Here is a 55,948-nt window from a genome sequence, read left to right on the forward strand (position 1 = left end):
CCGGGAGGACGTAGAGAAGCAGCTTCTGCTGCTGTGCGTACGGGCCGGACAGCGCGTCGGCCGGCATGTTCTTGCTCATCAGCTGACGCTGGGTCATGAACGTGGTCGCGGTCATCGCGAGCACCAGGATCGCGGCGAGGACCATCACGCCCGCGTTGTCGGCGTTCATGAAGGTGCCGGAGACCTTGATCTCGCCGAACAGCTTGGAGTCGCCGAACTCCTTGGCCATGTCGGCGGTGAGGAAGCCGTGCTCCCGGCCCTTCTTCGCCGCCTGGTCGAGCATCCGGAAGAGCGCCAGGAAGATCGGCATCTGCAGCAGGATCGGCAGGCAGGAGGCGAACGGGTTGGTGCCCGACTCCTTGTAGAGCTTCATCGTCTCCTGCGCGAGACGCTCCCGGTCGTGCCCGTACTTCTTCTGCAGCTCGCGCACCTTGGGCTGGATGAGCTGCATGTTGCGGCTGGACTTGATCTGCTTGACGAACAGCGGGATCAGGGCCGCCCGGATGGTCAGGGTCAGGCCGATGATCGACAGCACCCACGAGGCCCCGCCGGACGGGTCGAGGAACGTCGAGAACAGCTTGTGGAAGCCCACCAGCACGAAGGACACCGCGTAGTAGAGCGGCACCATGATCGCGTGGCCGATGGATCCAAGGAAGTCGAGCACTCAAGCTCCTCGAGTTGCGGGTGACGGGGAAGGGTCCGCAGCCGGGGTGGCGCGGGACGGAACGGGGTCGTAGCCGCCGGCCGCCCACGGGTGGCAGCGCAGGATGCGGCGGACGGAGAGCCAGGTGCCGCGCACCGCTCCGTGCTCGGTCACCGCCTCGAGGGCATAGGCCGAGCAGGTCGGGTGGTAGCGGCAGACCTGGCCGTAGAGAGGACTGATCGCGAACCGCCAGCCCCGGATCAGGGCGATGAGGAGGTGCTTCATGCGGCGCTCACCCGTTCGAGCGTACGGCGCAGGTCCGCGGCCAGCTCGTCGTACGAGGCTCCTGCCGAGGCGGGGAGCGCCCTGACCACGAGTGCAGCACGACCCGGGAGCTCCTCCAGCGAGGGGAGGTGCTCCCGGGTCAGGTGACGCAGACGTCTCTTCACACGATTGCGCGTGGCGGCATCACCCACGGCCTTGCTGACCGTGAACCCCACCTGCGCGGACTCCTCCGACCGCTCGTCGTCCACCCAGAGGTGGACCACCAGCGTCGCGGATCCGGCCCGTCGTCCGCTGCGGACCGCGCGACGGAAGTCGTCGCTGTCGGTCAGCCGGTTGGCGGAGGGGAGCACGGCGGTCGGCCGTGGACCGGGGCCGTCAGACGGCCAGGCTCTTGCGGCCCTTGCGCCGTCGGCTCGACAGGATGGACCGGCCGGCGCGGGTCCGCATGCGCAGACGGAAACCGTGCACCTTGTGGCGGCGGCGGTTGTTCGGCTGGTAGGTACGCTTGCTCACGGCTATTTCTCCGAAGTTCTCGAGGGATGTCCACTCCACAACGCGGTCGGTGTGCGGCCAGTCAAGGCATCTTCGGCCGGCACCGCCCACCCACGTGGCCGCCTGGTGGCGGAACGTGGACATGCGGCACCCGTCGACACGGAGCGACCGGCCAACGGTACGCGGTCCGCGAAGAGGGGGTCAAACCCACGCGCGACCCCCTCGGTGACCCCTGTGGATGACGTCTTGCTCCCGGGCCCGTCGGGTTGTTACGTTCGCGGCCTCCGCAGCCTGTGGAATTCATCGTCCCGTCGCGTTCCGCACCCGAGGGTGTCCCCACGCCCCTGGGTCGCGAAACCGCCGTTGACCTGCACGAACGTCACCGGCGGGGTTGACCGGAAGGCTGGGGAGGACGTGGCCGCCCGCGAGCGGCAGAACCGTTCACAGCTTGTGGAGAACTCTGTGGACCAGTGCCGGGCCGCCGTCCGGGACGACGCGACGACAGCAACAGGTGAGGGCGCTCCGGTGGACGACCAGCAGGTAGATCTCCAGACGGCGTGGCAGCAGATCGTCGAGGACCTCCAGCCCAACCAGAGGGCGTGGCTGCGCCCCAGCGTCCCGATGACGCTCCACGAGAACACCGCGATCATCGCGGTGCCCAACGACTTCACGCGCAACCAGCTCGAGGGCCGGCTGCGCAACCACATCGAGGCGGCGCTGACCGAGGGCTTCGGGCGCGAGATCCGGATGCTGGTGACGGTCAACCCGGCTCTGGAGGACGCCCCGATCGACCTCGTCGACGAAACGACAGATCCACATGTCGCCTTGTCGACAAATGTGTCCATGGCCGACCCGGTGGCCGCGCCCGCCGCGGCGGAGTCCTTCGACCCCTCGGCCGGCCAGGCCGGAGCCGGCGAGCGGCGCCCGTCCGCCCTGGAGACCCGGCTCAACCCCAAGTACACGTTCGAGACGTTCGTCATCGGGTCGTCGAACCGGTTCCCGCACGCGGCCGCCGTCGCGGTGGCGGAGGCGCCGGGCAAGGCCTACAACCCGCTCCTGGTCTACGGCGAGTCGGGGCTGGGCAAGACCCACCTGCTCCACGCCATCGGCCACTACGTGCGCAGCCTCTACAGCAACGCCAAGGTGCGCTACGTCTCGAGCGAGGAGTTCACCAACGAGTTCATCAACGCGATCCGCGACGACCGGCAGGACCGTTTCAAGCGGCGCTACCGCGACGTCGACGTGCTCCTGATCGACGACATCCAGTTCCTGGAGGGCAAGACCCAGACCCAGGAGGAGTTCTTCCACACCTTCAACACGCTCCACAACGCCAACAAGCAGATCGTGCTGACCTCCGACCGCGCGCCCAAGCGGCTCGAGGCGCTCGAGGACCGGCTGCGCAACCGGTTCGAGTGGGGCCTGATCACCGACGTCCAGCCGCCGGACCTCGAGACCCGCATCGCCATCCTGCGCAAGAAGGCCGCGATGGACCGGCTGACCGCGCCGCCGGACGTCCTCGAGTTCATCGCCTCGAAGATCCAGACCAACATCCGCGAGCTCGAGGGCGCCCTCATCCGCGTGACCGCCTTCGCGAACCTCAACCGCCAGGAGGTCGACATGACCCTGGCCGAGATCGTGCTCAAGGACCTGATCCCCGAGGGCGGCGAGCCCGAGATCACCCACGCGCTGATCATCGCCCAGACCGCGGCCTACTTCGGGGTCTCGCTCGAGGACCTCACCGGACCCTCCCGCGGGCGCCACCTGGTGATGGCCCGCCAGATCGGCATGTACCTCTGCCGCGAGCTCACCTCGATGTCGCTGCCCCAGATCGGCCGGGAGTTCGGCGGCCGCGACCACACCACGGTGATGTACGCCGACCGCAAGATCCGCCAGCTGCTCGCCGAGCGTCGCGCCGTGTTCAACCAGGTCAGCGAGCTCACCAACCGGGTCAAGATGCAGGCCCGCCAGGGCTGACCCCTCCCCGCTGCGGCCGCCCGACGTCCACCGTCGTGGCGCCCGCTGCGATGTGGAGAACATGTGGTTCGGTCCCGCCGCTCGTCCCCAGCCCCTGTGGACACCCGGGGACGAACCACACGAACCCCCGCGCGGTCCACACCCGCCGGCAGCGGCACCGGTCGTCGTGCACACCCGTCGTCAACAGCCCAAATGGCACCTGACCAGCCACAACCCGACTCGTCCACAGTTTCCACCGACGCTACGACCACTGTGGACCTCAAGACTGCTCCGGACTCCCACCAACACCGAACGGCCCTCCCTCTGGGGACAACCCCTCCCGTGCTCCTCGACACGCGTGGCAGGATGCACTTCCCACGCGCACGCGGGTCGGCCGAGCCTGCCCGCTGATCGACCTTGTTGCTCGCCCCACCTCTCCACCCACTTCTCTCAGGAGACCCTTGTGAAGTTCCGCGTCGAACGCGACGTCTTCGCCGATGCCGTGGCCTGGGCCGCGCGCAGCCTGCCGGTCCGTCCCAGCTCCCCGGTGCTCGCGGGACTGCTGATCGAGGCCAGCGACGCGGGTCTGGTGCTCTCCACCTTCGACTACGAGACCTCCGCTCGCGCCACGCTGACCGCCGAGGTCAACGACGAGGGTCGCGCCCTGGTCAGCGGCCGCCTCCTCGCCGACATCTGCCGCAGCCTGCCGGCCAAGCCGGTCGAGCTGACCCTCGAGGGCCCGCGCGTCTCGCTCACCTGCGGCTCGGCGCGGTTCAGCCTCCAGACCATGCCGGTCTCCGACTACCCGACGCTGCCCGAGATGCCCGCCGCCACCGGCACGGTCTCGAGCGCCGACTTCGCCCACGCCGTGTCCCAGGCGGTCACCGCGGCCGGTCGCGACGACATGCTGCCCGTGCTGACCGGTGTCCGGATCGAGATCGACGGCTCGACGATGGCGCTGCTGGCCACCGACCGCTTCCGGCTCTCGCACCGCGAGCTCACCTGGAACCCGCAGTCCCCCGACGAGTCGGTGGCCGCGCTGGTGCCGGCCAAGGTGCTCGGTGACACCGCCAAGTCGCTCACCTCCGGCGCCGAGGTCACGATCGCGCTCAGCTCCGGGGGTGCGGGCGAGGGCCTGATCGGCTTCGAGGGCACCGGCCTGGGCGGGGTGCGCCGCACCACCACCCGCCTCCTCGACGGCGAGTTCCCCAAGGTCCGCTCGCTCTTCCCCGCCGAGCACCTGACGGTCGCGAAGGTCAACAAGGCCGAGCTGATCGAGACCGTCAAGCGCGTCGCGCTCGTGGCCGAGCGCAACACCGCGGTGCAGATGAAGTTCGGCGAGCACCAGATCGTCCTCGACGCCGGGTCCGGCGACGAGGCGATGGCCACCGAGGCGGTCGACGCGGAGATCACCGGCGACGAGCTCACCACCGGCTTCAACCCGCAGTTCCTCCTCGACGGCCTCACCGCCATCGACGGCGAGTTCGTCGACCTGTCCTTCACCCAGGCCACCAAGCCCGTGGTCATCTCGGGCACCGACGCCGACGACACGAGCACCTTCCGCTACCTGCTGATGCCGCGACGCCTCCTCGGCTGAGCGGCGTACGCGCCGTCGCGACCTCGTCCCTCGGCCGCGCGCTCGCTCGACCTCGGTCGACACCCCCTGCACTCGTTCCTCGTGCACGGCTAGTCTCCTGACATGGACATCGGACTCATCGGTCTCGGCAAGATGGGCGGCAACATGCGCGAGCGCATGCGCCGCGCTGGACTCACCGTCGTCGGCTACGACCGCAACCCCGACGTCAGCGACGCGGGGTCGCTGGCCGAGATGGTCGAGGCGCTCCCGACCCCCAGGGCCGTCTGGGTGATGGTGCCGGCCGGCGAGCCGACGCGCGCGACGGTCAAGGAGCTCTCCGAGCTGCTCGAGGAGGGCGACGTCGTCGTCGACGGCGGCAACTCCCGCTGGACCGACGACATCGCGAACGCCGAGCTGCTCGCCGAGAAGGGCATCGGCTACGTCGACTGCGGTGTCTCCGGGGGCGTCTGGGGCCTGGAGAACGGCTACGCCCTGATGTACGGCGGCGACGCCGACGACATCGCCAAGGTGCAGGAGGCCTTCGACGCGCTCAAGCCGGAGGGTGACTTCGGCGCGGTGCACGCCGGCAAGGTCGGTGCCGGCCACTTCTCCAAGATGGTCCACAACGGCATCGAGTACGCGATCATGCAGGCCTACGCCGAGGGCTGGGAGCTGCTCGACAAGGCCGAGCTCACCGACAACGTGACCGAGGTCTTCCGCTCGTGGCGCGAGGGCACGGTCATCCGCTCCTGGCTGCTCGACCTCATGGTCAACGCGCTCGACGAGGACCCGGGGCTCAGCAAGATCGCCGGCTACGCCGCGGACTCCGGCGAGGGACGCTGGACGGTCGAGGCGGGCATCGAGCACGGTGTCGCGACCCCGGCCATCACGGCCGCCCTCTACGCGCGCTTCGTCTCCCAGCAGGACGACTCACCGACGATGAAGGCCGTCGCCGCGATGCGCAACCAGTTCGGTGGCCACGCGGTGCGGTCGTCGGCCCCCAAGGGTGGCGACGCCGAGGGCTCGGCGGGTGCCGAGCAGTCGGAGACCTCGAAGAAGGCCGGCGCGGGAGACGGCGCGGAGCCCGGCGAGAGCTAAGTGCACGTCGCCCACCTCACCCTGCACGACTTCCGCTCGTACGCCGACCTCGACGTCGCGCTGGAGCCGGGGGCGACGGCGTTCATCGGCCGCAACGGCCAGGGCAAGACCAACCTGGTCGAGGCCATCGACTACCTGTCGCGGCTCTCCTCCCACCGGGTCTCCACCGACACCCCGCTCGTGCGGGCCGGCGCCGACCAGGCGATCGTGCGCGCCTCGGTGGTGAAGGAGGGCCGCACCGCGCTCCTCGAGGTCGAGCTCAACCCCGGCCGGGCCAACCGCGCCCGGATCAACCGCTCGCCGCTCCCCCGGCCCCGCGAGATCGTCGGGCTGGTCCGCACGGTCGTGTTCGCCCCCGACGACCTCACCCTCGTCAAGGGCGACCCGTCCGACCGGAGGCGCTTCCTCGACGACCTGCTGGTGCTCCGCACGCCGCGCCTCGCCGGCGTGCGCAGCGACTACGACCGGATCCTCAAGCAGCGCAACAGCCTGCTCAAGACCGCCGGCATCGCCCGCGGCGGCTCGCGCGACGCCGCGCTGTCCACCCTGGAGATCTGGGACGACAACCTGGCCCGGGTGGGGTCGGAGCTGCTGGGGGCGCGGCTCGCGCTGGTCGAGGCGCTGCGGCCCTACCTCGGCAAGGCCTACGAGGCGGTCGCCCGGGGCGCCAGCCGCGACGACGCCGACGTGGAGTACCGCCCGAGCATCGAGCTGGGCCCCGACGGCGACGACCGCGACCTGCAGCAGGCGATGCTCGACGCGATCGCCGCGCGGCGCAAGGACGAGCTCGACCGCGGCATCTCGCTCGTCGGGCCGCACCGCGACGAGCTGCTGCTCACGCTCGGCAACGGCGAGCTGCGGCTGCCGGTCAAGGGGTACGCCTCCCACGGGGAGTCGTGGTCGTTCGCGCTCGCCCTGCGGCTGGCGTCGTACGACCTGCTCCGCGCCGACGGCGACGACCCGATCCTGGTGCTCGACGACGTCTTCGCCGAGCTCGACACCGAGCGTCGCAGCCAGCTCGCCCAGCTCGTCGCGGGCGCCGAGCAGGTGCTGGTCACCGCCGCGGTGGCCGCCGACGTGCCGGAGGCGCTGCGCGGCACCCGGTTCCGGGTCGCCGACGGGCAGGTCACCCGTGAGGAGTGAGCCCGGTGCGGGCGAGGGGCCGGGCGCTCGTGACGCCGCCGGCGCGACGGAGCCCACCGACCCCACGGACGCCGCCTCCGCGGAGGCCCGCCCACCCGAGGCGGCGCCCGAGCACCGGCCCGACGGGCTCGACCTGGCCCGGGCAGCGGCCCGTGCCGCGGCCGCGAGTCCTGGCACGCCCACGGCACGCCGACGCGGCGGGCCGTCCCGGCGCCGCGTGAGCGGCAAGGCGTCGGGCGCGCGCCCGGACGACCGCGACCCGCAGCTGCTCGAGCAGGCACTCGGCCGGCTGATCGCCAACCACGGGTGGGAGGTCGACCTCAAGGTGCAGGGGGTGTTCGGCCGCTGGGCCGAGCTCGTCGGCGACGAGGTCGCCGCCCACTGCACCCCCGAGTCCTTCGACGACGGCCGGCTGGTCGTGCGCACCGACTCCACCGCCTGGGCCACCCAGCTCAAGCTGCTCGCCCCGGCCGTGGTGCGCCGGCTCAACGAGGACCTCGGCCACGGCACGGTCACGGTGATCGAGGTGCTCGGCCCGCACCTGCCGACCTGGACCAAGGGCCGCTTCTCCAGCCGCGACGGTCGCGGCCCGCGCGACACCTACGGCTGAGCCTGAGCCGATCTGGGGGCCGCCGACCGGTAGGGGGACCCACCGACCCCCCTGTTCGGCCGCGAGATCCGGCCTCATGGGCCGTCTGGAGGGACTTTTTCGCCCTCGTCGCCCCCCAGGGCCGGGTTGGTGCTGGGGTCGAGGGCCCCTCACGGGGTAGTATGGGTGTACGAGTCGCACGCTGGGTTGCTCTGCAAACCGCCGCGACTCGACTCATGTCGAGCGCCCCCGGGCGAAGAGAAGAAGGCCGTGCCTTGAGCGAAGAGAACACCGAGCCCACCCCAGGTCAGATCTCCGACTCCTCTCCCGGTTCCTCCCCCGACTCCCCTGCCACCTCCCCTGCAGAGGCCCCCACCGAGGCCGAGCGGGCCGAGGCCCTCGCCGCGTCCGTCGCGGACTCCGCGGGCGAGGCCGAGCCGGCCGTGGAGAAGCGCTCCAGCACGGCGGTCGACGAGGGCACCGAGTACGACGCCTCCGCGATCCAGGTCCTCGAGGGCCTCGAGGCGGTCCGCAAGCGGCCCGGCATGTACATCGGCTCGACCGGTGAGCGTGGCCTGCACCACCTGATCTGGGAGATCGTGGACAACGGCGTCGACGAGGCGCTCGCCGGCTACGCCACCCGCATCGTGCTGACGCTGCAGGAGGACGGCGGCGTCCGCGTCGAGGACAACGGTCGCGGCATCCCGACCGACACCGCCCCGGGCCAGGAGATGCCGGCGCTCACGATGGCGCTCACCATGCTCCACGCCGGCGGCAAGTTCGGCGGCGGCGGCTACAAGGTCTCCGGCGGTCTGCACGGCGTCGGTGTCTCGGTCGTCAACGCGCTGTCCACCCACCTGGTCGCTGAGGTGAAGAACCGCGGCCACCTGTGGCGCCAGTCGTTCCAGCTCGGCGTGCCCGACGCCGACCTCGAGCAGGTCCGCCCGATGGAGGACGGCGAGCAGACCGGCACCACGGTGACCTGGTACGCCTCGCCCGACATCTTCGAGCACACGACGTACAACCTCGAGACCATCACCTCGCGCATCCGCGAGATGGCGTTCCTCAACAAGGGCGTCGAGTTCGTCGTGCGCGACGAGCGGGCCGACGCCGAGTCGCGCGTCGACGCCGTCGAGGACGACACCATCGACAACGAGATCGACAACGCCGGCCACGACGCCCCCAAGCGCGCCGAGACCGGCGGCCTGGAGCAGGTCTTCAAGTACGACCGCGGCCTCGTCGACTACGTCGAGCACCTCAACCGCCGCAAGACCATCGCCAACGCGACCGTCATCTCCTTCGAGGCCGAGACGGCCGAGGGCGCCCCGGGCCAGCACATGAGCCTCGAGGTCGCGATGCAGTGGAACACCTCCTACACCGAGTCGGTCCACACCTTCGCCAACAACATCAACACCCACGAGGGCGGCACCCACGAGGAGGGCTTCCGCGCCTCGCTGACCTCGCTGGTCAACAGCTGGGGCGAGGAGTGGGGCCTGATCAAGAAGAAGGAGGACCGGGTCTCCGGCGACGACATCCGCGAGGGCCTGACCGCCATCATCTCGATCAAGCTCGGCGAGCCGCAGTTCGAGGGCCAGACCAAGACCAAGCTCGGCAACACCGAGGCCAAGGGCTTCACCCAGCGCATCATGAACGACCAGCTCGGCGCCTGGTTCGAGCAGAACCCGGCCGAGGGCAAGGAGATCGTGCGCAAGTCGCAGGCCGCGGCCAACGCGCGCATCGCGGCCCGCAAGGCCCGTGAGCTCGCCCGCAACCGCAAGGGCCTGCTCGGCGGGGGTGGCCTGCCCGGCAAGCTGAGCGACTGCCAGTCGACCAACCCCGCCGAGTGCGAGGTCTTCATCGTCGAGGGCGACTCGGCCGGCGGCTCGGCGCGCCAGGGACGCGACCCGCGCATCCAGGCGATCCTCCCGATCCGCGGCAAGATCCTCAACGTCGAGAAGGCGCGCATCGACAAGGTGCTCGCCAACACCGAGGTGCAGGCGATCATCTCCGCGCTCGGCACCGGCATCCACGAGGAGTTCAGCCTCGAGAAGCTGCGCTACCACAAGGTCGTGATGATGGCCGACGCCGACGTCGACGGCCACCACATCAACACGCTGCTGCTGACCCTGCTGTTCCGCTTCATGAAGCCGCTGATCGAGCACGGCTACGTCTACATGGCCCAGCCCCCGCTCTACCGCCTGCGCTGGAACAAGCCCGCCGAGCACGAGTTCGTCTACTCCGACGCCGAGCGCGACGCGCTGATGGCCGACGGCCTGGCCCAGGGCAAGAAGCTCCCCAAGGAGAACCCGGTCCAGCGCTACAAGGGTCTCGGCGAGATGAACGCCGACGAGCTGTGGGAGACCACGATGGACCCCGACGCCCGCCTGATGAAGCAGGTGACCCTCGAGGACGCCGCGCAGGCCGACGAGATCTTCTCGATCCTCATGGGCGAGGACGTCGAGCAGCGCCGCTCCTTCATCCAGCGCAACGCCAAGGACGTCCGATTCCTCGATATCTAGGCCGCTAGTCCCCTCTACGCGCATTCCTAGACATCGATAGAACGCAGGAGACAACCAGACATGACCGAGACTCCCACGGGCACCGGGGCCGGCGGCTTCGGCTTCGGCGACGACCGCATCCAGCCCGTCGAGCTGCAGACGGTGATGCAGCAGTCCTACATCGACTACGCGATGACGGTGATCGTCGGGCGCGCGCTGCCCGACGTGCGCGACGGCCTCAAGCCGGTGCACCGCCGCATCCTCTACGCGATGTACGACGGCGGATACCGCCCCGACCGCGGCTTCTCCAAGTGCTCGCGCGTGGTCGGCGACGTCATGGGTCAGTACCACCCGCACGGCGACTCCGCGATCTACGACACCATGGTGCGCCTCGCGCAGCCGTGGGTGCTGCGCGCGCCGCTGATCAACGGGCAGGGCAACTTCGGCTCGCCGGGCAACGACTCCGCCGCCGCCATGCGGTACACCGAGTGCCGGATGGCGCCGCTGGCCATGGAGATGGTCCGCGACATCGACGAGGACACCGTCGACTTCCAGCCCAACTACGACGGTCGCTCGCAGGAGCCGACCATCCTGCCCAGCCGGTTCCCCAACCTGCTGGTCAACGGCTCGGCCGGCATCGCGGTCGGCATGGCGACCAACATCCCGCCGCACAACCTCCGCGAGGTGGCCGAGGGTGCCGTCTGGGCGCTCGAGCACCCCGACGCCACCAAGGAGGAGCTGCAGGACGCCCTGGTCGAGCGGATCAAGGGCCCCGACTTCCCCAACGGCGCGCTCATCGTCGGCCGCCAGGGCATCGAGCAGGCCTACCGCACCGGCCGTGGCTCGATCACGCAGCGCGCCGTGGTCGAGATCGACGAGGACGCCAAGGGCCGCGTCATGCTGGTCATCAGCGAGCTGCCCTACATGGTCAACCCCGACAACCTCGCGCTGAAGATCGCCGAGCTCGCCGACTCCGGTCGCATCCAGGGCATCTCCGACGTCCGCGACGACACCAGCTCGCGCACCGGGCAGCGACTGGTCATCATCCTCAAACGCGACGCCGTCGCCCGCGTGGTGCTCAACAACCTGTTCAAGCACACCGAGCTGCAGTCCAACTTCAGCGCCAACATGCTCGCGCTGGTCGACGGCGTGCCGCGCACGCTGCCGATCGACCAGTTCATCTCGCAGTGGGTGACCCACCAGATCGAGGTCATCCAGCGGCGTACCCGCTTCCGCCTCGCCGAGGCCGAGCGCCAGGCGCACATCTACCGCGGTCTCGCCAAGGCCCTCGACGCGCTCGACGAGGTCATCGCCCTGATCCGGCGCAGCCCCGACGTCGAGGAGGCCCGCACCGGGCTGATGAGCCTGCTCGAGATCGACGAGATCCAGGCCAACGCGATCCTCGAGATGCAGCTGCGCCGGCTGGCCGCCCTCGAGCGCCAGAAGATCATGGACCGCCTCGCCGAGCTCGAGCGCGTCATCGCCGACCTCGAGGACATCCTGGCCAACGAGGCGCGCCAGCGGCAGATCGTCTCCGACGAGCTCACCGAGATCGTCGAGAAGTACGGCAACGACCGCCGCACGCAGATCATCGCGGCCGATGGCGACCTGTCGATGGAGGACCTGATCCCCGACGAGGAGCTCGTCGTCTCCATCACCCGCGGCGGCTACGCCAAGCGCACCCGGGCCGACCAGTACCGCCTGCAGAAGCGCGGCGGCAAGGGCGTACGGGGCGCGACGCTGCGCGGCGACGACGTCGTGCAGCACTTCATCGCCACCACCAACCACCACTGGCTGCTGTTCTTCACCACCGCCGGGCGGGTCTACCGCACCAAGGCCTACAACCTCCCCGAGGCGGCCCGCGACGCGAAGGGCGGCCACGTGGCCGGCCTGCTGAGCTTCCAGCCCGACGAGGACATCGCCCAGGTGCTCGCGATCCGCGACTACGACCAGGCCCCCTACCTCGTCCTGGCCACCCGCACGGGCCTGGTGAAGAAGACCAAGCTGGGCGACTACAACAGCCCCCGCCAGGCCGGCGTCATCGCGATCAACTTCCGCGAGGACGACGACGAGCTGATCGGCGCCGAGCTCGCCAACGGCGACGACGACATCCTGCTCGTGTCCCGCAAGGGCCAGTCGATCCGGTTCAAGGCCGACGACGAGCAGCTGCGCCCGATGGGCCGCGCGACCGGCGGTGTGCGCGGCATGAAGTTCCGCGACGGCGACTCGCTGCTGTCGATGTCGGTGATCCGCGCCGCGCAGGTCGCGGCCGAGGAGGCCGTCGAGGGCGACGCCGCGGAGTCCGACGAGGTCAAGGAGCAGTACGTCTTCGCGATCACCGACGGCGGCTTCGCCAAGCGCACCCGGATCTCGGAGTACCGCCTGCAGTCGCGCGGCGGCATCGGCATCAAGGCGATGTCGCTGGCCAACGAGGACCGCGGCGGCCTGGTCGGCGCGTTCATCGTCGAGGAGGACGACGAGGTCCTCTCGATCACCAGCAGCGGCCAGGTCGTGCGCAGCCCGATCGACGCCAACTTCCGCCCGACGGGCCGGTCCACCATGGGCGTGAAGTTCGTGACGCCCAAGAAGGGCGACACCGTCGCGGTCGTGGCCCGCTCCGTCGAGGCCAAGGTCGTCGACGAGGCGGAGGACGCCATCGCCGAGGGTGCGGCCGAGGTCGAGGAGGGCGCCCGGGAGGCCGCAGCCGTTTCGCCCGACGTGGTCGACGGTGCAACAATCGAGGGTCAGGACGCCGTCGAGGCGCCTGTGGAGGACAGCCCCGAGACCCCCGACGACACCACCGAGGAGTGATCCATGTCGGACCGCACCGCGACTTCCCGTCGTCCGTCGGGGAGTGAGCCGGCCAGGCGCACCTTCGCCGGCAAGCTTCAGGACACGCTGACCGGCGCGGCCGAGGAGCACCGTGCGAACGCCGCCCCCGCCAAGGGGCGGCGCGCGCCCTCCGGCTCGCGCCAGCCCCGTCGCGCACGCCTGCGCCTGACCCGGGTCGACCCGTGGTCGGTGATGAAGACGTCGTTCCTGCTCTCGGTCGCCTTCGGCGTCGTGACGTTCGTGGCGATCTTCATGGTGTGGTCGGTCCTGGGCGCCGCCGGCGTGTGGGACTCGATCAACTCCGCGGTGGCGAGCATCGTCGAGGGCGACAGCGGCAACTCCACCTTCGACGTGACCGACTACGTCGGGATGTCGCGGGTGCTGGGCTTCACGCTGCTGGTCTCCGTGGTCGACGTCGTGCTGCTGACCGCGATCGCCACCCTCACCGCCTTCCTCTACAACCTCGCGGCCGCCCTGCTCGGTGGCATCGAGGTCACCCTCGCCGAGGACGAGCGCTGATCCCCGATTGGTGCCGCCCGACCCCGGTCAGGTAATCTTCGGCGTCGTCGCTTGCGACGGATGCGGGCCTATAGCTCAGACGGTTAGAGCGCTTCCCTGATAAGGAAGAGGTCGGAGGTTCAAGTCCTCCTAGGCCCACCACACACCCCCTCGACGTCCTCGACGCAAGGAGAGAGTCCGTGAAGAAGCTCCTGCTGGTCGTCCTCGCCGCCGCCGGCGCGGCGTTCGCGAAGAAGAAGCTCGACGAGGGCAAGCACGAGCAGGCCCTCTGGGCCGAGGCCACCGACAGCGTCGGCAAGGCCTGACACCTCCCGATCACCTCCCGAACACGGGGCCTTGGCGCAATTGGTAGCGCACCTGCTTTGCAAGCAGGGGGTTAGGGGTTCGAGTCCCCTAGGCTCCACCACCTCACCGACGGCGGTGTGACGCCCCGCCCATCCCTCGGGAACGCCGTGCGGCCGGCCCGCGCGGGCCCCACACTGGTGCGGTGCTGGGCATCACCGACCTCCCGACCTACCTCGTCGGCCTGGTCCTCATCGTCCTGCTGCCCGGTCCGAACTCGCTCTACGTCCTCTCCGTCGCCGCGCGGCGCGGGGTGCGCAGCGGGTACGCCGCGGCGGCAGGCGTGTGGACCGGCGACGCGGTGCTGATGACGCTGTCCGCGGCCGGCGTCGCCTCGCTGCTGCAGGCCAACCCGACGGCGTTCGGCGTGGTGAAGTGGGTGGGCGCGTCCTACCTGCTGTGGCTCGCGATCGGGATGATGCGCGCCGCGCGGGGGATGTGGCGCTCGCGCCGCACCGTGGGCGAGCAGCTCGCCGACGCGACCGCCGAGGCCGGTGTGGAGGCGCGGGTGCGCGGCGAGCGGCCCTACCGGCGTGCGCTGCTGATCAGCCTGCTCAACCCCAAGGCGATCCTCTTCTTCGTCGCCTTCTTCGTGCAGTTCGTCGACCCGACCTACCCGCGCCCGGCGGTGTCGTTCCTGGTGCTGGGCACGCTCGCGACCGCGGCCAGTGCGGCGTACCTCAGCGTCCTGATCGTCAGCGGCACCCACCTCGCCGAGGCGTTCCGCCGACGCAGGGCGCTCTCGGCCGGAGCGACCTCGGCGGTGGGTGCGGTGTTCCTCGGCTTCGCGGTCAAGCTCGCCCTCGCCTCCGCCTGACCCGGCTCACCGGGCGGCTGGGACAATCGGTGCCGTGACCTCCGCGCGACGCCCACCCCTGCTCACCGACCTGGGCGCGGCGGTCCTGGCCCTGGTGCTGGTGGCGCTCGCGGGTCGCCTGGGCGTGTGGCAGCTCGACGCCTGGCAGGCGCACCGCACCGCCGAGGCCCGCGACCTCACCCAGCTCGACCCCGTCGCGCTCGACGACGTGATGGGCAGCGACGACCCGTTCCCCGCACCCGACGTCGGGCGCCCGGTCGAGGTGGAGGGTCGCTGGCTCGACGGCGGCTTCTGGGTCTCCGACCGGTCCTACGACGGCCGCGACGGCTACTGGGCCGTCAACCCGATGCAGGTCGGAGACGCGGGCATCCTCGTGGTGCGCGGGTGGGCGTCCGAGCCCGACCCCGGCCTCCTGTCCGTCGACGGCAGCCAGGACGTCGTCGGCTGGCTCCAGCCCCCCGACGGCAACCTCGCGGTCGACGACGACCCCACCGACGACGTGTTCCCCGAGATCCGGGTCGCCGACGCCGTGCAGCGCGTCGACATCGACCTGTTCTCGGCCTACGTCGTCGACCAGGCGGCCGCGCCCGGCCTCGAGCAGGCGGAGCTCTCCGCCCTGCCCGAGCCCGGGACGTTCACCGGCGTGCGCAACCTGCTCTACGCCTTCGAGTGGTGGATCTTCGGCGGGTTCGCCGCCTTCATCTGGTGGCGCTGGCGCCGCGACGCGACGCAGGAGCCGGCCGACGAGACCCCGGTCACGGCGGACGCCGCCCCGGCCGACCGTGCGGGCGTCGACCAACCGGTCGACGGCTAGGTTGGCTGCCGTGCAACGCAACCTCACCGCCTACCGCGTGATGGCCACCGTCGTCGGCGTGCTCCTCGTGGTCCTCTGCCTCATCGGCGTCCCGCTCGCGAACTTCGACGGCTCCCCGATGTGGGGCGTCTTCGACAGCACCCCGATGTGGGTGACCCCCGGCTCGGACGCGCAGGACGCCGGCGAGCTGATCACGACGTACCTCGGAGTCGCGCACGGCTGGCTGTACATGATCTTCCTGCTGAGCGCGTTCCTGCTCTCCCGCCGTGCGCGCTGGGACCTGCCGTTCACGCTCGTGACGCTGCTCTGCGGCACCGTGCCGCTGCTGTCCTTCTGGGCCGAGCACCGCGCCACCAGGCGCGTCCGCGCCGAGCACCCCGAGCTGCACTGACCGACGTACGCCCCTCCCTCCGCCAGGGCGGTGAGTCAGACAGGTTCCGGGCCGTGAGAACGTGCGTGGCTCACCGCTCGGGCCGGAGCGCCTTCGCTGGCGGTGAGTGAGACAGGTTCTGAGGCCTGACAACGTGCGTGGCTCACCGCTCGGGCTGGAGACGGATCGAGCGGTGGCCCAGCCACGTTCCGTACGCCGGAAAGGTGGCTGGACCACCGCTCGGAGGTGGGTCCGGGGTGCTGCTACTTCTTGGGCACGTCGTCGATGTCGATGACCTCGGCCGGGTCGTCGGGCGTGGTGGCCGGGTGGGGGTCCTCGACCGCGTCGCTGATCGCCTCACCGGGGGCGCCGCCCCCGATGTCGTCGGCGGCCGGGGGCTCGGCGGTGACGACGTCGTCGACGGTCGGGAGCGGGTCGGTCAGCGGGTCGCTGCCCGAGGCCGGAGCGGCCGGGCTGGCGGGCGCGGCGGGGGTCGCCGGAGCAGCGGGAGCAGCCGGCTTCGGCGGCGCGGGCGGGACGTAGGTGGACTGCCAGTTGGCGCCCTCGTCCTTCTTGCCCTTCAGCTTGCTGAAGACGAACCCGCCGAGAGCGATCAGCCCGCCGAGCAGCAGCACCTTCTTGAGCCTGCCGCCCTTCGGCTCGGGCTCGATGCCGCGCAGCTCGTTGACCTTGGCGGTCGCCAGGTCGCGGCTGGCTGCGGCCTTCTCGGCGGCGAGGGCGGCACCGACGGACGCCTTGTCGGCGGCCGTGGCGCGGGCCTCGGCGAGGAGCGGGGCAGCCTTGTCGCGAGCGTCCGCGAGGAGGGGGACGGCCTTGTCGCGGGCCTCGGCGGCCCGGGCGGCGATGACCGGTCCGGCCTTCTCCCGGGCCTCCGCAGCCCGGGCGGCCGCGACGGCGGCACCGACCTGGGCGGTCTCGGTGGCCTTGTCACGGGCGTCGGCGAGGATCGGGCCGGCCTTGTCACGGGCATCGGTGAGGGCGGGGCCCGCCTTGTCGACGGCCTGCTCCCACGCCTGCTCGAGCTGGGTCGAGACGGTGTCGGTGAGCTGCTCGACGTAGTCCTGGGCCCGGTCCATCAGGGACTTCTTGCGGCCGAAGCGCATGCGGTGACCTCCTGAGTCAGTGTGTCTCCATCTCACCATGCCACCGAAGGGGCCAACAGCCCCGTCCGGGTGAAGGACTGCGGTACGCCGTGGGGCCGGGGTGGGTGCCGCGTGGGAGGATCGTCGACGCAAGCACAGCTCACACGAGAGGCACATCCATGGCCGACCTGAAGGCGACCCTGAAGACCAACCGGGGCGACATCGTCATCGACCTGTTCCCGAACCACGCCCCCGAGACCGTCGAGAACTTCGTCGGCCTGGCCGAGGGCACCAAGGACTACCGCGACGACGCGGGCCGCAGCGGGGAGAAGTACTACGACGGTCTCGGCTTCCACCGGGTCATCGACGGCTTCATGATCCAGGGCGGCTGCCCGCTCGGCACCGGCACCGGTGGCCCGGGCTACACGTTCAAGGACGAGATCCACCCCGAGCTCGTCTTCGACAAGCCGTACCTCCTTGCCATGGCCAACGCCGGCCCGGGCACCAACGGCTCGCAGTTCTTCATCACCGTGGGCGCCACGCCGTGGCTCAACCGCAAGCACACCATCTTCGGCGAGGTCGCCGACCAGGCCAGCCGCGACGTGGTCGACGCGATCGCCACGACGCCCACCGGTGCGATGGACCGCCCGGTCGACCCCGTGGTGATCGAGTCCGTCACCATCGAGCGCTGAGCCCCGTCCACGCCCGATGACCCAGCCGTCCGACGGCCAGCCCGCGACCGGGGTGCCCACCTGCTACCGGCACCCCGGTCGCGAGACCTGGATCCGCTGCCAGCGCTGCGAGCGTCCGATCTGCCCCGACTGCATGCGCGACGCCGCCGTCGGCTTCCAGTGCCCCCACTGCGTCGAGGAGGCGCAGCGGAGCTCCCGGCAGAACCGTGCGCTCCACGGCGGCCGGCGCAGCGGCGACCCGCGACTGACCAGCTTCGTGCTGATCGGGATCAACGTGGTGGTGTGGCTGGCGATCACGGCCACGGGTGGGCGCAGCTCGCGCCTCGGCGACGTGCTGGCGCTGATGCCGGGCGGGCGCTGCCTGTCGGCCGGCTCGCCCGGCCAGTGGTACCCCTCGGTCCGCGACGCGGCCGTCTGCAGCGGGGCCACCGGTGGGGACGGCAGCTGGGTCGACGGCGTCTCCACGGGTGCGTGGTGGCAGCTGCTCACCTCGGCGTTCACCCACGTCGAGGTCCTGCACCTGGTGATGAACATGCTGGCCCTCTACGTCCTCGGCACCGCCACCGAGCAGATCCTGGGCCGGGCCCGGTTCCTCGCGGTCTACCTCACCAGCGCGCTGGGCGGGTCGGTGGCGGTCATGATGTTCGCCGGACCGGCCAGCTCGACCGTCGGCGCGTCGGGCGCGCTCTTCGGGCTCCTCGGTGCCCTGCTGGTCACCCTGCTCAAGGCCCGGATGAACACGCAGTGGATCACCCAGAACATCGCGATCGGTGTGGCCATCACGGTCCTCGGCTGGCGCTACATCTCCTGGCAGGCCCACCTCGGCGGCCTCGTCGTGGGCGCCCTGTGCGCGGCCGTGATCGCCTACGCCCCGCGCCGCAACCGCGAGGCCTACCAGTGGGCCGGGACGGCCCTGCTGGTCGTCGGCCTCGGGGTCCTCACCCTGGTGCGGGTCGCCGCCCTCGGCTGAGCCCCGCGCGGTCGCTCTCGACCCTCACGTCAGCCCCGTCCTCCGGCACCGCCGGACGGCGGGGGCTGCGGCGTTCCCGGGCCCCGGAGTTCCCACAGGTGTGCACACAGCTGTGGACAACTACACCGGTGTAATTCTCCACAGAGGTTGTCCACAGTGTGGAGAACCTCCGTACCCCAGACGGGGCAGTCCACGCGGGGATTCGATGTCCCCAGCCTGTGGAGAAACCGGTGGGGAAAGCGACCCGCCGGTGGACGGAGGCCGCCCCCGAAATCGACTCGAGCGGTGAGAGAGACGCCTTCCCTTCCCCAGGAAGGCGCCTCACTCACCGCTCGAGGCGCGGGACCGGTCAGCGACCGGTAGGTGGGGGAGAACCTACTCCCACTTGGTCGCGAAGCTGAAGCCGACCGCCATGAAGCCGATGCCGACGACCAGGTTCCACTGGCCGAGGTCGTTGAAGACCCAGAGGTCGGAGAGGTCGTTGGAAAACACGTAGTAGGTGCAGATCCACAGCAGGCCGATGAGGAAGCAGGCGAGCATCCCGACCACGACGCCGCGGCCGCGGCCCAGCGGGGTGGAGGGGTGGGCGCCGACGACGAGGCCGAGCATGAAGGCGCCGAAGCCGATGGCGTAGTTCCACCGACCCAGGTCGGCGAGTGCCTTGGGCGAGCCCTCGACCGGCGGGAACGCGAGCGGGTTGCCGCGGACCTGGCTGTAGTAGAAGACCAGCCAGGCGATGCCGAGGACCATCAGCAGCAGGCTGACCACGAACCTGACGGTGAAGAGCCGGCTCTTCGGCTCGACGAGCTGGGAGGACTTCGACACTGCTGCTCCTGGGGGTCGGCGTGCGACGTGCGTGCGGTCGTCCGACGTGCGTACGCCGGCCACGGGCGTCTGCTCGCCCGACGGGGGGCTAGCGTAGTCGCCATGTCCCCCCGGCCCCACTCGTCCCCCGGTCGCAGCCGCGCGTGGCGCGTGGCGACGCCCGTGGTGGTCCTGCTGAGCGGGGTGCTGTTCGCCGTCAGCGCGAAGCAGAGCGACGGCACCGACCTCCGGGGCGGACGGCTCACCGACCTCGGCTCGGTGGTGCGCGCCGAGCGCGACGAGGCCGGTGACCTCACCGCCCAGGTGGCCGACCTGACGACCGAGGTGGAGACGCTCAGCTCGGAGCTGGGCGACCGGTCGGTCGCGCGGGCCCAGGACGAGATCGCCACCCTGGTCGACCCGGCAGGCCTGACGGAGAGGACCGGCCCGGGGGTGCAGGTGACCCTCGACGACGCCTCGCTCGACGCCCGCCTGGCCTACGACGGCGACCCCAACGACCTCGTCGTGCACCAGCAGGACATCCAGGCGGTGGCCAACGCCATGTGGAACGCCGGCGCCACGGCCGTGACCATCCAGGGCCAGCGGGTGATCTCCACGACCGGCATCAAGTGCGAGGGCAACGTGGTCAAGCTCAACGGCCTGTCCTACTCCCCGCCCTACGTCATCGTCGGGATCGGCGACCAGACCCGGCTGGAGTCGGAGCTCCTCACCGACCCGATCCTGGTCATCTACCGCGAGTACACCGACGAGCCCGGCGGCGGGGTGTCGTGGGACATGACGCCGCTGGCGACCGCGACCGCACCGGCCTACAACGGCCTGCTCGACCTCACCTACGCGACGCCGATCCCCCAGTAGGGGCGGCGCTCAGCCCGTGACCCGCCCGGTGGCGGTGGTGGGCGGGTCCGTCGGCGTGGTCGGGTCGGGGGTGGTGGGCGTCTCGGTGGGGGTCTCGGTCGGCGTCTCGGTCGGGGTCTCCGTGGGCGTCTCCGTGGGCTCCTCGTAGGCGGAGACGAAGATCGTCACGGTGCTGTTCTGGTCGGCCGTGCCGCCCACCGGGATCTGGTCGACGACGGTGCCCTTGGGCTCGGTGGAGGCTGCGTCCACCCGCACGTCGGGCACGAACCCGGCCTCGCGGATGGCCTTCTCGGCGTCCTTCTGCTGCAGGCCGCGCACGTCCGGGACCTTCTCGGGACCGTCGGAGTAGAAGATCGTCACCGTCGTGCCCTCGGCGACCGGGGTGCCGGCGGCGGGCTCGGTGCGCAGGACCTGGTCCTTGTCCTCGTCGGAGTCCTCCTCCTCGAACTTCACCTTGAGGTTGGCCTCGAGCAGCCGCGCACGGGCGTCCTTGCGCGGGTTGCCGACGACGTAGGGGACCTCCACCTCGGGCTTGCCGAGGGAGAGCACGAACCCGATCGCGTCGCCGGGCTCGCGGTAGACGTCGCGCGCAGGGTCCTGGCTGATGACGTGGTCGGCCTCGACCGTCTGGGAGTTCTCGTGGTCGACCGTGCCGACCGTGAAGCCGGCGTCGCCGATCGCGAGCCGGGCCTCGTCCTCGGTCAGGCCGATGAGGTTGGGCACCGCGGTGCGCTCCGCGGCGTCGTCGAAGAGCATGCCGTTGAGGACCCACGCACCAGCGGCGAGCAGGGCCAGCACCAGCAGGCCCACCAGCCAGAGGCCGGCGCGGTTGCGACGCCGCGGCTCCTGCGGGGGCACGCCTGCGGCCGCGGGCGCGGCGGCCATGGTCGTGGTCGCCTCGCGCGGCGGCACCGGCGGGACGTACGCCGTCTCGGCCGGGGCCACCACGGCCGGCGCCTGGATCGGATGGCCGGAGAGGTAGCGCTCGATGTCGGCCCGCATCGCCGCGGCGCTCTGGTAGCGGTCCTCGACACGCTTGGCGAGGGACTTCATCACGATCGCGTCGATCTCGGGGTCGAGCTCGTCGTCGAGGTCGGACGGCGGCGAGGCAGGCTCGCGGACGTGCTGGTAGGCCACCGCGACGGGGCTGTCGCCGACGAACGGCGGCCGCCCGGTGAGCAGCTCGTACATCAGGCAGCCGGTGGAGTAGACGTCGGAGCGCGAGTCGACCGTCTCGCCGCGCGCCTGCTCGGGGGAGAGGTACTGGGCGGTGCCGACGACGGCGGCCGTCTGGGTCATCGTGGAGGAGGCGTCGGAGATCGCGCGCGCGATGCCGAAGTCCATCACCTTCACGTCGCCGGCGGGGGTGAGCATCACGTTGCCGGGCTTGATGTCGCGGTGGATGATCCCGGCGCGGTGGCTGTAGTCGAGCGCGGACAGCACGCCGGCCGTGATCTCCAGGGCGCGCTCGGGCAGGATCTTGCGGCCCTCGCGAAGGATGTCGCGCAGGGTGCGTCCCTCGACGCACTCCATGACGATGTAGGGCTGGGCGACGCCCGAGCCGTCGGTGGCCATCTCCTCGCCGGTGTCGTAGGTCGACACGATCGAGGGGTGGTTGAGCGAGGCGGACGACTGGGCCTCGCGGCGGAAGCGGGCCTGGAAGGTCGCGTCGCTGGCCAGGTCCGTGCGCAGCCGCTTGACCGCCACCGTCCGGCCCAGGCGGAGGTCGCGGCCCTTGCGGACCTCGGCCATCCCGCCCCGGCCGAGCAGCTCGCCGAGCTCGTAGCGTCCGCCGATCAGCGTCGGCTCCGACTGCGTCATCGCTTCTCGCCGTCCTTCTCGTCGTTCTTCTGCTGGCCCGGTGCGCCACCGGGTCCGCCGGTCTCGACCTCGCCCTGGCCGGGCGGGACCTTGCCCCAGTAGCTGACCGTGACCTGGTCGCCCTCCGCGAGCGGTCCGGACGGCTCGACGGAGTCCACGATGCCGTCCTGCTGGTCACCGGGGTTCTCCAGCTCCGCCGGGACCGGCTCGAGGCCGAGGTCGCGGAGGTCCTTCTCGACGTCCTTGTGGTCGCGCCCGACGTAGAGGGACGGGTCGACCTCGATGGTCGTCGGCTCCTCGCTGGGGGTCTCCGACGGGGTCTCGCTGGGCGTCTCGCTGGGGGTCTCGCTCGGAGTCTCGCTGGGGGTCTCGCTGGGCGTCTGCGAGGCGGTCCGGCTCGGCGTCCGGCTCGGGTCCGGCGAGGAGCCGTCGCCGGACCGGTCGGCGTCGTCTCCGCGGCTGCCCAGCCAGAACGCCACCACGAGGGCGAGGGCGACCGCGACGAGGCCCACGAGCAGCGCCCACGGCGTACGACGGCGGCGCTCCGCCGGCGTGGCGGCCGGGGCCGGCGCGGGGACGGGCGCGGGGACAGGGGAGGGGACGGGCGTGGGGTCGGGGTCGCGCGGGGTCACCGGCATCACCTGCGTCGCGCCGCCGGCCGGGCCGGCCGCGGGAGCCACGACCGTGGTGGCGCCGCCCGTGACGGAGGCCGGGTCGCGCAGGGCGCGGGCGAACGCGGCGCCGTCGGGGAAGCGCTCGTCGGGCTGCTTGGACAGCGCGCGGCGCACGACGGCGGCGAGGTCGGCGGGCACCGTGCCCGGCAGCTCGGGCACCGGCTCGCGCAGGTGGGCGAGCGCGGTCGCGACGGCGGTGTCGGCGACGTAGGGCTTGCGGCCGGCCAGGCCCTCGAAGGCGACGACGCCGAGGGCGTAGACGTCGGAGGCGGGGGTCGCGGTGCGGCCCTCGGCCTGCTCGGGGGAGATGTAGGCGGGCGTCCCCATGACCTGGCCGGTCTCGGTGAGCGCCATCCCCTCCGAGGCGCGGGCGATGCCGAAGTCGGTCACCTTGACCCGGCGGTCGGGCGTGACGAGCAGGTTGGCCGGCTTCACGTCGCGGTGCACGATCCCGGCGGCGTGGGCGGCGCCCAGCGCGTCGGCGGCCTGGGCCAGCAGCTCGGCGGCGACCGGGGGGTCGAGCGGCGAACCGGGGCGCAGCAGCGCCGAGAGCGGCTGCCCCTCGACGAGCTCCATGACGAGGTACGGGCGCGGGGCACCGGACCCGTCGTCGGGCGCCTGCTCGCCGAAGTCGAACACCGCTGCGATGCCGGGGTGGTGCAGCGCGGCCGCGTGGCGCGCCTCGGTCTCGAAGCGCTGCCGGAACAGCGGGTCGTCGGCGTACTCCGTCTTGAGCACCTTGATCGCGACGGACCGGCCCAGCACCGCGTCGCGCCCCGACCAGACCTCGCCCATGCCACCGGTGGCGATGCGGCCCTCGAGGACGTAGCGGCCGGACCCGTCGACCGCCGCCCCCGGCGTCAGCGCGCTCACCGGTTGATCACCGCCTCGGTGATCGCCTTGGCGATCGGGCCGCCGAGGAGGCCGCCGGCGATCTCCTCGCGCGCGGTGTCGCTGGACTGCACGAGCACGGCGACCGCGACCTTCGGGTCGTCGGCGGGCGCGAAGGAGACGAACCACGCGTAGGGCGGGCGGTCGGCGGTCGACTGCGCGGTGCCGGTCTTGCCCGCGACCTTGATCCCCGGGATCTGCGCAGGGGTGGCCGTGCCGGAGTCGACGGTGGCCACGAGCATCGTGGTGAGCTCCTCGGCGGTGGTGCTGGAGATGGCCTTGCTGAGCGTCTGCGGCTCGGTGCGGTCGAGCACCGACAGGTTGGGCGCCCGCACCTCGTCGACGACGTAGGGGCGCATGACGTCGCCGTCGTTGGCGATCGCGGCGGCCACCATGGCCATCTGCAGCGGGGTCGCGGTGACGCTGGACTGCCCGATGCCCGACATCGCGGTCTGCGGCTGGTCCATGTCGCGCGGGTAGAGCGAGGCGGCCTGGCCGCCGAGGTCCTCCAGCGAGGTGTCGTTGAAGCCGAACTTCTCGGCCTGCTCGGCCATCGCGTCGTTGCCCAGCTCGTTGGCCAGGCTGAGGAAGGTCACGTTGCAGGAGACCTGCATGGCCTGCGTCATGGTGATCCGCTTGCCGCCGCAGTCGCCGCCGTCGTGGTTGCCGACGACCGTCGACGACTGCGGGAGCTTGAAGCCGGAGCCGCCCGGCACCAGTGAGTCGGCGTCGTAGTTGCCCGACTCGATGGCGGCGGCCGCGGTGACGAGCTTGAACGTCGACCCGGGCGGCAGCGTGGTGCCGATCGCGCGGTTGATCAGCGGCTGGCGCGGGTCGTCGCTGAGCTTCTTGTCGAGCTCGGCGACGGCACCGAAGTCGTGGGAGGCGAAGTTGTTGGGGTCGAACGTGGGCGTGGAGGCCATCGCCAGGATCCGGCCCGTGGTGGGCTCGAGCGCCACGACCGCGCCCTGCGCGTCGCCGGGGAGGTTCTCCAGGCCCGCCCAGGCGGCGTCCTGCGCGGCCCCGTTGATCGTGAGCTGGACGTTGCCGCCCTTGGGGTCGCTGTTGCTGAGCATGTCGACCAGCCGTGTGACGAACAGCCGCGAGTCCTCGCCGGAGAGCACGGAGTTCTGGGAGCGCTCCACACCGGTCTGGCTGTAGAAGGAGAAGTACCCGGTGATGGGGGCGTACTTGAACGGCTCGGCGTAGGTGCGCTGGAACTCGTACTGGTCGTCGGAGGGCACGCTGCGCGCGATGGCCTCCTTGCCGACCAGGATCGCGCCGCGCTCTCGGGAGTAGGTCGCGAGGATGACGCGCCGGTTGCGCGGGTCCTTGTCGAGCGCGTCGGAGCGGACGTACATGAGGTAGGTCGCGTTGACCAGCAGCGCCAGGAAGAGCAGCAGGCAGAACACCGAGACCACGCGGATGGGCTTGTTCACCGCAGCTTCACCACCTGCGTGTGCTCGGAGTCGGCGGCCGAGTCGTCGACCGGGTCGAGGCGCGGCGCTGGGCGCCGGGCCTGGTCGGAGATGCGGAGGAGCAGCGCCACGACGACCCAGTTGGCCACCAGCGACGAGCCGCCGTAGGACAGGAAGGGGGTGGTGAGGCCGGTGAGCGGGATCAGCCCGGTCACGCCGCCGATGACGACGAAGACCTGGAGGGCGAAGATCGCGCCGAGGCCGACCGCCATCAGCTTGCCGAACCCGTCACGCGAGATCAGCGCGATCCGCAGCGCCCGCTCGACGATGAGGCCGTAGCAGAGCACGATCGCCATCACGGCCGTCAGGCCGAGCTCCTCGCCGATGGTGGACAGGATGAAGTCGGAGTACGCGAACGGCACCCGCTCAGGCGAGCCGTTGCCGAAGCCTCGGCCGATCAGGCCGCCCCACGACTGGCCGAAGAGCGCCTCGACGAGCTGGTAGCTGCCGGGGGTCTGGTCGTAGTAGTCGAGCGGGTGCAGCCAGAAGTTGAAGCGGTTCTGGACGTTGCCGACGAAGCTGTACGCCGCCAGCGCGCCGGCGCCGAAGAGCAGGCCGCCGACCACCAGCCAGCCGGGGCGCTCGGTGGCGACGTAGAGCACGACCAGGAACAGGCCGAAGAACAGCAGCGAGGAGCCCAGGTCGTTCTGCAGGACCAGGATCATCATCGACACCGCGAACATGGCCAGGATCGGCCCGAGGTCGCGGCCCCGCGGCAGGTCCACGAAGACCACGCGCCGGCCGGCCAGCGCCAGGGCGTCGCGGTGCAGGACGAGGTAGCCGGAGAAGGCGATCACCAGCATCACCTTGGCCACCTCGCCGGGCTGGAAGCTGAAGCCGGCGACGTTGATCCAGATGCGGGCGCCGTTGATCTTGGTGCCGATGAACGGCAGGAACGGCAGCACCAGCAGGAGGATGCCGGTCAGGCCCGAGGTGTAGGTGAAGCGCTGGAGCGCCCGGTGGTCGCGCAGCAGCACGAGCGCGCCGACGAAGAGCAGCACGCCGAGGGTCATCCAGATCAGCTGCTGGCGCGCGAAGTCGTGCTGGTCGTCGCCGCGGGCGGCGTAGGTGAGGTCGAGGCGGTGGAGCACCGCGAGGCCGAACCCGTTGAGCGCCGCCACCAGCGGCAGCAGGACCGGGTCGGCGTAGGGCGCCACGAGGCGCACCACGACGTGGGCCGCGACGATCAGCGCCGCGAGCCAGCCGCCGTAGCCGACGAGGTCGGCGGGCACCTCGCCCTCGACGCCGAGCCCGACGGCGGCGTAGCCACCGATGCCGACCGCCAGCGCGAGCACGAGCAGGAACAGCTCCGCACCCCGGCGGCGCCGGTGCACGAAGCCCATGAGGGTCCCGGTCTGACTCATCCCAGCCCGCCGATCAGCCGACGTCCTGGCGGGCGGCGTAGTTGTCCACCGTGGCGCGTGCCTCGTCGAGCGAGCCGGCCTCGAGGCCCTCGCGCACGGCCTCGGCGTCGATGTCGCTGAGGCGGTCGAGGTCGACGTCGGTGAGCTCGTAGGGGTGGGAGAGCGAGATGCCGGGCAGGCTGGCGTCGACGCCGCGGAAGATCGCGACCTTGCCGTCCTGCTCGGCGACGTAGAACTGCTGCTGGCTCCACGACCAGCCCGCCGCGAGCACGACCCAGGCCAGGCCCAGGACGACGGCGGCGGCCAGCACGCGGCGGAGCGCGGCGTAGCGCCGGGGCGGACGCGGCGCGTAGCGGGCGGTCTCGTGGTCGATGGGGTCGGCGGCGAACGCACCGGCGGGCGCGTCGCCCGGCACCGGGGGGATCTCGCCGGTGTCGCCGGAGCGGTGGCCGCGGAACAGCCCGCCCACGGCGCCGGCCACGCCACCGCCGAGCGGGGCGCGGCGCGGCAGGTCGGCCGCGGCGCCGACCAGCAGCGGGACCAGCTCGTCGCCGGGGGGCTCCTCGCTGACCTCGCCGACCACGCAGGTGACGTTGTCGGTGCTGCCGGCCTCGAGGCTGGCGCGGACCAGCTCGACCGCGGCGAAGTCGGGCGTGCCGTCGGCGAGGAGGGCGGCGATCCGGTCGTCGGTCAGCGTGCCGCAGGCGCCGTCGCTGCACACCAGGACGCGGTCGCCCGGCTCGGCCGGGAACTCGAAGAGGTCGGGCTCCTCGTGGCGCACGCCGTCGAGGGCCTTGAGGATCAGGTTGCGGTGGGGGTGGGTCCGCGACTGCTCCTCGGTGATCCGCCCCTCGTCGATGAGCGACTGCACGAAGGTGTGGTCGTGGGTGAGCTGGCGCAGCTGACCGCGGCGCAGGAGGTACGCCCGGCTGTCGCCGATGTGGCCCACGGCGAAGCGCGTGCCGTCGAAGAGCGCGACGGTCGCGGTGGTGGAGGTGCCGTTGAGGTCGGGGTCCTCCTCGACCAGCTCGGCGATCCGGTCGTCGGCGCGGTGGATCGCGCCGGCCACCTGGCCGACGACGTCCTCGTCGGGCTGCTGGTCGAGCTTGCGCAGCGCCTGCACGGCGGTGCTGGAGGCGAGGTCGCCGCGGACCGCTCCGCCCACCCCGTCGCAGACCGTGAGCAGCCACGGACCGGCGTACCCGCTGTCCTGGTTCTCGCGCCGGACCCGGCCGACGTCGGAGATCGCGGAGTAGTGGAGGTACATCACTTGCGCAGCTCCAGGATCGTCTTGCCGACGCGCACCTGCACGCCGAGCCCGATCGTGGTGGGCTGGGTGATCCGGACGGGGCCGACGTAGGTGCCGTTGGTGGAGCCGAGGTCCTCCACGAACCACTCGTCGCCGCTGGCGGCCACGCGGGCGTGACGGGTGGAGACGTAGTCGTCGTCGAGCTTGATCGCGGCGTCGCTGCCGCGGCCGATGAGCAGCGGCGCGTCGGCCAGCTCGGCGCGGGTGCCGGGGTTCTCGCCCTCGACCACGAGCAGGTGGGTGGGGGCACCGCGACGGGGCTTGCGTGCCTTGCCCTGCTTGCGCGCGCTGGGCACCGGGGCGCCGCCTCGAGCGGTCTCGGGCACCCGCGCGCCGAACATGTCGGAGCGGATCACCGAGATCGCGGAGAGCACGAAGATCCACAGCACCGCCAAGAAGGCGACCCGGATCAGGAAGAGGGTGAGCTCAGACATTCCATCCCCCGGCCTCGTCCCGACCGCCCTCGATGCGGACGGTCATCTCGGTGTGCCCGATGCGGATCGTGGACCCGTCGCGCAGCCGGGCGCGGCCGACCTTCGTGCCGTCGACCATGATCCCGTTGGTGGAGCCCAGGTCGACCGCCTCGACGCCGTCGAGGGAGACCTCGAGCTCGAGGTGGCGGCGGCTCACGCCCGGGTCGTTGATGCGCAGGTCGGCCTCGGTGCCGCGCCCCACGACCAGGCCCGGCGGGCGCAGCGGGTGGCGGGTGCCGTTGACCTCGAGCGTGGCGTGGGAGGCGCGGGTGCGGGTGCGCTGGTCGTTGTCGGTGACGCTGGCCTGCGCGCGGCTGCGGATCCGGAACCGCCCGGTGGTCAGGTCCTCGGCCTCCTCGAAGGCGATCGTGACGGGTCCGGTGAAGACGTAGCCCTGGGCGTCGGCGTGGTCCTGCAGCTGCTCGATCAGGTCCTGCTCCAGCGCCCGGCCCAGGCCGACGATGCGCTCGAGGTCGGCGCCGGAGAGCTCGACGTGGAAGTCGTTGGGCACCAGCCGGCGCTGGCGGCTGAGCACCTGCGCGTTGTTGTCGCACTCGCGCTGGAGCGCGGCGGCGATCTCGACGGGCTGCACGGCGCTGCGGAACGCGCGGGCGAAGGCTCCCGAGATGAGCTGCTCGAGCCGCGTCTCGAAGCGCTGCAGGGCGTTCATCGGCGGGCCTCCTCTCCTTGCGCTCGGGTCGCACCACGTGGTGGGCAGGCGTCGTGGGACCGCCCGGACGGTGCGGCCGAGCGTACCGGCCGGGCGCCCCCGTGCCACTCCGCCGCCCCGTCCCCCCACCCATCGGTGCGGGACGCCGCCGCTGCGGGCCGCCGGGGCCGCCGCCCGCCACGGCGTGGTGGCTCGACGGGCGATTGGGAGGGCACGTCGTCGGTGGGGTAGCCTGAGCCCGCTTCAAGCGCGAGTGGCGGAATAGGCAGACGCGCACGGTTCAGGTCCGTGTGTCCGAAAGGACGTGGGGGTTCAACTCCCCCCTCGCGCACCACAAGGTGGAAGTTCTTCCACCAAGTCGGGCCGGGACCTAGAGGGTCCCGGCCCGACCTGCATGTGCAACCAGGTCGAGTCTGTCCAGCCGAGTAGGCGCCTCGATCACGCCGACAGGCGCGGACTCGACTCGAGGCCCGCAGCGGGCTGGCGACGCGTCCGGCGTGCCGTCTCGTTCGGTCTTGGAGTGCCGTGAGAAGATGTAGTTGGTGATCGTTGAACTTGATCGTCGCCGGTCGACACGCCGCGAAGCTTGCGGAGTCGAACCGAGGATCCATGACCGCGCCTCGGCGCGGGCCGAACAGTCCTCATTCCAGCGACATGGTCGGGAGATCGATCCGGAAGGGCACGCCGCGCTCCTGTGCGGACACCACTGACGGGTGACCAAGAGCCGCCGCTTCTTGGCCTAGGGACTACCAGTCCCGGGATGTCAGCCAAGAAGATGATGGAGGTTCCAGTGTTCACCCTCAGATGCCCGTCCCCGGGTTCCCCGCGCAGGTCGACCGGTTGGTCAACCGCGGCGCGGAGGTGCCCCAGCCCCCTCTGGTGACCTCGATGAGCGTCACCGACCCCTCTCGCGCGCCGGGACGTCACCGCCGCGCGGATGGCCGCACGCGCGGCGACTCGCTCGACGGGGCCTGCTCACGGCTGGATCGCGCCTTCCAGCGCATCACGCCGACGATCGACGGTGCCCGCAAGCCTGTGCGCGCGTGGCACCGGCTCATGAAGGACGTGCGGGGCGACAACCCGCGCCCCAAGCGTGGAACGCCCCTCCAGCGGTTCACGTCGATCTACACGTCCCTCCTGCTGGGGTACGGCGCCCTCCAGCCCGACGCCGAACTCACCGCCCTGCACAACGCGATCACCGGCGCGCCCGGCGGACGCGCGCTGCTCGCCATCAACGTCGTCCTGCTGGCCATGAGCGGCGCCGGCCTCATCCGAAAGCGTCCGCCGGGCTAGCCGGCCAAGCGCCTACAAGAACTCCCGCGAGCTCTTCGACATCGACGAGAGGATGCCGATGACCACAGCTTCCCCCAGCCCGAGACCCCCCTACCTGCCCGACCTCGCCAAGACAGCGTCGCTTCGACGCTTGGCCTCCGCCTTGGTCGACCGAGGCCTCCACGAGCACGCCGCGACAGCCATCGCGTCAAGCGTCTGCGACCCGACGACCGTCCGTCGGCAGCTCACGGCACCCGGCCGCCTTCGGGTTGAGGGCGGCTACCTTGAGGTCGTGCAGACCGAGGTGTGGTCGCCGAGCGTCTTGGTGTTCCCGACCAACCCGCGTGCCCTGCCCGCCTTCGCCTACGAGATCGAGGGTGCGACAGGTCGTCGCAACCCGCTCCCGCCGCTCCTGGGCTCAGCGGACCCAGACGCCGTTGAACTCCTCCTTCCAGGCCTGCCGTCGTCTGACCTCGTCGGCGCCCTTGACGCTCAGGTGGACTACCTGAGACGGGCCAACGATCTGCGCGAGGCCGTCGGTCGCGTCGGCATACGCGAACCCCTGCTTCTTGTTCCTCTCGTCATCGACCTGAAGTGGGGTGAGTCGCCGCGCCGGTTCACGGACGACGCCGACGTTGACGTCATCGACGCCCCCGCGATGCTGGCTGCCGTCGATGGAAGCTCGCGGATCACCGCCGCTCATGCTCATCTCTCGATCCAGCCAGCGGACAGCCTCTTCAGCTTTCTGGGCAACGAGCGCAGCCTGCGGAGCAAGATCGCATCCGTCATCCGCTTGGACCACGAGAACGACGAGCTGACGCTCGAAGAGGCTCAGCAGTGCATGTCACTCGTCGCGCCCGCAGCCATCATCGTGGGGTTCGTCCCGGACAACCCAGCCGTCGACACACTGCTCGCGGCCATCAACTCACGCTTGGGTGCACTCCACGTCGACCCGCCCCGAGCATGGAGCGCCGCAAGCCGCCTGGATGTGCAGCTCGACGCGGCGCTTGGCGCCCTGGTCGCAGGAGGCCGTCTCGAGCCCACCGAAGCCGAATGGCTGTCGGGCAGGATGACGCTCCAAGACGCCGACGACCTCGGGTTCCGAGACTCTCCAGACGTCAGAGCGGCCTACCTCTTCGAGACCGTCGGCCGCACCGAGAGCCTCACCGGTCGAGCCCTGCGCGCCTTGACCGCACGGTCTCGGATCACGACCAACCTGCGCGCCGAGATCGCAGCAGAGGGTGCCATCCGGGGCTACCGATCCCAGATCAACGACACCCAGGCTCAGGCAGCGCGTTCGCTTCTCACCGCCATCTACATGATGGAAGAAGTCCAGCAGTCTTGGAGGATTGACCCCTACAAGTCGAACTTCAAGGTCAGTGCGTTCCGAGCGGCTGCTCTCAGCGAGCTCGAAGAAGCGGGCCGCCCGGGGCCTAATGGCCGCCAGTTGCTAGCGCTTGCCGGGTACTGGCTCGCTCGCATGCGTGTCGTGCCTCGCCAGACTCGAGGCGGGCAAGAAGACCGACGCGACATCACCGCCGTCCTGTCGCTCATGGCGCACTCCGCACACGGGGTCCATCAGCTGCTACAGATCGTTATAGACGGCCGCCGCGGCCTGTTCCCACGACAGGTGTCAGCAACCGGAAAGGTGACCTCAACGGAGGCCAGGCTGAGCGACGAGTGGATCCGAAAGACCTGGGGCCCCAGTCGCAACGAGGCCGGCTCCAGACGTCCGGACCCGACGCCCGAGCAGAAGCTTGACGAGTCCGTTGCCGACCTGAAGTCGGCTCTTCAGGAGGTGAAGAGCCGACTCGAGGCTCTTCGAGAACCTCACCTGGGGGATGGCGGGTCCCTCGTAGACACGATCGGCCTCAAGCCCGACGTTGCCGACGCGATGATCCGCGACGTGCTGGAGATCCAGATGCGACTGTCCGTCCTGAAGCATGTCGGCGACCAGCACTCGTCGCGTGACGCTGCGATCTAGTACGGGCTCGCCGTGGAGGACGAGGTCTCGAGCTCTGCCTGCCGGCACGCGAACGAGTGACTCGTGTGCCGGCAGGCAACAGCGCGTCAGGCGCTGAGGGACTCGGGCTTACCGGCCCACCCGGACCACTGGCCGCACGACGACGCGTGCTCGACGCCGCACCGGCAGATGGTGAGGAACTCCTCGACCTCAGGGTCGGTGAAGTCGTTGTAGCCGAGCGCCTCGAGGACGACGTCTTCGGTCAGGCTGTCACCGTGGGTGACCACCATGACGTTCGGCGCCTCCTTCCGCGCTGCCCACACGCGAGCCAGCATCTGGTTCACGCACTCGTCACGGAACGAATAGCCCGCGATGAGCCACCGGTCGGCCGTCTTGAGGCGCTCGGCCAAAACCTCGTAGGCGAGGTTGAACGGCGCTCGCGCGACGACGTCGCTCTTGGCTGACTGGTTGGTGAGTACGACCTGCGGCTCCCACTCGGTCTTCCCGTCACGCCACGCTGACCAGTAGTCGACATCGCGGAGGTCGCCGATGTCGAAGCGGTAGACGCGCCCGGTATCCGGGTTGCGGAGCCAGGTCAAGGACCCGTGCGGGTGCACCAGTCGGATCCGCCGGGACGGGAAGTCACTCAGGCTCGTGCGCATCCGGGCACCCTCGAGGGGGAAGCCGTCGTTCATGATGTCGAACTTCCGCGGGCTGTAGCCCCACACCATGTCGCACATCTGCGAGCCCGCCACGTTGATGAGTCCGGCCATGGCGAGGCTGTCGTAGTTGAGGTTGCCGACAGTGACCGGCCCGTCGACGGCGTACACGACGTCGCGGAGGAAGTTCTCCACCACGCGCCGCTGGTCGTAGTGGGCCACCGACCTCGACGCGATGATGTCGAGTGCGTGACCGACACCGAGGCGTCGCAGGCTCTGGACGAACGTCTCGATGGTGGTGATGGCCCGACCAAGGGCCCTCGACTCGCCGGCGACGAGTTCCGCGAGTTCGCGGAGGTCGTGCAAGTTGTCCTTCTGCTGGTCGAGCGGGCCGATCATGGCCTCGAAGTCCTTGTACGGGTCTCCGGTCTCGCGACCGCGGTGCGCCAGGCGCGCGAGGACGCGGTCGGGAGCCTCGCCGCCGGCCTCGGACTTCTCGAACCGCTCCCGGATTTCACGGGTGAGGGTGGGGATGAACAGGTCGTTGTTCGCGGCGATGCTGACGCCGTTGCCGAGCAGTACGGCAAGTTCGTTGTTGTTTCTCATTTCTTTGTAGATCCTTTCGAATCGTCTGGAGACGAGACGTCGCGTAAGACGCGGACCGGATCTACAAGTTCAGATACGTATCGAAAGTTGAATAAAACTCCCGTACGCCGCTACGATGTCAACGCCAGTAAGACAACGCAGGCCCTGCGATCCAGACCATGTCTGACGCGGGGCCTCGTCATGTTCTGGGTCATGCCGGCAGGTCAGGTCGACCTGCCATGGCAAGGATACCGTGCCGGAGACGTGCCTGTCCGAACGCGCTTTCGAGGAACTACGCCGGTGTGGTTTCCAGAAACCGAGTTGTCCACAGGCTCCCCGGGGACTCCGGCTGGACGCTGTCGAGCGCCGCTCCGCGGAAACATCCAACTTCGAGCCGGCGAGCGACCGCCGGATCACACTGAAATGGACCGCACTACACCGCACTACACCGCACTACACCGCACTACACAGCGAGGGTGCGGAGCGCACCGCAGGACTCTGACCTGCATCTTCGCGGCAACTGCTAGCCAGTGAGCTACCCATGCCGGCGAGTTTATCCACAGGCATGGGCGCTCCGGAACGCTCCCAAAATTTTACCTTGGAGAGCCTCCTTGACCCCGCAAGGACAGCTCCGTCGCCGTCGATGAACGGGGGGCAGGGCGCTGGATCCGTCCGGCGCATCCATCCCCGCACGACGGAAGGAGCGTCATGTCCCTCGTGGAACTGGCTCTGCTGGAGGCCGTGGTCGACTGGGTCCTCATCTGGGTCCTCATCTGGGCCCTCATCGCCATCGCCTGGACCGCCACTGATCGAAGACAGATCGAGACCGGACCAGGGAGCGCGAGTGCGCGCCCTGGTCCGGTCTTGGCGACGCCCGTCACGCTCCCACCCTCGAAGCGACCTGCGCACAGCCGGACTCGGGTACCCGACCACCAGCGCCGGGTGGTCGAGCCAGGTCCGCAACGAGGCAAGGCCGGTTTCGACCCGGCGGGCCGCGGTGTCGGCCTTGCCGGCAGATCGCGCAGGCGGTCTCGAGGGCGTGCCAGCGCATCGGGTCCGAGGACTGGATGACTCGACGGACCTCGGGCGCCAGGACGTGCGGACACTGGTTCGGGTGCGGGACTCGCTGCCAGAGCCGCCCGCTCAAGGTCAGGTTGAGAGGCCAGTGGTTGTGTCCGGAGCGCACGCCACGCCGGCCCTCCTCCCCTTGCAGAGAGACCGAATGTCGGTTTGCGTGACGCGGAGTTGGACGCTCGCGGTCCCGAGGCAGTGGCTACGCGCCGTCGGCGATCTTGAAGAAGCGGAACGGTGCGCCGATGAGGTCGTCCGAGACCGGACGGGGATGCGCCGGCCCGCCGGCCGGTGTCACCGTGAACCTGCTCTGTCTGCTCGCGAGCCACCCCGTCAGCTCAGGATCTAGTGGGTCGGCGAGCAGGCGCTCGAGGGCGTCCGCGAACTCGGCGCTGCGGATGAGTGACGGCTGGTCCTTCGGCATCGCCAGAAGGTGCAGGCCCTCCAAGATCGCGCAACCATCTCGGGCGCCGCCGGGCTCAGGTACGAGCCCGTCAACGGCTCGGAGGTGTGTCGGTGCCCGGACGTACCGTGCTCACCATGAGCGCCGACGAGCCCGGGACCAGAGAGGAGCTCCGCCTGTTGCTGGAGGCAGCCGGTCTCGGTCCGAACCAGACCCGTCATTTCCTCGACTCGCCAACCGCGCTTCTTTCCGGGCTTGTCCCGAGCGAGGCGATCACCGATCCGGCTACTGCCGCGCGCGCCCGAACTGCGACCGCCCGCCTGATCGCGCGACTCGGCGACCCGGTACCGGATGGCGTCCAGGTGACCGGTGCCCGCATCCGAGTGCCCGGCACTTACCTGCTCGAGCTCACCTTCGCGTGGCCGGGAGGAACCGCCGTTCGGCATTGGGATGCCGAGCCCTACCTGAGGGCTTCCCGCGCACATGAGTCCTTGCTCGGCGAGCCCGGCCGGTTCGCACGACTGCTCATCGTCGACGGCACCCTGAGCTGGCCACCTCCGGACGCGGAGGAACGTGAGGTGGACTTCAGTCCGGAGTTCTTGTTCGCGGAGTCATGGACCCCCGGGCCGCACACGCGGTAGGGAAGCACGCCTATGCCGACGGTGCCGAGCGACCTGGTTTGGAGGTCGAGATGCGGCCTAACCGCAGCTGACCTCTGGTCCGAGCGCCGGCGCGCGCCCTACTTCGACGGCATGCTCACAGGGTGTTGCCGTAGCGCGGCCGTACCGGCGCGCCCATCCAGCAGAAGGAGGTCGCCGCATCACCGCAGGAGATGTCGGTGCTAAGGGCTACCTTCGACCTCACGACCGACACACCACTTGTCGTCGAGGTCGAACTCAGCCCGCTCGCACGGCAGGCCAGCACAACGTACGTCCACGACGTGCAGGTCGAGGGCGATCGGACGCTGGAGGTCGGTCAACGGATTCAACTGCGTGATGAAGTCGGTCAGCTGTGGGACGCACAGGTGACCGCGATCGAGGCAACTCGTCTGGGGAACAAGTTCCGGCTGCACATCGGCCCAGCCACGGACGCCGCTCCTCGGCGTGACCCGCGTGGAGCTCCGCCCCGGTGACGTCACCGGACGCGGCACCGTGGGCACCGGTTGCCTCCTCGACTCTCCCGTGTCCACAGCGCCGACGCCTACCCCGAACTGTTGGCTGGCGACGAAGTTGCCGTTGACGCCGGCGTGCGGGGACGGTTCACTACCCACATCCCGCCCGCCGGGGTGCCCGCTGACGGAGGGGACAAGTCACGGCTCATCGGTGAGCAGCTTGAGTGCCGAGCCGTGCGCACAGTTCAGCTCCTTCTGGACTTGCGTGGGAGTTGCGGCGTTGGTCCGACGGTCAGCGATGTACGCGTCGAGGTCGACGAACCCGAGTTCTTGAGCGCGGGTAGTCCACCGCTCCCGGGGGGTCGGAGCTCGCCGGTCCCGGCCTTGGCGCACGAGTTCATTCTTGCGCTGATGGCCGCCTGGTGTGAGGCCGTACTCGGGCGCCCCCTTGCGTCGCATTGCTGTGACCTCGACGAAGCCGAACGCCTCCAGTTCCATCATGGGGTGCAGCAGCGATCTCCGGCGGAGCGACCGCTCGATGTCGATGACCGTGGCTGATCCTTCGGCGAGACGGTCGCTTGTGAGCACAACCGCATGAGTCGGGGGCAGGAGCGCCTTCCGCTTGTCCGACACACGCTGGAGCTCAGCCACGCACTCCTCCATCGACGGAGTTGCGTCGATGTAGTCCTGAGGGAAGCGAAGGTCACCAGGGACGTTCAGGCCTTCCACCTTGGCGGGTCGTCGGCAGGTCCCACACAGCGCGTCGCCGGGCACATCCGGCGTGCGGGTCGCAGCCGTGACGGTTGCTCCGCAGACACACGGGATGGGCTCGTACTTTCCGCGGATCCGCCCTCCGCTCTCGTCCCTGGCGAGAGCGATGCTCGGGTGCCACACGTCGCTATTTCGAGTCGTGTGCTTGGACGGAACGGCGCTGTTGTGCAGCCGTGCGGGGCCTGCGAGCGGCACCAGTTCGTGCCAGTCGTGCCAGCTGATCTGTTCGCGCTCGTTGACCAGGTGAACAGCGAACTGCCGCTCGACCGAGACGCGGAAGTGGGACTTGTCCCAGGCGAACTTGGGGTCGGTGTAGACCGCAACCATCCACTTCACGAAGGCGGGTTCGCGCCACTGCGGTCCGACCCATGTCGGGAACGGATGACCACCGAGACCGGCCAGGATGACGTAGGGCAGGGCGCGGAACTGGGAGGTGATGAGCACGCGGATGGCTTCGTCGTTCACCTGGCCGGTGTCGAGGAGTGCGTTGCGCAGCCACCGAGGAGCGTCGCGCTCGAGCCCGCGGTTCTTGCGGTAGTGCTTGGACGGCCGGTGGCCGCCACGTCCTATGCACCACGTGATCGGCCCGACCTCCACGGTCCCGTGTCCGGCGGCCATCCTGATCGTCGCGGTTGCCCACCACTGCCCGTCTGCCGCCTGCGTTGCCGAGAAGTCCGGGAAGATCTCATCGAGGGCGCTCTTCTCGCCTTGGGTCACCCTGCCGTTGCACGTCATGAGCCGGTGGAAGGCGCCCAGGACGAGCTCCCCGTTCGTCCGGAACGACGGCTGGTCGATCGGGCGGTGGCGCGTCTTTTCGCGCAACTCGTCTGCGCGGGCCTTCGCAGCCTCCACGCGCTTGGAGGCTGCCTGAGCCTGTTCTCGGTACGCCTGTTGCAGGGTCGGGTCCTTCTCCTCCAGCTCGCGGCGGACCGCCACCTTCATCGCGGACGTGGCCACCTCGACGTCGTGCTCCGCGTTCTCGAGGGCGGCCTTGTGCATGTCGAGGGATGGCATGGGTCGCCCCAAGGTCGACATGGTCGTCGCGGCCATCATGTGCGCAGGGACACCCTCGCGGAACGCCGTGGCAGCGGCTCTGGCGAACGTGGGGAACACGTCCTGGTCTGGGAAGACACCGAGGACCTCTCGCTTGTCGAGCGACCGAGAGTGAGTGGGCTGCGGGAGGCGGGGGCGCTTGATACCGCGGAGGTCCGGGGTCTGGGGCACCAGCTCGGCTGGCGTCAGCGTTGCCATCTGTGCGCTCAGGGCGAGGTCTTCGGCAGTCGAGGCTGACGTTGAGCCATCGAGCAGGTCGCCGTCGTGATCGTTGCTCATGCGTACTCCTCCTGTCCGAGGAAGCTGAAGGACTCGTCGTACTCATCCTGATCTGGGCTTCCGGAGCCGGTGTTGACCTCGTCCTGAGCGACGCCGGTCGGGTTCTGCCCCACGGGCCAGGCACGCAGCTCATACACCTGGGACTTGGTGACGAACAGCTCGAAGTCCCACTCACCGTCGTTCCAGGATCGACCGGCGAACGGCGGCACCAGCCGATGGGCGCGTGCCGCGTCCCGGCTGGCAGCGCGACGGGTGTCGTTGCCGCGCGCGACCGACGGGCTCAACAGGGAGGCGTGAAGGTCGGGAACGTCTGACTCGCCGGTCACCTGAAGGGACAGCGGCCGCATGTGGGTTCGGCGCGACTTCAGTGAGGCGTGACGCTTGCGCGCAGCGGTCGCGAACGCGTCCAGCACGTCGCGCTCAGCCCAACCGTTCTTCGGTACCGGCAGCTTGTAGAGGAGCTGGAGCTCACCGCGGTCGCTCTCCACCTTATGGAAGACGTCCTCGATGAGGTGGTTGGTCGTCTCGTCGAGGTCCATCGGCACCGCGCCGTCGCTGTCGCCCTCCATGGCGTCGTAGATCGTGTCGAGCAGTCCGAGCTCATCGAGCTGGCGTTCAACCTCGTCGTTGCCCGAACGAACGACGGGGACGCCGCTGAGCTCCTCGAGCCCGTCGTAGCCGTTCGCGTGACGCAGGAGGTACTCGCCGGCGATCCAGAGGGGCGCCCAGGCGTACAACGTGTTGATGGCCGTGGTGGGGTCGGCGAGGCTGGCGATGTTGCGCCGCTCGGCTCCGGTCTTGAGCGACCGCGACGAGGTCACCCCGATGGCTCCGAGCTGCCGAACCAACTCACTGTCCGGCACGTTCTGCTGGGAGAGGATGAGCAGCATCTCGCGGACCTGCTCGCGCATCTCCTCGATGCAGACGAGCTTGACGTTGTCGGGGTCGAACGCGTAGCCGAACGGCACCGTCGAGTTGCCCCAGGGCCACTTGCCATTGCGCCAGTGCGCGATCTTGCCGCACAGAAGCCGCTGGATGATCCAGTCTCGCTCCGTACTGGCGATCATGGCTAGGACGCTGAACAGCATCATCCCGTGCTGCGCTCCCGCGCCCTTGAAGGTGAACGGGACGCCCCCGGCCCAGACCGTCTCCACCTTGTTCAGCAGCTCGGCGAGGAGCAGGGCTGCCTGTCGCTGCGATCGCACCAGCCTCGAGACGTTGGCGGCGTAGATCTTGTCCGGCTTGTACTCACGGATGAGGTCGATCAGGATCTTGGTGAAGGCGTTGAGTCCGGTGTCGGTCTCCTTCGCTGCGGAGGACATGCTCCAGACGTGGACCCAGCCGGCGTACGAGAACACGCGTACGGATGCAGACTGGTGCTCGATGGTTCGGACCGGGATCTCGACCTCGACGGTCTCGCCCTGCTTGTTGGGAACCTGGATGGTGAAGCTTCGTCCGCAGGTCATCGGCACCATGCCCATCTGACGGATGACCTCCACCTCGGGCTTGTCGCGGAGGGGCTGGTACGTCTGCTCCCTCATGCCGTCGAACTGGACCTCGTCGGACTCGTTCGACTCGCGGACGACGATCATCGAGACGCCGCGGCTCAGCATGCGCTTTAGCGCTCGTGCCGCTCCTGCGCCCCTCATCGGGCGCCCCGGCGAAGTGCCGTGAAGCCGGGCGCGGCGAGGGGGACTGCTCGTGCGAGCGTTGCGGTGAGGCTGCGGTCGTTCATGGGTTCGAGTTCCTGTCTGTCTGTGGCTGGGAGTGGTCGGTCACCTCATCCCGCCGGCCGGCCTCAGCTAGGAGGATCCAGGCGCGCGAGATGTGGATCGCGTAGATGCGGTCTTCGCTCACCAGACGCACGGTGGTGGTCGCCATGCGGCTCAGTGTCGGTTAGAACCATCAACTTCGCAAGGTAAGTGACCTCTCCGCAGTCGCCCCCGGGGGGCCGCAGAAGTCACATAACCGAGCGACTTGTGGGGGACAGTCCGGCGCGAGAACCCAGGCGCAACCAACACCCGTGCGCGGCAGTCGTCGACTGCCGTACCTGTTCGACGGACGGCCCGTTCGCCGGGCTGACCCTGGGCGCGGCGTCCTCGCGGTCAATGAGGGCTGAGGAGCGACGAGGCCGCCCACAACCGGATGACGGTCCAGCCGTCACCGGTCTCGTCCGGTGCGGCCACCACGACCAGACCCGAGTAGCTGCCGTCGGCCGCCCGCCTCCACTGCAGCAGCAGGGCCGGCTGCCGACCCCACGGGAGAGTCGAACCAGCACGGGCGAACTGGCCGCGCCGGCCCGGCCGCGTGCTGTGCAGCGGGAGTAGACCCGCTCGTCGGGGGCGCTGATGGTTGTCCAAGCCGGTCGGCGGGTGGTGTAGCCGGTGCCGCCGTCCAGGCGGAGGACGCGTTCGGTGGCGTGCCGTGAAAGCCCGAGGTGCCATGTCCGAGACCAGCCTGTCGGGCGCCGGTGTTCGCTACCCGCTCGGCGAGCGTCTCGCGGGTGAAGGAGTCGTCCCTCCTGCCCATGCCGCCGGCCAAAACTGACCTCCCGCCCGCATCGAACATGTGTGCGAACAGGCTACCGGCGATCGAGCGGCGGTGACTCGCCTGTGGATGAACGATCACGTGAGCAGATCATCAACTAGCCTTCGGAGCCGACCAGCATGGGAGTTCGCGGCACGCTAGGAGTGCGCATTGCGGTGAAGGGGATCTTGGGTGGAGGCCGGCGAACTGGATGCCGAGTTCGAGGCGCTTGAGCGGGCCGTCGACACCTACGCGCGAACGTGGTGGGTTGGCCCCGACAGCCCCGTCAGTGAGTTCCTGCAGAACCACCCCGACGTCCGTCCAAGGTTGAACGACCGGCTCGTGCGCGGGCTTCCCGTCTCCACTGCGGACGTCTACGCGTCTCGTACCCTTCGCGACTGGGACGCCGACCGGGTACCAGTCCACCTCGAGATCCTCGACGGCCTCGACGCTGATGATGCCGCGGCGCTTGAGCACGCAACGACGGACTCGGACACCGGCGCCACTCTTCCGCATGAAGATGAAGGCTCGGCCGCAGGCGACGTCTACTTCGTTCTCGGGCTGCCCGGGTCGGGGAAGACGCGGGTGTTGAGGCGCGTCGCCTCTGCCCACGCCGCGGCTCAGCACCTTCCGGCCAGCGATGCAGACGACGTACGAGTGCGCTTCCCGGAGTACCACGACGGCCAAGGCAGTGGCGTCGTTCAGGTGGAGACCGTGGTGGTCACGTACGGCCAGCATCACCTGGTCGACCAGGGCCGGGAAGACCGCGTGCTAGCCCGAGGCGGACACGCCATCGTCGACGTCATCGGCGACCCGCACATCTTGCCGGTGACCCTCGCGCTTCTCTCGCGCGCGGGACGCAGGTGCTTCCTGCTGCTGACCGATTGCCCCCCGGACGTCTGCAAGGACAGGGCGAAGCGTCGAGCCGTGGAGACGGGCCGGCTCGTTCCGATGTCAGTGATCGAGTCCAAGGTCGGCGTCCCCGGCGAAGCATTGGATGCTGCACTTGTCACTGGTCTGGTTGCGGGGTGGGCGGTGATCGACACGAGCGGGGACGAGCCGCGGATCATCGACGGAGACGGAACCTTCGACGAACTTCTTGACGGGCTCGGCTGACGGCCATCTCCGCAGAGCACATGGCGCGATGACGGCCGGGAGGACGCGAAACGCATACGAACTGGAGCGGGCAAAGGTCTCCCGGTCAGGAACCCGCGCGGGATAACATGGGTGTAACAAGGGCATGGAGACACGTGGCGATGGATAGGACGCAAGCAGTCGTCTCGCGGCACGACGCCGCCGAGCGACTGACCTACGCTGCCCTCACTCGTGACCAGGCTGGTGTCGACGCGGCGGTGGAGCTGCTCGCCCGCGCAGACGAGTTCGAGGCTTCCGAGCCCGACCAAGCCACACGGCAAGCCATCATCGACAACGACCCCCTGACGGCCGCGGCCGTCGGGTGGTTGCCCTTCAACCGGCTCGTAGCGATCGTCGAGCAGGAGCCCGACCGCTACCTCGACGCACCCCAGGCCGTGGCGTACGCCTCGGCCGGCGAGCCCGTCCTGCGCGTCTTGGTGCACAGCCGCATCACAGGCGTCCCGTTCGCCACCGCAGCCGACCAGTTCCTCAGCAACCGGAGCGACTACGCACTCGCCGCGCGAGGTTCCAACCGGAACCCGCGCAAGCTGCGCCAGCTCCTTCAGGAGCAGGGACTCCTCGACAACGAGAAGTGACCTCGCCGAGGAAGCGACCCGCCAGCACTCCGGCGCAGGTCTTGGCCGACACGCTCGTGGAGGAGTACGACCTGGCCCCGCCGGTCGACGTCCAGGCCCTGGTGGAGAACCTCGCCGAGGTGCGCGACATCAGCATCGACACAGAGGTTGGCCTCGATGCTGTTCTGTACGGCCTCAACTCCCGGGGCGGCGACGACCGGCCGGTGCTGCTGCTGAACAACAACGTTCCGGACACCCGCCGTCGTTTCACCCTCGGTCACGAGCTCGGACACCTCCAGATGGCGTGGCACGTCGGAACGATGTCGTGCAACGTCGACTACCCGTTCGACGAGTCCGAGGACTCCGCCGTGTGGGCCAGTGCAAGCTCCTACGAACTCGAGCGCGACGCCGACCAGTTCGCCTCGCGCATCCTCATCCCAAGTCGCTTCGTCGCCGGCCTCGACCCAAGTGACCCCGAAGCCATGTTGGCTGCGGTGGCGCAAGCTCAGGTGTCAGCAGATGCGAGCATCATCGGGCTAGCGAGCCTCTTGGGTCCCGGCCACGTCTTCGTCATCCTCGATCCGTTCACTCGCTCCGTCTCGCGGGTAGCGTCCAGCCCGGACACCTTCAACCTCGGCATCTACCGCGGCCGTCCCTTCGACAGGGACCAGGTCATCAAAGCCATGACGTCTCATGGCGAGACCCGGCTGCAAGGCGCCCGCGTGTTCTGGGGCGTGGTGCAGGACTCGATGGACCTCGTCACCGACGACGACAACTGGGAAGAACTGCTGCTCGGCCTGCTGACCCGGCACTTCCCAGGTGAGACGCAGAACGGCGGCGTGTGGCAGAGCGCGAACGGCGTGGCGTCGGCCGCCCACAGCTCGTTCGGCCATGAGGACGTTCCGCAACTAGCGGTTCGCATCCGCCAACGGTTCCTCAAGCGCGCGGACTTCGTTGAGATGGTCGAGGACCCCATGTTCGACGCGTTCGCGAGTGCGCGGGCGAACGCCTTCGCTCGCCGCCCGTCGAAGCGTCGGAAGCGGTAGGCGATGAACGGGGGAAGGCTTCGCACTCATCAGCCGCGGTGACGCCCCTGCCCCGAGTGCCGGCCGGCGTGGGACCAGTCACGATCGTGGATGTCAGTTGGAGGCGGAACACTCGGATGTACACGAGCGCCCCCACGGGAAGAAGGTCATGCCTGATGAGCACACCCGAGCAGCGCGAGGACTGGCGTCGGCGCGCCAACTGGCTCAGCCAAGCGGGCTTGGCGCCATCTGAAGGCGCCCCAGTCGAGGTGGCGGAGGAACTTGCGAATGCAGTACTGAAGCTGCTCGATGAGGTGCAGCGGCTCGAACGAACGAACCTTGATCTTCGCGCGATCGCACCCAGCGGGCGCGGTCGTCAGGGTCGGGGTTCGTAGCGGACCCAGTCGGTCCACCGGTAGCCGTCTCCGTAGTCGGGGAACCCGTCGAAGTGGTTGTGGATGTCGCTGATGAACGCGCCGGCGCGGACCTTGTCGCCGCCGAGGCGCATGCAGCGGCGGGGGACGGTCACGGCGAGGGCGCGCTTCTCGTGCTCGGCCTTCATGCCGCGGCACCGGATGGTCTTCACGCCGCCGGCGTCGGAGTACAGCTGCGCCATCGTGAGGGTGAGGACGAGCTTGGACTTCGGGCTCTGCGTCTTGCGGCGGATGCTCGCGATGTAGCCGGGCTTGAGCTGGTCGACGTCGAGGTAGGCCTGGGCCGCGAACAGGTTGCTCTTGCGGTAGCCGGGCAGGAAGTCGTAGCGGGCGTGGACGCCGGCGCGGTCGGTGGTGAGGGTGAACCTGTCCAGGTCGAGGTGGCCGGCGCTGCCTTCGTCACCGTTGTTGTCGGTGATGTACGTGGAGTCGCCGGAGCGGCTCAGCTTGATCGGGACGACGACGTCGTCGGCCCAGTGGTTGTTGTCGCGCCAGGAGTAGATCTTGAGGTTGAAGCTCTGCTCCTCCAGCAGGTTGCCGCGCCGGTCGCGGCCATCCCAGGTCCATGAGTACGTCCCGGGCTGCAGGGTGCCGAAGTCGTGGTACGTGCCGTCGATCGTGCCTTCAACGCGGATCTCGTACGTGCCAGCGACGGGGGCCGTGAAGGTGACCGTGAGCTGTTCGCCGCCGTCCTCGGGAGCGGGCCAGAACTCGGTCGGGGCGACGGACACGTCCACTGCTGCGGGCTCGTCAAGTTCGGCGCCGGCCTGCTGGGAGAGACCCACGACGATGGCGACGGCCAGCAGCGAGGCGACGGCACGCGCGATCAGGCGGACGTAGGTGACGCTCGCGGCGCCGTTGCAGTCACCGGCACGGTCAGTGAAGGAGTGCGCGGTCGCCGCGAGGTGAAGTCGACGTGGCATGGCGGCACCGTAGCGGTGGCCGGCATCCTTGCGAACCACCTTGAAGTCAGTGTGTGGACGGGTGACGCGCACCGGAGGATCAGTCCGTGTGGCTTCGTGGCGACCCCGCACCGTGGCGGTTGTCGTCTGGGACGACTGTGAAGCCGAGCTCATCCACGTACCCGGCGGGGCTGGCGTCGCGTGCCCCGTCGAGGCCGTAGATGAGGTGGGCGACTGCCATCTCGTAGTGAGTCACGGTCTTTCCCCAGCTCGGCATAGGGATGATGCCGTGTCCGCCGTCGACGGATGCGAGTTCGACGCGGTCGACTAAGGCGTTGTTCCAGAAGAAGTCGACCCAGAACGGACGGACGTTCGTGTTGACGAACTTCTCGGCCCACTCGAAGTGACGGTCCCGACGGTCGTCGAGGCTGTCGACATCGAGTCCCCATCCCATGGTCAGGCTCGGGTCTTCTCGGAGCGTGGCGTGGCTGTGGTGCTCGCCGATGACGTGGCTGAAGCCGCCACCCGCCCCAGTGCCGAATGTCCACCGGTAGTGGAAGAACGGCCCGGCGATCTTGGGGTTGAACCATGCCTCAGGGGCGCGGTCAGCGATCAGGTCGTTCTGAATGCGGTACAGGTCCACGGCGGCGGTTCCCCCAACTGTTGGCGCGGGAGCCTTGTGCTCCACATGTCCCATCTTGTCGGTCCCTACCGACAGTTGAACTCGCGCCCCTGGGAGCCCCACCGCAGACCTGGCGGGCCGGCGCGGCCGCGTCGGCGCCCCTGGCTCCGCCTCCTAGCTGATCCGCTTGGTGGGCAGCTCGCCGACGGCGGGGTCTTCGTCGATCAGATGGACGATCTTGGAGTCGAACTCACGGATCAGCTTCTCGGCCTGCTCGTCGGTGAGACCGTCGACGCGGGTGATGGTTGCCTGCGGCTCCAGTCCGGGCTCACCCGGAACGATCCACACGTCGCCGTTGTCGTTGATGTAGGCGTGGTTGTAGTTGCTGACGGGGCGAATGGTAGGCCGGACAGGGAGATGGCCCGACCAGAGGTCGAGCGAACTATGGCGCATCCTCTACGTCGCTCTTAGTCACCATCCCTCGATGGCCAGAGGGTGCACAGTGCCGGTCATGGCTGCGACCGCGGCGCAGACCTCCGCGCCTGTGGCCTTGTCGTAGTTCGCTGTGACAGTCGTGTCCTTGTGGCGGGCGAAGCGGGCGGCCACGGCCTCGGAGCCAGACACGCGCTCGACGGTGGTGATGGCGTGGTGCCGGGCCCAGTGGAGCGTCACTCCGAGCCGTGCGGCCCAGGGGAGCGACTTCTGGATACGTCGGTGCACGGTGTCGAAACGGCGGTCGGTGATGCGGCGCGGTCGGCCGCTGCGGTCGGTCGTCTTGAAGGCGAAGACCGGGTCGGACCCCTGGGTGGCGCCTCGGCGCCGCGCGAAGTCCTCGAGGCGTTCGAGCAGGTCGGCGGTCGCGGGCTGCTCTTCAACGTCTCCGTTCTTCTCGTCGAGCCAGAGGCTTACGCGCACGTGGTCGAGGTCGCGCAGGTCGAGGTTCATCAGGCCCTCGCGTCGTGCGCCGGTCACGAAGACGGTCTCCCACATGAGGGTGTCCAACTCGGGGTCGTCGCCGCCGGACACGATGGTCGACCACAGGTCCGCGAACTCCGTCTGGGTGAACGAACGGCGTCCGCCGTCGGACTTGCCGGGCTTCTTCAGGCTCTGGGCCGGGTTGTGGTCCCTGTCGATGATGCGCTCGTCGACGGCAGCGTTGAAGAAGTAGCGCAGGGCGCCGACAGCGTTGCGCTTCGCTCCATCGAGCTTGGACTGGGCGACGGGGAGTCCTGTCGCTTCCCGCCGGAGCTTCGCCCGTTCTGCGTTGAGCTCGGCTCGGCGCATGCACACGTCGACGACCTCCTTGAGGTGGCTGACTCTGACGTCGGCGAGCTGCATGTGCCCGATGCCTTCGTACAGCTTCTCGATGGCGGGCACGGGGTCAGCGCCGACACGGGTGCCGTCCTTCTTCAACGTGCCCTTCTTCTGGAAGGGCCAGCCCTCGACCATCACCTTCCAGTACGACTCGTAGGTGCGGTTGAGGCCGCCTCCCCGCTTCTCTTCGCCCGAGGCGGCAACGGCAAGCTTGGTGACCGTCTGCTCGTAGAACTCCGCCACGGTGGGCGTGCGCTCGCCGCCTTGAGCTGGGTTGAGCGCGACTTCCGGGAGCAGGTCGATGAGGGTCTGCGACTGGCTGTCGACGATGCCGGCAAGTGCGGCAGCCTGGATGAGCTGCTCCACGTCGAAGCCACTGGCGCCGAGCATGCCGGCCAGCATCGTCGTCTGGCTGTCGCGTACAGCGCTGCGGGTGCCGTCGGCCGGTTCTTGGATGCTCATGAGTCCTCCAGGATGAGCTCGAGGGCGCGGGTGAGGGACAACAGAGTCGCTGTCTTGAGCTTGGCGTTGCCGATGACCTGAACCTGGTCGCCGACGTCGACTCCGAGGTGCAGGCACATCGAGGCGGTGAGAGAGAGTCGGCCCTGGGTGTCCAGCCGCACGGGCACGCCGCCCCCCACAAGGTCGCGATGCAGGACGACCCGTCCGCTGTGCACCGCAGCCCAGAGTTCCGAGACGCCGCTCCAGCCGCAGTGGGCGACGATGCGAGGGACGCTGACGCGGCGCTTGGGCCCGACCTGGGGCTGCGCGCACATCAACTCGCTACGGGGCCGGCGCGGGAAGCTGGGCAGACTGAGCGCCGGGGTGGCAGCGGCGCCCGGAGCGCCCAGCCGTCCGACGGCGTCGGGGTGCACAGTCGGGGGTGCGGGGTGGGAGGTGCGCATCTGCCTCACCTCGTGGACTCGTCGGATGTGGTCGTTGTAGGTCGTCACCCGACTGTTGGTCCGGTGCGACGAGCCGTACGCAGTCACTGCACGCAAGACGGCTCGGAGGTGTAGGTTAGAACCCACATCGGTTCGGGCGCAACGCCCGGCTTGGACGACGTGGGAGCGATGCTGGGACTCACGCGCCGGCCGCGTGCAGCTGCCCGCCCACTGGACAGAGGAGGCTGACGGCGCGCGTGCTTGTATCGCATCGACGCTTGACGTGCCGTACCGGGCACCGAGTTCAGCTCGGAGGGCGAGGTGCGGTCGGAGCCGGTCGAGGTGGCCGTCGACGCCGGCACTACCTCGCCGGCAACGTCTTTCGCCGGGACGGTGCGGACCGGACCTGCTTGACCGTCTACGTCGGACGGCCGGTAGATGACCACAGCGGAGCCGAACGGCGCAGACGACGTTGCGTCTCCGAAGGTCAGGCGGCCGCGGACGTAGCGCACCTCTGCCCCCGTCGTCAGCACCCAGTCGTGCCACCACGCCGAGGACGTGCGGACCGGGACCAGGCAGACGACGGTCGCGCCGGTCTGGGCGCTGGCGTGCGCCTTCTCCATCCACTTGCCGATGGTTCGGCCGTAGGGCGGGTTCATCCAGATGGCGTCGCGCGTCCGGCCGCTCAAGTCGATGAGGGGCCTCGCGTCAGCGACCCAGTCGGCCTGCAGGCCGTCCCGGCGGTCGGGGTCGACATGGTCGAGGGCGTAGAAGCGCTCGGCCTTGTGGTTTGCCGTAGACGAGCAGACATCGAGTGTGAACCCGAACTCCTGGTCCAGGCGGTCGTAGAAGTCTGCGGGCGTGGGCCAGTTGTCGGTGGCTGAGGAGAACAGGGCGCTGGCGGTCATGAAGGTGGTGCCTCTCGTTACGGATGGGTGGCTCGCCCGCTCGGCCAGATGGGCCGGCAGGTGGGCGCACTCGTCCGGTGGGAGGAGAGGCGCGGTCGCCCGAGGCGACGGTGAGTTCGGCAGATGGTCGAACTGAGCTCATGAGTGCACGTGTCAGGTCGACGCGAATCGGTAAACCGAACACTCCAAGCGCGAGGGGTGGGATCCTTGCGCTGTGGTTCGGGTGTTCGACGACTTCGGGTACGAGTGGCCAGCCCCCCGGGGCGATCGCAGCCGTCGGTGGGGGTGGGAGTCGACGCTGGAGCAACGCGACCTCACGAGCCCCATGGTTGGCACGTGGGAGCGGGTCGCCGTCGAGGGCTACCGGGGCCTGCTGGCAGACCTCGATGGCGCGCGTCTAGCTCGTCAGTGGTCGCTGCGGGAGCTTGCGCGGCAAGCGGGCATCTCGGTCGCGGTGACCTCGACGACGTTCTCTGGGTCATCCTGGCCCCGCTGGCCGACGCTGAAGGCAGTGGCGGACGCCCTGTGCAAGAGACTCGAGCTCAGCGATCGCCCAGGCGATCCCATCGTGACGATGGTCGCTCTCCTTGACAGCGAGCCAACGTTCACGGGGCGCTCAGTCGCCGCCGAGATCGGGATGCGACCGAACACCCTCTACCACCTGCGTCATGGACGTGAGGCGTCATCGACGGCGACCGTGCTGGCGCTTGCGGCTTGGTTCGGTGAGGTAGTCGTTGCCCGGCCGGGCCACGGCGCGTGCGCCGATCAACGGGTGTAGCCGCGCACCCGTCCCCGCCGTCACGGCGTTAGACGGCGAGTCGAGCCGTGAGCGGGCTCATGTCTCCAAGGCGGCGCGAGCAAGTTGGGCGACGCGCGCTTCGCTGAGTCCGGTCTCTTGGTGGATCTTCGCGTAGCTCCATCCGTCGCTGCGGAGTACTGCAACTGCGCGCAGGCGAACAGCGGCGAACTGGGCGAGCTCGTCGTCCAGTGCGGCGAACGCGTCGCCTACCTCTCGGATGACCTCGACAGGCGTGCCTGCACCCTCGAGCCGCACCGCCTCTGCGGCGATCGCGGCGCGAAACTCCTCGGACAGCCGACCGGGGCGCGCCCCAGCACGTCTCTTAGGTGGCACGGCCACAGTGCACGAGGTGTAGACCTCTACGGGGTATCAGGCTCGCCGCCCTCCCGCGGTCCCGCTGAGATCCCGAGCTGAGGTGCTGAGGGACGAACGGTCCGTTGTGCCCTACTGTAGAGCCATACAGTGTAGTGCTCTACAGTTTTCGCTGGAGCAGAGGACGGGTGGCCGTGTTGGACTACGACGAGCACGGCCTCGGCCAGCACGGAGTAGGCGATCGCCCCTTCGACCTAGGCGTGTTCATGCAGGGTGATGTCTGGCGTGACGAGGACGGTTGGACGTACTTTCTCGACGACCTAGCGCCCGACGACAGGCTTGCGCTGGCTGGCTGGCTGCGTCGACACTCGCGGCACTTCTACTTGCAAGCGGTGCGTCATGAACTCGCTGTGATGCTCCACGCAGCGAGTGCGACTGCGCAGTCCCAGGCGACGGCAGCCGTTCCGGACATCGTCTTCCTCAGTGCCGACGAGTGGCTCGCTCAGACGGCACTCTTCGTCGCACTCTCCTCGTGAGGGCCCAGCGACCGGCCGCCGACGCGTCAGTCGTTCCGTCGGAGCTTCGGCGACGGGTCTGACGGCCAGAGAGTGGCATCCAAGTAGCGCTCAAGCTTGGCCAAGGTGAAGGTGTCCGGCCAGGCCTTGCCGGCCAGGATGTCGTACATGGTGGACCTGTCCACTCCGGCCTCGCTGGCGACGTCCGACTTGTTGCGACCCTCCAGTGCGGCGGCGAGGCCGAGCGCGATCGCAACCGCGTGTGCGACCTCGACCGGAGCATCTGCGCTGAAGGTTCCGTCGGGCCACGAGCCCTCTGCGATCCACTCGCGTGGCGCTCCGTTACGTCGTCGCGGCATCGGTCTCCTTGGGGGCTGAGAGTCCCCATTGTGCCATGGGTGTAGTGCTCTGCAGTCAACGCGCCGGCGCATGTCTGCTCCGGCCGGCGACCGATGCCGGGGGCGCGCAGACGAGGTGGACGTCGACGGTGAGTCCCGACCCCTACTCGTCACTCATGGTCACGCTGGCCACGAAGCCAGCCGCCTGGTTGCAGCGGGCGTAACGTGCCCTCTGCCAGCTCTCCAGAAGCCGGGAGTGGTCGCAAGGAGATGTCCCTGCGGCCCTTGCAGGGGTGGGGCCGCAGGGACGGCCCTCGACCGCCCTCGACCGCCCGAGACCGCCCGAGACCCGCCAGCACGTGAACGACCCCAGCCGTTACGGGGGAGAAACGGCCGGGGTCTGCCTCCAGCGTAGGCCGACGCGACGCCGATCGGCGCAGACGTGAGGCGGCTCATGGCGACAGGCCTCAGCCCATCGGGACACCCGGCCGGGCAAGCCACTGCACGAAACCGTCCGTCTCGCGGCGTGGCTCCGACCGGGCAATGCAATGCACGCGATCCAGTTGCCGCGCGCCACCTCGTCGACGCCGTAAGGGCTACCAAGCCCACCATCAGCTCGACCCGGTCCTCGAGGCGGCGCTCGCTGCGGAGGCCGCGCGGCTGGGTGCGATCGAGGACCCGGTCCAGGCCGTGCACGCAGTGAACGAGTTCTTCAACGGTCTGGAGGATGCGCTCCTCCAGGTCGGTGAGCCGCGACCGCTTGCCATCATCGAGCTGCACGAGGACCTCGGCTCTTACCAGCGGGTCGCGGATGCGACCGAGCTGTCCAAGACCCGTGTTGGGCAGCTCGTGCGGGAGGCGCGGCGCCGCGGCCTGTAGCCCGTTGAGGGGTCGCCGGCGCCGGGTGGGACCTCCCGCCGGTGGGGCGCACCGTCGGGCTACCAGTCGATGTCGTCCACCGACGTCACCAACCGGGCGCTTACCGGCCGCAGTCCGGCCGGAGACGCCACGTCGCGCAACGCAGCGAGCATCAGGCCGGTGCGGTCCTCAAGGACGTCCAACCCGACGAGGTAGGTGTCGAAGTCGTCCAGAAATGGGTCCTCAAGGTCGTCGGGGCGTAGCGGCTCGATGCCGTCGAGGTTCTGCGTCAGCAGGAACGCCTTGAACCGCAGCTCGTCGGCGACGCGGTAGATGACGACCTTCCAGAACTCCCGCGGCAGCTGCACGAGGTTCCGATAGGTCGGGTCGTCGTCGGTGAGCACTGGGCCGGCGAACACGCTCAACCGTCTCTCGGTCAGCCCGTCGAGCGCGAGGACTGCGTTCTCCAGCAGCCCCCACACCCCGCCGCGGCCGGACTGGTTGAACCCTGCCCGCTGCGGGGTGATGTTGGTGAAGAAGAACGAGTCCGAGTTCGCCCGCAACGCCTCTTCGAGGGTCGTGCCCCACAGCAGGTCCGACCGCCTGGCGACGTGGCCGCGGTCCAGGTCGTTGTCGGCGTACACGCTCTCGCCGGTCTGCTTCTCGGTCGGCAGTCGCGGGTCGAGCTTGAACCGCTCACCGGAACGGCTGATGGAGTCGCTCGGGTACAGGGTCAGGCCGTCGATGTTCCACGCGACCCACCACGCCAGCCGGCGGGCGGGGTGCATGCCGACCGTGAAGTGCGTGTACTCGAGGACCGCCCCGCCAGCACCGCCGTCTGTGCCGCCGTCTGCCGGTCCGGGTGGGGCGACGTCGGCGCCGAGGAACGTCTGGTCGTACCCGAGGTCGTCCATGGGCGCAGTCTCGCGGCCGCGACGGCGCCGGACAACCACGCGGCTGCCTCAGCTGTCGGTGGCGGCCAGTACGTTGCCGTTCGTGGAGATCGCCTACGCCTCGTCAGATGAGGAGCGCAGGGAGGTTCGCGACTTCCTCGCCAAGCACATCGACGACATCGCGGAGACCGCGGTACCGGCGCCGTCGATGGACTACGCGTTCAAGCCGTTGGTGCCGCTCATCCGCGGTGAGGACGGTCAGATCGTGGCCGCAGCCCTCACATGCCGCGCGCTCCTCGCCGGTAGCGCAGTCATCACGGGCCGAGCAGAGCAGATGTTCGGCACCGCGCTGGACCGTCACTCCGAGCTCGACCTCCTCGCCGTCGCAGAAGGTGCGCGCGGCGACGGTCTTGGAACGCGCCTGGTGCACGACCTGGAGTCCAAGCTCGCCGCCCAGGGCGTTCGGGTGTGGTTCGGCAACGTCACTGCAGGCAACGACGTCGAACGGCTGCGAGCCTTCTACTCCCGCCTCGGCTTCACGGTCCTAGCGGACGGTCAACCGCTCCCGCCGCTCCTTGGGCGGCAGTGGGCACCGCCGCTTACCGAAGAGCCCGTGTTCGTCTTCTACAAGAAGCTCGCCCGGCAGTCGTAGGCGTGCCAGCTGTGCCGCACGCGGGCGAGGGTCGGGCGAGGGTCAGTTTCGGTTGAGGCCGAACGTCCGGGACAGCAGCTTGTTCTTCCAGTACGACTCGATCTGCTCGATGGTGTCGTCGGGGACGTTGGCGTCGACGACTTCGAGGACGGACACCTGGTAGGTCCGACGCCCACCGGCCGCCGCCGCGGCCTTCAACGCCTTGTCGCCGCCGTGCCCGTCGGCGGCGTAGTTCACCCACCGTCCGAACAGGCTGTCGGCGCCCTTGGCGGACCCGACGTACTGGTGGCCGGTCTCGACGTCGACAAGAAGGTAGACGCCCTTCACGCTGCGCAGCACCTGCTGCCACCCGGCCGGGAGAGAGGGGACGTCGTCGATGAGCCGAGTGAAGACGCGGAAGCCGGGGAACTTCGGCTCGTACTGCTCGGCGATCTCGATGACCGGCTTCGGCTGGTTCGATGCCCGCTGGGCCCACGACCTCGTCCCCGCGCCCCAGTCGATGACGACCCGGTCCACGTAGTCGGCCAAGTGGTCGACGTGCTGCAGCTGGTAGGCGACCTGGCCGGAGATGTCGTGCTTCAGCAGAGCGTCGACCGCCCCGCCCGGGCACGTTCCCACCCCGTCGACGGAGTACGTGCCGACGAACACGGTCTTGCCGGCCTCGGTGACAACGAAGCTGGCCAGCAGGTCACCGACACCGAACACGTCGCGAGCCTGCACCGCCTGGTAGCTCTCGAACGACGCCCGGTCATTGCGCCAGGCCTCGTAGAGGCGTCCCGGGGCGAGTCGTCGGTCTCGGTGGCGCACCAGCCGCACGCGCGCCACGTCGACGTGCTCGAGCGCGAGGAGGTCGTTGAACGTCAGCATCTCGTCACCTTCATGTCGAACGGCCCTTACGGGTGAAACGCCCGTATCCGGGCGCGCGGGTTCAGCCTCCGGCGGCTGCGTTGTAGGCCTCGAGGAGGCCGGCGGGGAGCCGCCCGCGCTGGCCGACCTGCCATCCGTTGTCGCGTCCCCAGGCACGCACGAGCGCCGGGGATGGGGTGGGCGCAGCGCTGCCTGGAACGGCGAAGCCATTCGCCGGAGCCGTCAGGGCGTCCATGGCCCCACTCGGCTCGGCGGTAGTCCTCGTCGGCGCGTTACCGGGCGCGAGCGTCTTGACGACCGGCTTGGCTGCTGGCAGCGCGGGCTGCAGGTGCGCGAGCAGCGTTCGGTAGGTCTCCGGGTCGACCATGCGGACGCCGAGGGCGGTGGCCTTGTCGTGCTTGCCTCCGAGCATGGTGCCGTCGGTGACGAGCATCGCGGTCTTCGACGACACCGTCCCCAGCACCCGCACGCCAAGCTCTTCCGAACGTGCTTCGAGGGTGCCTCTGCCGGCGTTCTCGCAGCCGGTGAACACGACTCTGTCTCCGACGCGCAACGGCTCACCGTGCGCCCACCCGGCCGGAAGCGGGCCGAGCCCTGCGGACAGGCGGGCGTGACGGGCAGTCTCGGCGTCGGCAAGAAGCGACTTCACGATGTTCGGGCTGACGTCGAGAAGCGCGGCGACGATGCGGAGTTCGTCGGCTTCGGCACGCGACACCTTCCCGTCCTCAAGCGCTTCGTGAGCTAAGGCGAGCACGAACGCGCGGTGGGCGGCCGCAACCGCGTCAGCGTCAAGGTCATGCACGGCGGCGACGTCGTGGAGGTCGGCTGCCTCGTCGGGGGTGAGGACGCCGTCCTCGAGCACCTCGGCGATCTTCTCCAGGTAGGCGAGTGCGCCGGCCGGGGCGCCTTCGTCGAGCGCGTCGAGGAGGGAGAACCGTTCGACGAGCTGTACCAGCGGCTGGGCCGGGCGGGTGACGTTCAGGTTCAGTGCCTCGACGTTGCGGCGCGCTCTCTCGGACAGGTCGCGACGGCTCGCCGGCGCCTCCGATCGGCGGCGGTCCGTGAGGGGGACGCCGTTGGCGTCCGGTCCGGTTGGCCACGGCACGGTCAGTGCGTCGTGGGGCATCCGCAGGTGGTCCGGGTGAGCGTGTGACCCGTTGCGGGGGTTCAGGTAGTACGCCAGGAGAGCGGCGGTGGCGTGAGCGTCACCGAGCGCGGAGTGCGCGTGCGTGAGCGGGTGGCCGATGGCGTCGCAGCAGTCGACCAGCCGGCGTCGCGGCAGGTGCGGCAGGTGGTGCTGGGATGCGTCCAGGGTGCACAGCGTCGGCAGGTACGGCAGCCGCCAGCTCGCCCGCGCGTACTCCGCTCGCAGGAACGCCAGGTCGAACGGGGCGTTGTGTGCAACTACGGCCGCGCCGGAGAGTCGGGTGCTCATCTGGTCGACGACGTCGGCGAACAGGGGCGCGTGCTTGACGTCGGCGTCGGTGATGCCGTGGATGTGGGTCGCGCCGACGGGGCCTTGTGGGTTGAAGCGGGTCGACCACTCGTCGACGACCCGGCCCGTGGGATCGGTGGTGACGAGTGCGAGCTCCACCACGCGGTGCGTCGACGCGGAGAGGCCTGTCGTCTCGACGTCCAACACCACGAACCGCGGCTCGCGCGAGGTCCGCGGGGGCACCGAGGTGGGCGGCGTGTAGGCGCGCGACGCCTTCAAGCCACTCGGGGCCTCCGCTGGGGATAGGGCGGGGGCCGTTGGGGTCTGCGGACGTTCCCTGCGAAACCTCGCGAACCAGCTCATAACGTCGACCTCCCCCCAGCCGCGCGATGCCATCCCGCGCAGTCGGCGACGAGCCTGCCACCCTCCACGGATCTTCGCGAGCAATTCGAGAGTTCGTGAAGTGTCGCGTCCGCGCTCCGTGTTCGGGCGGCATCGGACCGCGCGTCGGGCCCGACGCATCCCAACTGGCTGCTCACACGACCGATCTGCCCAGCACCCGAGCGAGCGCCTCGTCGAGAAGCAAACGCCGCGGACTCCAGCCGGGCGCGGCGACCGCCGCTGACCCGGCCAGGTTGGTACGTCCACATCAGTTTTTCTCGCCTCGGGACGAGTCCAGGGTTACTCCACTC

General features: G+C 69.7%; 53 protein-coding genes and 3 tRNA genes. 28 read left to right on the forward strand and 28 right to left on the reverse strand.

The features are described 5' to 3' along the window. From yidC to rpmH, 4 genes are all read right to left on the reverse strand, one after another. A partial coding sequence (gene yidC / locus ACFFJG_RS09890; protein WP_446686233.1) for a membrane protein insertase YidC occupies positions 1-628 on the reverse strand: 628 nt, incomplete at its 3' end. 36 nt (positions 629-664) lie between these two features. Beyond that, entirely contained in the window at positions 665-928 is a 264-nt protein-coding gene (yidD, locus tag ACFFJG_RS09895; RefSeq protein WP_378518483.1) for a membrane protein insertion efficiency factor YidD, read from the reverse strand. Then, positions 925-1,278 (reverse strand): ribonuclease P protein component, encoded by a 354-nt coding sequence (rnpA, locus tag ACFFJG_RS09900; RefSeq protein WP_378518485.1) that lies wholly within the window; start codon positions 1,276-1,278, stop codon positions 925-927. The genes yidD and rnpA overlap by 4 nt, the downstream gene beginning before the upstream one ends. 25 nt (positions 1,279-1,303) lie before the next feature. Further along, positions 1,304-1,441 carry a 50S ribosomal protein L34 gene (rpmH, locus tag ACFFJG_RS09905; RefSeq protein ID WP_056156542.1) on the reverse strand — a complete coding sequence of 46 codons (138 nt, stop codon included), beginning with the start codon at positions 1,439-1,441 and terminating at the stop codon, positions 1,304-1,306. A gap of 441 nt (positions 1,442-1,882) precedes the next feature. On the opposite strand from rpmH, the gene dnaA reads away from it, so the two are divergent. From dnaA to ACFFJG_RS09975, 14 genes are all read left to right on the forward strand, one after another. Further along, the gene (gene dnaA / locus ACFFJG_RS09910; RefSeq protein ID WP_378518487.1) at positions 1,883-3,394 is read left to right on the forward strand and encodes a chromosomal replication initiator protein DnaA; all 1,512 of its coding nucleotides are present in this window, start codon (positions 1,883-1,885) and stop codon (positions 3,392-3,394) included. Positions 3,395-3,836: 442 nt separating this feature from the next. Further along, entirely contained in the window at positions 3,837-4,970 is a 1,134-nt protein-coding gene (gene dnaN / locus ACFFJG_RS09915) for a DNA polymerase III subunit beta (RefSeq protein ID WP_378518489.1), read from the forward strand. A gap of 102 nt (positions 4,971-5,072) precedes the next feature. Further along, complete coding sequence (gene gnd, locus ACFFJG_RS09920) at positions 5,073-6,047, forward strand: phosphogluconate dehydrogenase (NAD(+)-dependent, decarboxylating) (protein ID WP_378518491.1); 975 nt, start codon at positions 5,073-5,075, stop codon at positions 6,045-6,047. Beyond that, complete coding sequence (recF, locus tag ACFFJG_RS09925; protein WP_378518493.1) at positions 6,048-7,190, forward strand: DNA replication/repair protein RecF; 1,143 nt, start codon at positions 6,048-6,050, stop codon at positions 7,188-7,190. Next, the gene (locus tag ACFFJG_RS09930) at positions 7,180-7,800 is read left to right on the forward strand and encodes a DciA family protein (RefSeq protein WP_378518494.1); all 621 of its coding nucleotides are present in this window, start codon (positions 7,180-7,182) and stop codon (positions 7,798-7,800) included. Before recF ends, ACFFJG_RS09930 begins: the two co-directional genes overlap by 11 nt. Before the next feature lie 422 nt (positions 7,801-8,222). Beyond that, positions 8,223-10,298: a DNA topoisomerase (ATP-hydrolyzing) subunit B gene (gene gyrB, locus ACFFJG_RS09935; protein ID WP_378519477.1), complete on the forward strand. Its 2,076-nt coding sequence runs from the start codon at positions 8,223-8,225 to the stop codon at positions 10,296-10,298. Positions 10,299-10,358: 60 nt separating this feature from the next. After that, entirely contained in the window at positions 10,359-13,088 is a 2,730-nt protein-coding gene (gene gyrA / locus ACFFJG_RS09940) for a DNA gyrase subunit A (protein ID WP_378518496.1), read from the forward strand. Between the two features lie 3 nt (positions 13,089-13,091). Beyond that, positions 13,092-13,628 (forward strand): DUF3566 domain-containing protein, encoded by a 537-nt coding sequence (locus ACFFJG_RS09945; RefSeq protein WP_378518498.1) that lies wholly within the window; start codon positions 13,092-13,094, stop codon positions 13,626-13,628. Positions 13,629-13,692: 64 nt separating this feature from the next. Further along, positions 13,693-13,769, forward strand: a tRNA-Ile gene (locus ACFFJG_RS09950). Positions 13,770-13,807: 38 nt separating this feature from the next. Beyond that, positions 13,808-13,933, forward strand: coding sequence for a DLW-39 family protein (locus ACFFJG_RS09955; protein WP_378518500.1), 126 nt, complete (start codon positions 13,808-13,810; stop codon positions 13,931-13,933). A gap of 25 nt (positions 13,934-13,958) precedes the next feature. After that, a tRNA-Ala gene (locus tag ACFFJG_RS09960) sits at positions 13,959-14,034 on the forward strand. An 81-nt stretch (positions 14,035-14,115) separates the two neighbouring features. After that, on the forward strand, positions 14,116-14,787 hold the full coding sequence (gene leuE / locus ACFFJG_RS09965) for a leucine efflux protein LeuE (RefSeq protein WP_378518501.1): 672 nt from the start codon (positions 14,116-14,118) through the stop codon (positions 14,785-14,787). A 34-nt stretch (positions 14,788-14,821) separates the two neighbouring features. Further along, positions 14,822-15,601: an SURF1 family protein gene (locus ACFFJG_RS09970; RefSeq protein WP_378518503.1), complete on the forward strand. Its 780-nt coding sequence runs from the start codon at positions 14,822-14,824 to the stop codon at positions 15,599-15,601. A 10-nt stretch (positions 15,602-15,611) separates the two neighbouring features. Then, complete coding sequence (locus tag ACFFJG_RS09975) at positions 15,612-15,992, forward strand: DUF3817 domain-containing protein (protein ID WP_378518504.1); 381 nt, start codon at positions 15,612-15,614, stop codon at positions 15,990-15,992. A 242-nt stretch (positions 15,993-16,234) separates the two neighbouring features. Here the strand turns inward: ACFFJG_RS09975 and ACFFJG_RS09980 are convergent, their stop codons facing one another. Then, positions 16,235-17,095 carry a hypothetical protein gene (locus ACFFJG_RS09980; protein WP_378518506.1) on the reverse strand — a complete coding sequence of 287 codons (861 nt, stop codon included), beginning with the start codon at positions 17,093-17,095 and terminating at the stop codon, positions 16,235-16,237. Positions 17,096-17,253: 158 nt separating this feature from the next. On the opposite strand from ACFFJG_RS09980, the gene ACFFJG_RS09985 reads away from it, so the two are divergent. Both ACFFJG_RS09985 and ACFFJG_RS09990 read left to right on the forward strand, forming a co-directional pair. Further along, complete coding sequence (locus tag ACFFJG_RS09985; RefSeq protein WP_378518509.1) at positions 17,254-17,766, forward strand: peptidylprolyl isomerase; 513 nt, start codon at positions 17,254-17,256, stop codon at positions 17,764-17,766. Positions 17,767-17,782: 16 nt separating this feature from the next. Next, on the forward strand, positions 17,783-18,736 hold the full coding sequence (locus ACFFJG_RS09990) for a rhomboid family intramembrane serine protease (protein WP_378518511.1): 954 nt from the start codon (positions 17,783-17,785) through the stop codon (positions 18,734-18,736). Between the two features lie 375 nt (positions 18,737-19,111). Here the strand turns inward: ACFFJG_RS09990 and ACFFJG_RS09995 are convergent, their stop codons facing one another. Continuing rightward, entirely contained in the window at positions 19,112-19,561 is a 450-nt protein-coding gene (locus ACFFJG_RS09995) for a cell division protein CrgA (protein WP_378518512.1), read from the reverse strand. Positions 19,562-19,663: 102 nt separating this feature from the next. Between ACFFJG_RS09995 and ACFFJG_RS10000 the strand changes: the two genes are divergently transcribed. Continuing rightward, positions 19,664-20,416 carry a DUF881 domain-containing protein gene (locus ACFFJG_RS10000; protein WP_378518514.1) on the forward strand — a complete coding sequence of 251 codons (753 nt, stop codon included), beginning with the start codon at positions 19,664-19,666 and terminating at the stop codon, positions 20,414-20,416. Positions 20,417-20,425: 9 nt separating this feature from the next. Here ACFFJG_RS10000 and pknB read toward each other — a convergent pair whose 3' ends face one another. From pknB to ACFFJG_RS10035, 7 genes are read right to left on the reverse strand one after another with little or no spacing between them, the layout of a single operon-like run. Then, complete coding sequence (pknB, locus tag ACFFJG_RS10005) at positions 20,426-22,237, reverse strand: Stk1 family PASTA domain-containing Ser/Thr kinase (protein ID WP_378518516.1); 1,812 nt, start codon at positions 22,235-22,237, stop codon at positions 20,426-20,428. After that, positions 22,234-23,784, reverse strand: coding sequence for a serine/threonine-protein kinase (locus ACFFJG_RS10010; protein ID WP_378518518.1), 1,551 nt, complete (start codon positions 23,782-23,784; stop codon positions 22,234-22,236). The genes pknB and ACFFJG_RS10010 overlap by 4 nt, the downstream gene beginning before the upstream one ends. After that, entirely contained in the window at positions 23,781-25,241 is a 1,461-nt protein-coding gene (locus ACFFJG_RS10015) for a peptidoglycan D,D-transpeptidase FtsI family protein (RefSeq protein ID WP_378518520.1), read from the reverse strand. Before ACFFJG_RS10015 ends, ACFFJG_RS10010 begins: the two co-directional genes overlap by 4 nt. Continuing rightward, complete coding sequence (locus tag ACFFJG_RS10020; protein ID WP_378518522.1) at positions 25,238-26,644, reverse strand: FtsW/RodA/SpoVE family cell cycle protein; 1,407 nt, start codon at positions 26,642-26,644, stop codon at positions 25,238-25,240. The genes ACFFJG_RS10015 and ACFFJG_RS10020 overlap by 4 nt, the downstream gene beginning before the upstream one ends. 13 nt (positions 26,645-26,657) lie before the next feature. Continuing rightward, positions 26,658-27,911 (reverse strand): PP2C family protein-serine/threonine phosphatase, encoded by a 1,254-nt coding sequence (locus ACFFJG_RS10025; protein WP_378518523.1) that lies wholly within the window; start codon positions 27,909-27,911, stop codon positions 26,658-26,660. Continuing rightward, positions 27,911-28,387 carry an FHA domain-containing protein FhaB/FipA gene (locus tag ACFFJG_RS10030; RefSeq protein WP_378518525.1) on the reverse strand — a complete coding sequence of 159 codons (477 nt, stop codon included), beginning with the start codon at positions 28,385-28,387 and terminating at the stop codon, positions 27,911-27,913. Before ACFFJG_RS10030 ends, ACFFJG_RS10025 begins: the two co-directional genes overlap by 1 nt. Next, positions 28,380-29,096, reverse strand: a complete 717-nt coding sequence (locus tag ACFFJG_RS10035; protein WP_378518527.1) for an FHA domain-containing protein — start codon at positions 29,094-29,096, stop codon at positions 28,380-28,382. Before ACFFJG_RS10035 ends, ACFFJG_RS10030 begins: the two co-directional genes overlap by 8 nt. Before the next feature lie 247 nt (positions 29,097-29,343). On the opposite strand from ACFFJG_RS10035, the gene ACFFJG_RS10040 reads away from it, so the two are divergent. The 3 genes from ACFFJG_RS10040 to ACFFJG_RS10050 all read left to right on the forward strand — a co-directional run bounded on the left by ACFFJG_RS10040 (position 29,344) and on the right by ACFFJG_RS10050 (position 32,352). Then, positions 29,344-29,430, forward strand: a tRNA-Leu gene (locus ACFFJG_RS10040). 554 nt (positions 29,431-29,984) lie between these two features. Next, positions 29,985-30,389 (forward strand): hypothetical protein, encoded by a 405-nt coding sequence (locus ACFFJG_RS10045; RefSeq protein WP_378518529.1) that lies wholly within the window; start codon positions 29,985-29,987, stop codon positions 30,387-30,389. 58 nt (positions 30,390-30,447) lie between these two features. Further along, positions 30,448-32,352: a hypothetical protein gene (locus tag ACFFJG_RS10050; protein ID WP_378518530.1), complete on the forward strand. Its 1,905-nt coding sequence runs from the start codon at positions 30,448-30,450 to the stop codon at positions 32,350-32,352. Between the two features lie 86 nt (positions 32,353-32,438). On the opposite strand, the gene ACFFJG_RS10055 is transcribed toward ACFFJG_RS10050, so the two are convergent. Both ACFFJG_RS10055 and ACFFJG_RS10060 read right to left on the reverse strand, forming a co-directional pair. After that, positions 32,439-33,596 (reverse strand): SIR2 family protein, encoded by a 1,158-nt coding sequence (locus ACFFJG_RS10055; protein ID WP_378518532.1) that lies wholly within the window; start codon positions 33,594-33,596, stop codon positions 32,439-32,441. A 1,252-nt stretch (positions 33,597-34,848) separates the two neighbouring features. Beyond that, the gene (locus ACFFJG_RS10060; RefSeq protein ID WP_378518534.1) at positions 34,849-35,070 is read right to left on the reverse strand and encodes a hypothetical protein; all 222 of its coding nucleotides are present in this window, start codon (positions 35,068-35,070) and stop codon (positions 34,849-34,851) included. 116 nt (positions 35,071-35,186) lie between these two features. Between ACFFJG_RS10060 and ACFFJG_RS10065 the strand changes: the two genes are divergently transcribed. After that, a complete protein-coding gene (locus tag ACFFJG_RS10065) occupies positions 35,187-35,690 on the forward strand; it encodes a hypothetical protein (RefSeq protein ID WP_378518536.1) in 504 nt (167 codons plus the stop codon). Between the two features lie 668 nt (positions 35,691-36,358). On the opposite strand, the gene ACFFJG_RS10070 is transcribed toward ACFFJG_RS10065, so the two are convergent. The 3 genes from ACFFJG_RS10070 to ACFFJG_RS10080 form a co-directional block, all read right to left on the reverse strand. Further along, positions 36,359-38,263, reverse strand: a complete 1,905-nt coding sequence (locus ACFFJG_RS10070; protein WP_378518537.1) for a hypothetical protein — start codon at positions 38,261-38,263, stop codon at positions 36,359-36,361. After that, positions 38,260-39,876: a serine integrase family protein gene (locus ACFFJG_RS10075; protein WP_378518538.1), complete on the reverse strand. Its 1,617-nt coding sequence runs from the start codon at positions 39,874-39,876 to the stop codon at positions 38,260-38,262. The genes ACFFJG_RS10070 and ACFFJG_RS10075 overlap by 4 nt, the downstream gene beginning before the upstream one ends. Positions 39,877-39,994: 118 nt before the next feature. After that, the gene (locus ACFFJG_RS10080; protein WP_378518540.1) at positions 39,995-40,144 is read right to left on the reverse strand and encodes a hypothetical protein; all 150 of its coding nucleotides are present in this window, start codon (positions 40,142-40,144) and stop codon (positions 39,995-39,997) included. Positions 40,145-40,981: 837 nt separating this feature from the next. Here ACFFJG_RS10080 and ACFFJG_RS10085 point away from each other — a divergent pair. The 3 genes from ACFFJG_RS10085 (at position 40,982) to ACFFJG_RS10095 (ending at position 43,544) form a co-directional block, all read left to right on the forward strand. Then, positions 40,982-41,905, forward strand: coding sequence for a zeta toxin family protein (locus ACFFJG_RS10085; RefSeq protein ID WP_378518542.1), 924 nt, complete (start codon positions 40,982-40,984; stop codon positions 41,903-41,905). A 140-nt stretch (positions 41,906-42,045) separates the two neighbouring features. Next, positions 42,046-42,519 carry a hypothetical protein gene (locus ACFFJG_RS10090; RefSeq protein WP_378518544.1) on the forward strand — a complete coding sequence of 158 codons (474 nt, stop codon included), beginning with the start codon at positions 42,046-42,048 and terminating at the stop codon, positions 42,517-42,519. Positions 42,520-42,560: 41 nt separating this feature from the next. Next, positions 42,561-43,544, forward strand: coding sequence for an ImmA/IrrE family metallo-endopeptidase (locus ACFFJG_RS10095; protein WP_378518546.1), 984 nt, complete (start codon positions 42,561-42,563; stop codon positions 43,542-43,544). Between the two features lie 355 nt (positions 43,545-43,899). Here ACFFJG_RS10095 and ACFFJG_RS10100 read toward each other — a convergent pair whose 3' ends face one another. The 6 genes from ACFFJG_RS10100 to ACFFJG_RS10125 form a co-directional block, all read right to left on the reverse strand. Next, a complete protein-coding gene (locus tag ACFFJG_RS10100) occupies positions 43,900-44,880 on the reverse strand; it encodes a T9SS type B sorting domain-containing protein (protein WP_378518548.1) in 981 nt (326 codons plus the stop codon). A 79-nt stretch (positions 44,881-44,959) separates the two neighbouring features. Further along, positions 44,960-45,502: a hypothetical protein gene (locus tag ACFFJG_RS10105; RefSeq protein WP_378518549.1), complete on the reverse strand. Its 543-nt coding sequence runs from the start codon at positions 45,500-45,502 to the stop codon at positions 44,960-44,962. A 153-nt stretch (positions 45,503-45,655) separates the two neighbouring features. Next, on the reverse strand, positions 45,656-45,934 hold the full coding sequence (locus ACFFJG_RS10110) for a hypothetical protein (protein WP_378518550.1): 279 nt from the start codon (positions 45,932-45,934) through the stop codon (positions 45,656-45,658). 18 nt (positions 45,935-45,952) lie between these two features. After that, positions 45,953-47,257, reverse strand: a complete 1,305-nt coding sequence (locus ACFFJG_RS10115) for a tyrosine-type recombinase/integrase (protein WP_378518551.1) — start codon at positions 47,255-47,257, stop codon at positions 45,953-45,955. Further along, positions 47,254-47,748 carry a hypothetical protein gene (locus ACFFJG_RS10120; protein ID WP_378518553.1) on the reverse strand — a complete coding sequence of 165 codons (495 nt, stop codon included), beginning with the start codon at positions 47,746-47,748 and terminating at the stop codon, positions 47,254-47,256. The genes ACFFJG_RS10115 and ACFFJG_RS10120 overlap by 4 nt, the downstream gene beginning before the upstream one ends. A gap of 35 nt (positions 47,749-47,783) precedes the next feature. Beyond that, the gene (locus ACFFJG_RS10125; RefSeq protein WP_378518554.1) at positions 47,784-48,587 is read right to left on the reverse strand and encodes a DNA N-6-adenine-methyltransferase; all 804 of its coding nucleotides are present in this window, start codon (positions 48,585-48,587) and stop codon (positions 47,784-47,786) included. Positions 48,588-48,801: 214 nt separating this feature from the next. Here ACFFJG_RS10125 and ACFFJG_RS10130 point away from each other — a divergent pair, with 214 nt between their 5' ends. Both ACFFJG_RS10130 and ACFFJG_RS10135 read left to right on the forward strand, forming a co-directional pair. Next, the gene (locus ACFFJG_RS10130) at positions 48,802-49,365 is read left to right on the forward strand and encodes a helix-turn-helix domain-containing protein (protein WP_378518555.1); all 564 of its coding nucleotides are present in this window, start codon (positions 48,802-48,804) and stop codon (positions 49,363-49,365) included. Between the two features lie 527 nt (positions 49,366-49,892). Further along, on the forward strand, positions 49,893-50,234 hold the full coding sequence (locus ACFFJG_RS10135) for a hypothetical protein (RefSeq protein ID WP_378518557.1): 342 nt from the start codon (positions 49,893-49,895) through the stop codon (positions 50,232-50,234). Positions 50,235-50,260: 26 nt separating this feature from the next. Here the strand turns inward: ACFFJG_RS10135 and ACFFJG_RS10140 are convergent, their stop codons facing one another. After that, positions 50,261-50,572: a helix-turn-helix domain-containing protein gene (locus ACFFJG_RS10140; protein ID WP_378518559.1), complete on the reverse strand. Its 312-nt coding sequence runs from the start codon at positions 50,570-50,572 to the stop codon at positions 50,261-50,263. Between the two features lie 678 nt (positions 50,573-51,250). On the opposite strand from ACFFJG_RS10140, the gene ACFFJG_RS10145 reads away from it, so the two are divergent. After that, positions 51,251-51,430, forward strand: a complete 180-nt coding sequence (locus tag ACFFJG_RS10145; RefSeq protein ID WP_378518560.1) for a hypothetical protein — start codon at positions 51,251-51,253, stop codon at positions 51,428-51,430. Between the two features lie 59 nt (positions 51,431-51,489). On the opposite strand, the gene ACFFJG_RS10150 is transcribed toward ACFFJG_RS10145, so the two are convergent. Then, positions 51,490-52,323 carry a DNA/RNA non-specific endonuclease gene (locus ACFFJG_RS10150; RefSeq protein WP_378518561.1) on the reverse strand — a complete coding sequence of 278 codons (834 nt, stop codon included), beginning with the start codon at positions 52,321-52,323 and terminating at the stop codon, positions 51,490-51,492. A gap of 82 nt (positions 52,324-52,405) precedes the next feature. On the opposite strand from ACFFJG_RS10150, the gene ACFFJG_RS10155 reads away from it, so the two are divergent. Further along, entirely contained in the window at positions 52,406-52,954 is a 549-nt protein-coding gene (locus ACFFJG_RS10155) for a GNAT family N-acetyltransferase (protein WP_378518562.1), read from the forward strand. Between the two features lie 42 nt (positions 52,955-52,996). On the opposite strand, the gene ACFFJG_RS10160 is transcribed toward ACFFJG_RS10155, so the two are convergent. Both ACFFJG_RS10160 and ACFFJG_RS10165 read right to left on the reverse strand, forming a co-directional pair. Then, positions 52,997-53,821 carry a GIY-YIG nuclease family protein gene (locus ACFFJG_RS10160; RefSeq protein ID WP_378518563.1) on the reverse strand — a complete coding sequence of 275 codons (825 nt, stop codon included), beginning with the start codon at positions 53,819-53,821 and terminating at the stop codon, positions 52,997-52,999. A gap of 61 nt (positions 53,822-53,882) precedes the next feature. Further along, positions 53,883-55,466 (reverse strand): exonuclease domain-containing protein, encoded by a 1,584-nt coding sequence (locus tag ACFFJG_RS10165; protein WP_378518564.1) that lies wholly within the window; start codon positions 55,464-55,466, stop codon positions 53,883-53,885. Positions 55,467-55,948 lie beyond the last annotated feature (482 nt).

Source organism: Nocardioides zeicaulis, assembly GCF_042432345.1.
Lineage (GTDB): Bacteria > Actinomycetota > Actinomycetes > Propionibacteriales > Nocardioidaceae > Nocardioides > Nocardioides zeicaulis.

Excerpts from the sequence above, each read along its gene's own strand:
- ACFFJG_RS10125 (WP_378518554.1), bottom strand. The coding sequence starts at position 48,587 with ATGACCGCCAGCGCCCTGTTCTCCTCAGCCACCGACAACTGGCCCACG.
- ACFFJG_RS10035 (WP_378518527.1), bottom strand. The coding sequence starts at position 29,096 with ATGAACGCCCTGCAGCGCTTCGAGACGCGGCTCGAGCAGCTCATCTCG.
- pknB (WP_378518516.1), bottom strand. The coding sequence starts at position 22,237 with ATGACGCAGTCGGAGCCGACGCTGATCGGCGGACGCTACGAGCTCGGC.
- ACFFJG_RS09980 (WP_378518506.1), bottom strand. The coding sequence starts at position 17,095 with ATGCGCTTCGGCCGCAAGAAGTCCCTGATGGACCGGGCCCAGGACTAC.
- yidD (WP_378518483.1), bottom strand. The coding sequence starts at position 928 with ATGAAGCACCTCCTCATCGCCCTGATCCGGGGCTGGCGGTTCGCGATC.
- ACFFJG_RS10025 (WP_378518523.1), bottom strand. The coding sequence starts at position 27,911 with ATGTACCTCCACTACTCCGCGATCTCCGACGTCGGCCGGGTCCGGCGC.
- ACFFJG_RS10030 (WP_378518525.1), bottom strand. The coding sequence starts at position 28,387 with ATGTCTGAGCTCACCCTCTTCCTGATCCGGGTCGCCTTCTTGGCGGTG.
- ACFFJG_RS10020 (WP_378518522.1), bottom strand. The coding sequence starts at position 26,644 with ATGAGTCAGACCGGGACCCTCATGGGCTTCGTGCACCGGCGCCGCCGG.
- ACFFJG_RS10065 (WP_378518536.1), top strand. The coding sequence starts at position 35,187 with ATGAGCGCCGACGAGCCCGGGACCAGAGAGGAGCTCCGCCTGTTGCTG.
- ACFFJG_RS10060 (WP_378518534.1), bottom strand. The coding sequence starts at position 35,070 with ATGCCGAAGGACCAGCCGTCACTCATCCGCAGCGCCGAGTTCGCGGAC.
- ACFFJG_RS10090 (WP_378518544.1), top strand. The coding sequence starts at position 42,046 with ATGGATAGGACGCAAGCAGTCGTCTCGCGGCACGACGCCGCCGAGCGA.
- ACFFJG_RS09985 (WP_378518509.1), top strand. The coding sequence starts at position 17,254 with ATGGCCGACCTGAAGGCGACCCTGAAGACCAACCGGGGCGACATCGTC.
- gyrA (WP_378518496.1), top strand. The coding sequence starts at position 10,359 with ATGACCGAGACTCCCACGGGCACCGGGGCCGGCGGCTTCGGCTTCGGC.
- ACFFJG_RS10050 (WP_378518530.1), top strand. The coding sequence starts at position 30,448 with ATGACCACAGCTTCCCCCAGCCCGAGACCCCCCTACCTGCCCGACCTC.
- ACFFJG_RS10075 (WP_378518538.1), bottom strand. The coding sequence starts at position 39,876 with ATGCTGAGCCGCGGCGTCTCGATGATCGTCGTCCGCGAGTCGAACGAG.
- ACFFJG_RS10045 (WP_378518529.1), top strand. The coding sequence starts at position 29,985 with ATGAGCGTCACCGACCCCTCTCGCGCGCCGGGACGTCACCGCCGCGCG.
- ACFFJG_RS10160 (WP_378518563.1), bottom strand. The coding sequence starts at position 53,821 with ATGCTGACGTTCAACGACCTCCTCGCGCTCGAGCACGTCGACGTGGCG.
- ACFFJG_RS09990 (WP_378518511.1), top strand. The coding sequence starts at position 17,783 with ATGACCCAGCCGTCCGACGGCCAGCCCGCGACCGGGGTGCCCACCTGC.
- ACFFJG_RS10070 (WP_378518537.1), bottom strand. The coding sequence starts at position 38,263 with ATGAGCAACGATCACGACGGCGACCTGCTCGATGGCTCAACGTCAGCC.
- ACFFJG_RS10150 (WP_378518561.1), bottom strand. The coding sequence starts at position 52,323 with ATGGACGACCTCGGGTACGACCAGACGTTCCTCGGCGCCGACGTCGCC.
- ACFFJG_RS10100 (WP_378518548.1), bottom strand. The coding sequence starts at position 44,880 with ATGCCACGTCGACTTCACCTCGCGGCGACCGCGCACTCCTTCACTGAC.
- ACFFJG_RS10000 (WP_378518514.1), top strand. The coding sequence starts at position 19,664 with ATGTCCCCCCGGCCCCACTCGTCCCCCGGTCGCAGCCGCGCGTGGCGC.
- ACFFJG_RS10110 (WP_378518550.1), bottom strand. The coding sequence starts at position 45,934 with ATGCGCCATAGTTCGCTCGACCTCTGGTCGGGCCATCTCCCTGTCCGG.
- ACFFJG_RS09945 (WP_378518498.1), top strand. The coding sequence starts at position 13,092 with ATGTCGGACCGCACCGCGACTTCCCGTCGTCCGTCGGGGAGTGAGCCG.
- gnd (WP_378518491.1), top strand. The coding sequence starts at position 5,073 with ATGGACATCGGACTCATCGGTCTCGGCAAGATGGGCGGCAACATGCGC.
- ACFFJG_RS10080 (WP_378518540.1), bottom strand. The coding sequence starts at position 40,144 with ATGGCGACCACCACCGTGCGTCTGGTGAGCGAAGACCGCATCTACGCG.
- ACFFJG_RS10055 (WP_378518532.1), bottom strand. The coding sequence starts at position 33,596 with ATGAGAAACAACAACGAACTTGCCGTACTGCTCGGCAACGGCGTCAGC.
- ACFFJG_RS10140 (WP_378518559.1), bottom strand. The coding sequence starts at position 50,572 with ATGCCGCGACGACGTAACGGAGCGCCACGCGAGTGGATCGCAGAGGGC.
- ACFFJG_RS10115 (WP_378518551.1), bottom strand. The coding sequence starts at position 47,257 with ATGAGCATCCAAGAACCGGCCGACGGCACCCGCAGCGCTGTACGCGAC.